Annotated in this window: 41 protein-coding genes and 1 pseudogene; 17 read left to right on the forward strand and 25 right to left on the reverse strand. The window is 67.4% G+C overall.

All coding sequences use genetic code 11. The features are described 5' to 3' along the window. Window positions 1–32 precede the first annotated feature (32 nt). The 3 genes from DXK93_RS24620 to rsmA are packed head-to-tail and all read left to right on the forward strand — an operon-like array spanning window position 33 to window position 4786. Window positions 33–2393: an LPS-assembly protein LptD gene (locus tag DXK93_RS24620; RefSeq protein WP_119451438.1), complete on the forward strand. Its 2361-nt coding sequence runs from the start codon at window positions 33–35 to the stop codon at window positions 2391–2393. Continuing rightward, window positions 2390–3976: a peptidylprolyl isomerase gene (locus DXK93_RS24625; protein ID WP_054457536.1), complete on the forward strand. Its 1587-nt coding sequence runs from the start codon at window positions 2390–2392 to the stop codon at window positions 3974–3976. Before DXK93_RS24620 ends, DXK93_RS24625 begins: the two co-directional genes overlap by 4 nt. A gap of 18 nt (window positions 3977–3994) precedes the next feature. After that, the gene (rsmA, locus tag DXK93_RS24630; RefSeq protein ID WP_119451439.1) at window positions 3995–4786 is read left to right on the forward strand and encodes a 16S rRNA (adenine(1518)-N(6)/adenine(1519)-N(6))-dimethyltransferase RsmA; all 792 of its coding nucleotides are present in this window, start codon (window positions 3995–3997) and stop codon (window positions 4784–4786) included. 55 nt (window positions 4787–4841) lie between these two features. On the opposite strand, the gene DXK93_RS24635 is transcribed toward rsmA, so the two are convergent. After that, the gene (locus DXK93_RS24635) at window positions 4842–5984 is read right to left on the reverse strand and encodes a glycerate kinase (RefSeq protein ID WP_119451440.1); all 1143 of its coding nucleotides are present in this window, start codon (window positions 5982–5984) and stop codon (window positions 4842–4844) included. Window positions 5985–6090: 106 nt separating this feature from the next. Between DXK93_RS24635 and pyk the strand changes: the two genes are divergently transcribed. Next, entirely contained in the window at window positions 6091–7533 is a 1443-nt protein-coding gene (pyk, locus tag DXK93_RS24640; RefSeq protein WP_054457531.1) for a pyruvate kinase, read from the forward strand. Window positions 7534–7583: 50 nt separating this feature from the next. Here the strand turns inward: pyk and DXK93_RS24645 are convergent, their stop codons facing one another. Then, window positions 7584–8813: a nucleoside recognition domain-containing protein gene (locus DXK93_RS24645; RefSeq protein ID WP_119451456.1), complete on the reverse strand. Its 1230-nt coding sequence runs from the start codon at window positions 8811–8813 to the stop codon at window positions 7584–7586. A 153-nt stretch (window positions 8814–8966) separates the two neighbouring features. On the opposite strand from DXK93_RS24645, the gene DXK93_RS24650 reads away from it, so the two are divergent. Next, entirely contained in the window at window positions 8967–11213 is a 2247-nt protein-coding gene (locus DXK93_RS24650; RefSeq protein WP_119451441.1) for an acyl-CoA dehydrogenase, read from the forward strand. A gap of 37 nt (window positions 11214–11250) precedes the next feature. On the opposite strand, the gene def is transcribed toward DXK93_RS24650, so the two are convergent. From def to glyQ, 8 genes are read right to left on the reverse strand one after another with little or no spacing between them, the layout of a single operon-like run. Beyond that, window positions 11251–11784 carry a peptide deformylase gene (gene def, locus DXK93_RS24655; RefSeq protein WP_119451442.1) on the reverse strand — a complete coding sequence of 178 codons (534 nt, stop codon included), beginning with the start codon at window positions 11782–11784 and terminating at the stop codon, window positions 11251–11253. Between the two features lie 33 nt (window positions 11785–11817). Beyond that, window positions 11818–12213 carry a lactoylglutathione lyase gene (gene gloA / locus DXK93_RS24660; RefSeq protein ID WP_054457526.1) on the reverse strand — a complete coding sequence of 132 codons (396 nt, stop codon included), beginning with the start codon at window positions 12211–12213 and terminating at the stop codon, window positions 11818–11820. Between the two features lie 12 nt (window positions 12214–12225). Continuing rightward, entirely contained in the window at window positions 12226–13368 is a 1143-nt protein-coding gene (locus DXK93_RS24665; RefSeq protein WP_119451443.1) for a 2-aminoethylphosphonate--pyruvate transaminase, read from the reverse strand. A 20-nt stretch (window positions 13369–13388) separates the two neighbouring features. After that, on the reverse strand, window positions 13389–14384 hold the full coding sequence (locus DXK93_RS24670; protein WP_119451444.1) for a M48 family metallopeptidase: 996 nt from the start codon (window positions 14382–14384) through the stop codon (window positions 13389–13391). Then, window positions 14371–15099: a 1-acyl-sn-glycerol-3-phosphate acyltransferase gene (locus DXK93_RS24675; protein ID WP_054457522.1), complete on the reverse strand. Its 729-nt coding sequence runs from the start codon at window positions 15097–15099 to the stop codon at window positions 14371–14373. Before DXK93_RS24675 ends, DXK93_RS24670 begins: the two co-directional genes overlap by 14 nt. A gap of 4 nt (window positions 15100–15103) precedes the next feature. After that, on the reverse strand, window positions 15104–15643 hold the full coding sequence (gmhB, locus tag DXK93_RS24680; protein WP_054457520.1) for a D-glycero-beta-D-manno-heptose 1,7-bisphosphate 7-phosphatase: 540 nt from the start codon (window positions 15641–15643) through the stop codon (window positions 15104–15106). After that, the gene (gene glyS, locus DXK93_RS24685; RefSeq protein WP_119451445.1) at window positions 15640–17778 is read right to left on the reverse strand and encodes a glycine--tRNA ligase subunit beta; all 2139 of its coding nucleotides are present in this window, start codon (window positions 17776–17778) and stop codon (window positions 15640–15642) included. The genes gmhB and glyS overlap by 4 nt, the downstream gene beginning before the upstream one ends. Next, window positions 17779–18690 carry a glycine--tRNA ligase subunit alpha gene (gene glyQ, locus DXK93_RS24690; RefSeq protein ID WP_025136700.1) on the reverse strand — a complete coding sequence of 304 codons (912 nt, stop codon included), beginning with the start codon at window positions 18688–18690 and terminating at the stop codon, window positions 17779–17781. Between the two features lie 276 nt (window positions 18691–18966). Between glyQ and DXK93_RS24695 the strand changes: the two genes are divergently transcribed. After that, window positions 18967–19734, forward strand: a complete 768-nt coding sequence (locus DXK93_RS24695) for a crotonase/enoyl-CoA hydratase family protein (RefSeq protein ID WP_054457517.1) — start codon at window positions 18967–18969, stop codon at window positions 19732–19734. A 159-nt stretch (window positions 19735–19893) separates the two neighbouring features. Continuing rightward, entirely contained in the window at window positions 19894–21417 is a 1524-nt protein-coding gene (locus tag DXK93_RS24700) for a fumarate hydratase (protein WP_054457515.1), read from the forward strand. Window positions 21418–21869: 452 nt separating this feature from the next. Here DXK93_RS24700 and DXK93_RS24705 read toward each other — a convergent pair whose 3' ends face one another. From DXK93_RS24705 to DXK93_RS24715, 3 genes are read right to left on the reverse strand one after another with little or no spacing between them, the layout of a single operon-like run. After that, on the reverse strand, window positions 21870–23105 hold the full coding sequence (locus DXK93_RS24705; RefSeq protein WP_119451446.1) for a CaiB/BaiF CoA-transferase family protein: 1236 nt from the start codon (window positions 23103–23105) through the stop codon (window positions 21870–21872). After that, on the reverse strand, window positions 23102–23962 hold the full coding sequence (locus tag DXK93_RS24710; protein ID WP_054457511.1) for a MaoC family dehydratase: 861 nt from the start codon (window positions 23960–23962) through the stop codon (window positions 23102–23104). Before DXK93_RS24710 ends, DXK93_RS24705 begins: the two co-directional genes overlap by 4 nt. Before the next feature lie 7 nt (window positions 23963–23969). Further along, the gene (locus DXK93_RS24715; RefSeq protein ID WP_054457509.1) at window positions 23970–24884 is read right to left on the reverse strand and encodes an SDR family NAD(P)-dependent oxidoreductase; all 915 of its coding nucleotides are present in this window, start codon (window positions 24882–24884) and stop codon (window positions 23970–23972) included. Between the two features lie 149 nt (window positions 24885–25033). On the opposite strand from DXK93_RS24715, the gene DXK93_RS24720 reads away from it, so the two are divergent. Together DXK93_RS24720 and DXK93_RS24725 are read left to right on the forward strand one after the other, a co-directional pair. Continuing rightward, entirely contained in the window at window positions 25034–25933 is a 900-nt protein-coding gene (locus DXK93_RS24720; protein ID WP_054457503.1) for a LysR family transcriptional regulator, read from the forward strand. A 128-nt stretch (window positions 25934–26061) separates the two neighbouring features. After that, the gene (locus tag DXK93_RS24725) at window positions 26062–27057 is read left to right on the forward strand and encodes a tripartite tricarboxylate transporter substrate binding protein (protein WP_054457501.1); all 996 of its coding nucleotides are present in this window, start codon (window positions 26062–26064) and stop codon (window positions 27055–27057) included. On the opposite strand, the gene DXK93_RS24730 is transcribed toward DXK93_RS24725, so the two are convergent. The 5 genes from DXK93_RS24730 to DXK93_RS24750 are packed head-to-tail and all read right to left on the reverse strand — an operon-like array spanning window position 27054 to window position 32172. Further along, complete coding sequence (locus DXK93_RS24730) at window positions 27054–28016, reverse strand: nitronate monooxygenase family protein (RefSeq protein ID WP_054457499.1); 963 nt, start codon at window positions 28014–28016, stop codon at window positions 27054–27056. The genes DXK93_RS24725 and DXK93_RS24730 overlap by 4 nt on opposite strands. Before the next feature lie 19 nt (window positions 28017–28035). Next, the gene (locus DXK93_RS24735) at window positions 28036–29010 is read right to left on the reverse strand and encodes a tripartite tricarboxylate transporter substrate binding protein (protein ID WP_119451447.1); all 975 of its coding nucleotides are present in this window, start codon (window positions 29008–29010) and stop codon (window positions 28036–28038) included. Window positions 29011–29066: 56 nt separating this feature from the next. Further along, window positions 29067–30587 carry a class I adenylate-forming enzyme family protein gene (locus DXK93_RS24740; RefSeq protein WP_119451448.1) on the reverse strand — a complete coding sequence of 507 codons (1521 nt, stop codon included), beginning with the start codon at window positions 30585–30587 and terminating at the stop codon, window positions 29067–29069. Between the two features lie 11 nt (window positions 30588–30598). Continuing rightward, window positions 30599–31771 carry a thiolase gene (locus tag DXK93_RS24745; protein WP_054457495.1) on the reverse strand — a complete coding sequence of 391 codons (1173 nt, stop codon included), beginning with the start codon at window positions 31769–31771 and terminating at the stop codon, window positions 30599–30601. Beyond that, window positions 31768–32172, reverse strand: coding sequence for a Zn-ribbon domain-containing OB-fold protein (locus DXK93_RS24750; protein WP_054457618.1), 405 nt, complete (start codon window positions 32170–32172; stop codon window positions 31768–31770). Before DXK93_RS24750 ends, DXK93_RS24745 begins: the two co-directional genes overlap by 4 nt. A gap of 196 nt (window positions 32173–32368) precedes the next feature. On the opposite strand from DXK93_RS24750, the gene DXK93_RS24755 reads away from it, so the two are divergent. The 3 genes from DXK93_RS24755 to paaG are packed head-to-tail and all read left to right on the forward strand — an operon-like array spanning window position 32369 to window position 35525. Further along, the gene (locus tag DXK93_RS24755) at window positions 32369–33559 is read left to right on the forward strand and encodes an acyl-CoA dehydrogenase family protein (protein WP_119451449.1); all 1191 of its coding nucleotides are present in this window, start codon (window positions 32369–32371) and stop codon (window positions 33557–33559) included. 35 nt (window positions 33560–33594) lie between these two features. Beyond that, window positions 33595–34707 carry an acyl-CoA dehydrogenase family protein gene (locus DXK93_RS24760; protein WP_054457490.1) on the forward strand — a complete coding sequence of 371 codons (1113 nt, stop codon included), beginning with the start codon at window positions 33595–33597 and terminating at the stop codon, window positions 34705–34707. Next, on the forward strand, window positions 34704–35525 hold the full coding sequence (paaG, locus tag DXK93_RS24765) for a 2-(1,2-epoxy-1,2-dihydrophenyl)acetyl-CoA isomerase PaaG (protein ID WP_119451450.1): 822 nt from the start codon (window positions 34704–34706) through the stop codon (window positions 35523–35525). Before DXK93_RS24760 ends, paaG begins: the two co-directional genes overlap by 4 nt. Window positions 35526–35541: 16 nt before the next feature. Here paaG and DXK93_RS24770 read toward each other — a convergent pair whose 3' ends face one another. Further along, on the reverse strand, window positions 35542–36435 hold the full coding sequence (locus tag DXK93_RS24770) for a LysR family transcriptional regulator (RefSeq protein ID WP_054457486.1): 894 nt from the start codon (window positions 36433–36435) through the stop codon (window positions 35542–35544). Window positions 36436–36585: 150 nt separating this feature from the next. Here DXK93_RS24770 and DXK93_RS24775 point away from each other — a divergent pair, with 150 nt between their 5' ends. The 4 genes from DXK93_RS24775 to DXK93_RS24790 are packed head-to-tail and all read left to right on the forward strand — an operon-like array spanning window position 36586 to window position 40365. Continuing rightward, window positions 36586–37416 (forward strand): MaoC family dehydratase N-terminal domain-containing protein, encoded by an 831-nt coding sequence (locus tag DXK93_RS24775; RefSeq protein ID WP_054457484.1) that lies wholly within the window; start codon window positions 36586–36588, stop codon window positions 37414–37416. Beyond that, window positions 37413–38606 carry a CaiB/BaiF CoA-transferase family protein gene (locus DXK93_RS24780; protein WP_119451451.1) on the forward strand — a complete coding sequence of 398 codons (1194 nt, stop codon included), beginning with the start codon at window positions 37413–37415 and terminating at the stop codon, window positions 38604–38606. Before DXK93_RS24775 ends, DXK93_RS24780 begins: the two co-directional genes overlap by 4 nt. Further along, window positions 38603–39436, forward strand: coding sequence for a CoA ester lyase (locus DXK93_RS24785; protein WP_054457480.1), 834 nt, complete (start codon window positions 38603–38605; stop codon window positions 39434–39436). The genes DXK93_RS24780 and DXK93_RS24785 overlap by 4 nt, the downstream gene beginning before the upstream one ends. A 32-nt stretch (window positions 39437–39468) precedes the next feature. Beyond that, window positions 39469–40365: a sugar kinase gene (locus tag DXK93_RS24790; protein WP_119451452.1), complete on the forward strand. Its 897-nt coding sequence runs from the start codon at window positions 39469–39471 to the stop codon at window positions 40363–40365. 23 nt (window positions 40366–40388) lie between these two features. Here DXK93_RS24790 and DXK93_RS24795 read toward each other — a convergent pair whose 3' ends face one another. From DXK93_RS24795 to hda, 4 genes are read right to left on the reverse strand one after another with little or no spacing between them, the layout of a single operon-like run. Continuing rightward, complete coding sequence (locus tag DXK93_RS24795) at window positions 40389–40874, reverse strand: 2-amino-4-hydroxy-6-hydroxymethyldihydropteridine diphosphokinase (RefSeq protein ID WP_119451453.1); 486 nt, start codon at window positions 40872–40874, stop codon at window positions 40389–40391. A gap of 3 nt (window positions 40875–40877) precedes the next feature. Then, a complete protein-coding gene (gene pcnB / locus DXK93_RS24800; RefSeq protein WP_119451454.1) occupies window positions 40878–42242 on the reverse strand; it encodes a polynucleotide adenylyltransferase PcnB in 1365 nt (454 codons plus the stop codon). Continuing rightward, window positions 42243–42941: an HAD family phosphatase gene (locus tag DXK93_RS24805; RefSeq protein WP_013391641.1), complete on the reverse strand. Its 699-nt coding sequence runs from the start codon at window positions 42939–42941 to the stop codon at window positions 42243–42245. Then, the gene (gene hda / locus DXK93_RS24810) at window positions 42938–43639 is read right to left on the reverse strand and encodes a DnaA regulatory inactivator Hda (protein ID WP_054457473.1); all 702 of its coding nucleotides are present in this window, start codon (window positions 43637–43639) and stop codon (window positions 42938–42940) included. Before hda ends, DXK93_RS24805 begins: the two co-directional genes overlap by 4 nt. Window positions 43640–44007: 368 nt before the next feature. Here hda and purM point away from each other — a divergent pair, with 368 nt between their 5' ends. Further along, entirely contained in the window at window positions 44008–45057 is a 1050-nt protein-coding gene (gene purM, locus DXK93_RS24815) for a phosphoribosylformylglycinamidine cyclo-ligase (protein WP_054457472.1), read from the forward strand. 61 nt (window positions 45058–45118) lie between these two features. On the opposite strand, the gene miaA is transcribed toward purM, so the two are convergent. Next, the gene (gene miaA, locus DXK93_RS24820) at window positions 45119–46087 is read right to left on the reverse strand and encodes a tRNA (adenosine(37)-N6)-dimethylallyltransferase MiaA (RefSeq protein ID WP_175163797.1); all 969 of its coding nucleotides are present in this window, start codon (window positions 46085–46087) and stop codon (window positions 45119–45121) included. A gap of 2 nt (window positions 46088–46089) precedes the next feature. Continuing rightward, window positions 46090–46926: pseudogene (gene mutL / locus DXK93_RS24825) on the reverse strand (DNA mismatch repair protein MutL); the annotation flags it as partial.

The raw sequence follows: 46926 nt of genomic DNA on the forward strand, positions 1-46926 counted from the left end.
CCCACCATCGTCAAAAAGGGCTGTTTTCACTCGTGCGCAAGGTTCGATGGTTGATCCTCTCTGCTGTCAGTGTCGCCGCCGGAGCCGTCCAGGCCCAAGGTAGCCAGGGCAGCGCTCCCGCCGCGTCGTCGACCTCGGCGACTCCCGTGTTGCGCACCTCGCCGGGCCTGCGGATCCACCGCCTGCCGGACGACAGCATTCCCGCCTTCATGGAGGCGGACAGCATCGATGGCGATCCCGACTCTGACCTGACCCTGACGGGCAATGCCCAGGTGCGCCGCATCGACAGCGTGATCAAGGGCGACCGCATCAACTACCGCAAGGACACGGGCGAAGTCGACGTGCAGGGCAGCGCGCGCATGATGCGCGACGGCACCCTGGTGATCGGGCCGAATGCCAAGTTCAACGTCGACAAGTCCTCGGGCGAGATCGAAAAACCCAATTTCTGGATGGGCGCCAACGGCGGCTTCGCCGTCGCCGAGCATGCGGACATCTTCAGCCGCTCGCAGATGCGGCTGCACACGGTGACGTACAGCGGCTGCGCCTGCGAAACGCCGTCCTGGTACATCAAGGCCAATACCGTCGACATCGACTTCGATGAGAACGAAGGTGTGGCCCGCAGCGGTGTGCTGTATTTCAAGGACGTGCCCATCCTGGCGTCGCCTTACATGACCTTTCCGGTCAAGCGGGAGCGCAAGTCGGGCTTCCTGATGCCGACCTATGGCACGACCAGCCAGGGCGGTTTCGATTTTTCGATTCCGTACTACCTGAATCTGGCGCCGAACTATGACATGACCGTGCAGCCGCGCTACTTCTCCAAGCGCGGGCTGCAGTTGGGGGGTGAGTTCCGCTATCTCGGCAATGGCTACGGCGGAATTCTGGATGGCGCCTACCTGCCCAACGACAAGCTGACCGATAGTGACCGGTGGATGTATTGGTGGCGTCACCAGCAAATATTGCCCTACGGATTCTATGCGGATTGGGATGTCGCGAAAGTATCGGACGACAACTACTTTCGAGACATTTCCCAGCTGGGTTTGAACCAGGCTTCGACGACCTATCTGCCGCAGCGCGCGCGGGTGGGCTGGTCGTCTCCGTCCGGTTACTGGAGCGCGTATGCGCAGGTCTACAAGTACCAGACGCTGCAGGATCCTGATGCGCCGCTCGCGCCTCCGTATGACAAGGAGCCGGAACTCTTCTTCCGTGGTGCCCGTTATGACTGGGGCGGATTTGACGTGGATTGGAGTTCCACCGCAGTACGCTTCCGCAAACCGCTCTTCGAAAGCCAACGACTCGGACCTGACGGCAACCGCTTCCAGACTTATCCGACGGTTTCCTATCCGATCGTCAAGCCAGGCTGGTTCATTGTTCCCAAGGCTGGAGTCAATTACACCCAGTACGACACCGACTGGTACAACCTGAGCCCGGGTACTCCGCGCTCTCAATCCCGTTCGGTGCCGATCTTGTCCCTGGATTCGGGGCTGATCTTCGAACGCGACACCTCGCTGTTCGGCAAGGCCTCCACGCAGACCCTGGAGCCGCGCCTGTACTATCTGTACGTGCCGTACCGCGACCAGTCCAAACTGCCTGTCTACGACACCTCTTTGGCTGATTTCAGCTTCTCGCAGGCGTTCGAAGAGAACATCTATACCGGTGGCTGGGACCGCATCGCGAACGCCAATCAGCTGACTGCGGCGTTGACGACGCGCTGGCTGGATGCCAACACCGGATTTGAGCGCATGTCGCTGGGCGTTGCGCAGCGTCTGTACTTTGCAGACCAGAAGGTCACGTTGCCGGGTGAAGTGCCTCGCGAGAATGTTCGTTCGGACTTCCTCCTGGGCGCCAGCGCGGCGCTGACCGACACGCTAAGCACCGAGATCGCCGCGCAATACAACCCTTACGACAGCAACTGGTCGCGCGGCCTGATCAGCGCGCGCTGGTCGCCGCAGCGCCTGACGACGGTGGCAGTGTCCTACCGCTACCAACGCGATCCCCAGCCCGGGGTCCAATATCAGGCGCAGGGTCAGAACCAGGTGAGCCTGGCCATGCAGTGGCCGTTCTCCAAGCGCTGGTACGGCGTCGGGCGCGTGGACTACTCGCTGCGCAGCGGTCCGTCCAGCACGCTGGCCGGCACGATGGATTCGCCTCGCGTCACGCAGGCCATTGCCGGCCTGGAGTACAAGGGAGATTGCTGCTGGGTGGGCCGCATGGTCTACCAGCGATACGCGGTATCCGCCACGGACGCCAACTCGGCACTGTTCTTCCAGCTTGAACTGACCGGTCTGGGTTCCCTGGGAACCGACCCGATGAACCTGCTGAACAGAAGTATCCCCGGCTACACGCGTGTTACGCCGCCTGTGCCCACCGGGACCACATTTGAAAGGTATGAATGATGCGTAGGTTGCACTCTTTGCGCCGCCTCTCTGGCAATGCGCTGCTGTTGGCCGTGTGCGCCGGCTTGCCCGTGGCCCATGCGGCCGAGCAGGGCGGCAAGGCCGCGAACAATGGCGCCAAGCCGAATTCCGCCGCGCAGAAGAACGCTGCGCCCGCGCCGCAGCGCGAGCAGTTCGTCGATGGCATTGCTGCTGTCGTGGACAAGGACGTGATCACGCTGCGCGAATTGCGCGATGCGTCGTTGCGCATTTCGAGCGAGCTCAAGACCCGGGGCATCCAGGTGCCCGATGATCAGACCTTGCAGCATCAGGTATTGCAACGCCTGATCATGGAGCGCGTGCAGCGCCATGAGGCGGATCGCCTGGGCATACGCGTGGATGATGCGCAAATCGACCAAGCCATCCAGACCATTGCGTCCCGCAACAAGATCACCGTGGCCCAGCTACGCCAGGAAATCGAAAGAACCGGCACGAGCTGGGACGGTTATCGCAAGTCGCTGCGCGACGAGATCCGCACGGATCGCCTGCGTCAGCGCGCGGTGGATTCCACGATCGTGATTTCCGACGCCGAAGTCGACGCGTTTCTGAAGGACCAGCGGCGCAATCCGGCGTTCGGCGCCGCGCCGCAGGCAGCCCCGCAACCGCAGGCCCAGCCGCAGCCCGAACCCCAACAGGCCGCTGCGCCGTCGGGCCCGATGCTCTACGCCCTGGCCCAGATTCTGGTGCGCGTGCCGGAAGGTTCGTCGCCCGAGCAGCTGGCGGTGCTGCGCAAGAAGGCCGAAAGCCTGCTGGCGCAAGCCAAGCGTGGCGATGACTTCGCCAGCCTGGCCGCCGCGGCCTCGGACGGTCCCGAAGCCTTGCAAGGTGGCGTCATGGGTGTGCGCCCGCTGGACGGCTGGCCCGACCTGTTTGTTCAGGCAGTCGGCAATCTGCAAAAAGGCCAGGTCAGCGGCCTGATCCAGAGCGGCAACGGTTTCCACATCATCAAGGTGATGGACCGCGGCACCGCCCAGCCGGCGCCCGCCCGCACGGCCCGCGCTCCGGCGCCGGCCCAGGCGCCGCAGCCCGCCGCCGCGCCCGCGCAGGCGCCTGCGCACCAAGGCCCTGTGGAAGTGATGCAGACTCGTGCGCGCCACATCCTGATCAAGACCTCCACCGTCATGAGCGACGAAATGGCGCGTCAGCGCCTGGAGCAGGTGCGCCAGCGCCTGGTGAGCGGTGGCGCCAAGTTCGAGGACATGGCGCGCCAGTATTCGCAGGACGCGACCGCCCCGCAAGGCGGCGAACTGGGTTGGTTGAACCCGGGCGAAACCGTGCCGCCGTTCGAGGCCGCCATGAACGCCCTGAAGCCGGGTGAAATCAGCCAACCGGTGCAATCGCCCTTCGGCTGGCACCTGATCGAAGTGGAAGAGCGCCGCCAGCACGACGCCACCGACGATATGGCTCGCATGAAGGCCCGTCAGACCTTGTTCGAACGCCGCGCCCAGCCGGCTTTCGAGGATTGGCTGGAGCAGCTGCGCGCCCAGGCGTACATCGACAATCGTCTGGAAAAGCAGCAGAAGATCCAGCAGAACAACCGCTAAACGCATTACAGGCTTTACATGTCCCAGCACCAGGCGCGCAAGCGCTTTGGCCAGAACTTCCTGACCGACGAGAGCGTGGTCGAGTCCATCGTCCGGGCGGTTTCGCCCGCCCGCGACGATACCGTGGTCGAGATCGGCCCGGGCTTGTCCGCGCTTACCCGGCCGTTGCTCGAACGCCTGGATCACCTGACGGCGGTCGAGATCGACCGCGACCTGGCGGCGCGCCTGCGCAAGCAGTTCGACGCCAGCCGCCTGACCGTGGTCGAGGCCGATGCCTTGACGGTGGATTTTTCCCAGTTCGGGCCTGCGCTGCGCGTGGTGGGGAACCTGCCCTACAACATCTCCAGCCCGTTGCTGTTCCACCTGATGACCTGGGCCGATCACGTCCGCGACCAGCATTTCATGCTTCAGCGGGAAGTGATCGACCGCATGGTCGCGCAGCCCGGTTCAGGCGACTTCAGCCGCCTGTCGGTGATGCTGCAGTCGCGCTACCGCATGCACAAGCTGTTCGACGTGCCGCCGGAAGCCTTTGACCCACCGCCCAAGGTGGTGTCGGCGATCGTGCGCATGGTGCCCTTGCCGGCGGACCGTCTGCGTCCGGTCAGCGAGCGGGCCTTCGAAACCGTGGTGGCGCGGGCATTCTCACAGCGCCGCAAGATGCTGCGCCGGGTGCTGGCGGACTGGGCGCAGCAAGTGCCCTGGGAAGCGCTGGACATCGCGCCTACGGCGCGCGCCGAGGATATTTCGGTGGACCGATACATCCGTCTGGCGGATGCGCTCGTGGCGGCCGGAGTGCTGCAGGCCGAGTGAAGCTGGATCCGCAAAATGAAGAAGCCCGCGCAAGCGGGCTTCTTCATTCGGGTTTCTACAACATGCGCTTCTGCGCGGTCATCCAGAGCTGCATGACGTCGCGGGCGCGGTCGGCCAGCAGTTTTTCGGCGTCCGTGAGCGCCTGCTGCAGCGTGATGGGGCCGGGCGCCAGGCTGAACGCGGCGCTGATGCCGCAGGCGTGCAACGCTTCGTAGCCTTCGCCCAGCGAGCCGGCCAGCGCCACCACGGGCACGCCCGCGCGCTGCGCGATCTTCGCCACGCCGGCCGGAGTCTTGCCGCGCAGGGTCTGCGCGTCCATGCGGCCTTCGCCCGTGAACACCAGGGTCGCACCTTCGACCGCCCGGGCCAGTCCGCCCAGTTCGGCCACGATCTCCACGCCGGGCCGGAAACCGGCGTTCAGGAACGCCTTGGCGGCGAATCCCAGGCCGCCCGCCGCGCCCGCGCCTGGGTGGTCGCGATGGTCGGAGCCCAGGTGCTTGGCGCACACATCGGCGAAATTCGTCAGCATCTGATCCAGGATCAGCACCTGTTCAGGCGTCGCGCCCTTTTGCGGGCCGAACACATGCGAGGCGCCCTGCGGGCCGCACAAAGGGTTGTCCACATCCGAGGCGATGTCGATGCGGATCTGGGCCAGGCGCGGATCCAGGCCGTGGGTATCGATGCTGGTCAGCTTGCCGAGCGCGCCGCCGCCGGGCGGCAGGCTGCGGCCGTCAGCGTCCAGCAGGCGCACGCCCAGCGCAGTCAGCATGCCGGCACCGGCGTCGTTGGTGGCCGATCCGCCCAGGCCCAGGATGATGCGCTTGGCGCCTGCGTTCAAGGCTGCCAGCATCAGTTCGCCCACGCCGTGGCTGCTGGCGCGCATCGGATCGCGCTTGGCAGGGGCGATGAGTTCCAGGCCCGCCGCCGCGGCCATCTCGATCACCGCCGTGCCGTCCTCGAGCAAGCCCCAGACGGCGTCGACCTTGTAGCCCAACGCATCGTTCACCGTCTGTTGGCGTTCCTTGCCGCCGGTCGCCGCGAGCACGGCTTCGACCGTGCCTTCGCCGCCGTCGGCCATCGGAATGCATACCGTGTGAGCGCCGGGAACAGCGGCCTTCACGCCGCGTGCAATGGCTGCCGCGGCATCGGGGGCGGACACGCTTTCTTTGAAAGAGTCGGGGGCGATGACGATTTTCACGGGTTCAGTCGAGCTCGTTTTTCGGTTGAGGTGATGCCCATGATACCTGCGCGGGCGCGGCCGGCGTACCATAGCGTTTTTGTTGTTTTAGCGAGAGTGGATCGTCATGCCCGTATTGCGCCGCACCAAAATTGTCGCCACCCTGGGACCTTCGACTTCGACGCCTGAACGCATAGAAGCGCTGATCCGCGCGGGTCTGGACGTGGCCCGCCTGAACTTCTCGCACGGCAGCGCGGACGACCATCGCGAGCGCGCCCGCATGGTGCGCGAGATCGCCGCCAAGCAGGGCCGCTTCGTCGCCATCATGGGCGACCTGCAAGGCCCCAAGATCCGCATTGCACGCTTCAAGGACAAGCTGGTCCAACTGCAGATCGGACAGCCGTTCACGCTGTCGCGCGTGCATCCCAAGGAAGAGGGCACGGCCAGCATCGTCGGCATCGATTACCCCGAACTGGTGCAGGACTGCCGCGTCGGCGACGAGCTGCTGCTGGATGACGGTCGCGTGGTGCTGGTGGTGGACAGCGTCGAAGGCGACGAGGTCCACACCACCGTTACCGTGGGCGGCCCGCTGTCGAACAACAAGGGCATCAACCGCCGCGGCGGCGGCCTGTCCGCGCCCAGCCTGACCGACAAGGACCGCGTCGACATCAAGCTGGCCGCCGAGATGGAACTGGACTACGTGGCCGTGTCATTCCCGCGCTATGGCAGCGATATCGACGAGGCGCGCACGCTGCTGGCGGCCGCCGGCAGCCAGGCGTGGATCATCGCCAAGATCGAACGCGCCGAAGCCGTGGCCGACGACGAGGCGCTGGACGCGCTGATCCGCGCCAGCGACGGCGTGATGGTGGCGCGCGGCGACCTGGGCGTGGAGGTTGGGGATGCCGAACTCGTCGGCATCCAGAAGCGCATCATCCAGCACGCCCGCACGCTGAACAAGGTCGTCATCACCGCGACGCAGATGATGGAGTCGATGATCTCCAGCCCCATGCCCACGCGCGCCGAAGTGTCCGACGTGGCCAACGCGGTGCTGGACTACACCGACGCCGTCATGCTGTCGGCGGAAAGCGCATCGGGCCAGTATCCCGTGGAAACCGTGCAGGCCATGGCCCGCGTCTGCCTGGGCGCGGAAAAGCACCCGACCTCGACCAAGTCGCATCACCGCCTGGGCGAGACCTTTACCCGTTGCGACGAGACCATCGCGCTGGCGGCCATGTACGCGGCCAACCATTTCCCCGGCGTCAAGGCCATCATTTCGCTGACCGAAAGCGGTCACACGCCGCTGATCATGTCGCGCATCCGCTCGGGCGTGCCTATCTACTGCTACAGCCCGCACAGCATCACGCAAAACCGCGTGGCCATGTTCCGCGGCGTCTACACGATTCCGTTCGCGCCGTCGGACTACGAGCCTGCCGACCTGAGCAACGCCGCCATCGATGAACTGCGCAAGCGCAACCTGGTGCAGACCGGAGACTGGGTGATCCTGACCAAGGGCGACTTCTACCGCGACAGCGGTGGCACCAACGGCATGAAGATCCTGCTGGTGGATTGATACGGCGGGGCAGGAGCGCCGCCCTGGCGCTCCTTGCCGCGCGGCGGGTTTCAGCCGAAGAACCAGTAGCACACGCCGATGGCCGCCAGCACGCCGGCCAGGTCGGCAATCAGGGCGCAGCCCACCGCGTGGCGCGCCCGCAATATGCCCACCGATCCGAAGTACACCGCCAGCACGTAAAAGGTGGTCTCGGTGCTGCCCTGGACCACCGCGGCCAGCAGCGCGGGGAAGCTGTCCACGCCGAAATGCGTCATGGTTTCCAGCATCATGGCGCGCGCCGCGCTGCCCGAGAATGGCTTGACCAGCGCGGTAGGCAGGGCATCCACGAAGCGCGTGTCCCATCCCGCTTGCATCGCCAGCCAGCGGATGCCGTCCAGCAGGAAATCCAGCGCGCCCGATGCGCGCAGCACGCCCACCGCGCAGAGCATCGCGACCAGATAGGGCAGCAGGCTCTTGGCGATGTCGAAGCCTTCCTTGGCGCCTTCGATGAAGGCCTCGTAGACCGGCACCTTCTTCCAGGCGCCCGCCACCAGGAAGGCGATCAGGATGCCGAACAGGACCAGATTGCCCAGCAGCGACGACAGCGCGGCGATGGCCGCCGCCGACATGCTGGCCAGCAGCGCCATGAATCCGCCCATGAGCAGCGCCGCGCCGCCCAGCCACAGCATCACGACCGGATCGATCAGGCGCAGGCGCTGGCAGGCCGCCACGGCCAGGAAACCTGCCAGGGTCGATGCGCTGGTGGCCAGCAGGATGGGCAGGAACACCAACGTCGGGTCCGGCGCGCCCTGCTGCGCGCGGAACATGAACAGCGTCACCGGCAGCAGGGTCAGCGATGACGCATTCAGCACCAGGAACAGTATCTGCGCGTTGCTGGCGGTTTCGGGCGTGGGGTTGAGCGACTGCAGTTCGCGCATGGCGCGCAGGCCGATGGGCGTGGCGGCGTTGTCCAGGCCCAGTCCGTTGGCGGCGAAGTTGAGCGTGATCAGACCGATGGCCGGGTGGTTGCGCGGCACGCCGGGCATCAGGCGCGCGAACAGCGGTCCCAGCACGCGCGCCAGTTTTTCCACCAGGCCCGCGCCCTCGGCGATGCGCAGAAAGCCCAGCCACAGCGTCAGCGTGCCGAACAGCAGCACCATCACTTCCACCGACACGCGCGCCATGTCGAACAGGCTGGCGACCATCATGCGGAAGACATCGGGGTCGCCGATGACCAGCCAGCGGTACAGCGCCGCCGCGGCCGCGGTAAGGAAAAAGCCCAGCCAGAGTTTGTTCAGCATGCGGAGACTGCCCGGATAGCGATGGATTGCGCGCTGCGCGCCGAGGCCCATTGTCGCAGAGTCGGCAGGCCGCAGCTTGGCCCGACGCCGCCAATTCTGGTACTTTGACCTGATACGCCCTGGGGCCTGGGGCCATAACAGTGAGGAAAACTCATGGACTTCAACGCATGGCGCCGGCGCCGCATCTCGGAACCCGCTTACCGCTGGGCGCGCAACGCGCTGCCCGCCATGTCGGCGACGGAGCGCGAAGCCATCGAGGCCGGCGACACCTGGTGGGATGCTGATCTGTTCACCGGCAATCCCGACTGGCGCAAGCTGCTGGACGTGCCGGCGGCCACGCTGACCGCGGACGAGCAGCGCTTCATAGACGGCCCGCTGGCGCGGCTTTGCGCCATGCTGGACGAATGGGACATCACCTGGAACCGGCGCGATCTGCCGCCCGAGGTATGGGACTTCCTGAAGGCCGAACGCTTCTTCGGCATGATCATTCCGCGGCGCTACGGCGGCCTGGGCTTTTCGCCCTATGCGCACTCCGAGGTCGTGCGGCGCATTTCGGCCTACTCCATCACCGCGGGCGTCACCGTCATGGTGCCCAATTCGCTGGGCCCCGGCGAATTGCTGATGCAGTTCGGCACGCCGGCGCAGCGCGACTACTGGCTGCCGCGGCTGGCCGACGGCCGCGAGGTGCCATGCTTCGGCCTGACCAGCCCCGAGGCCGGTTCGGACGCCGCGTCCATGGTGGACACGGGCGTGGTCTGCCGCCAGGTGATCGACGGGCGCGAACTGATCGGCATCCGGCTGAACTGGCACAAGCGCTACATCACGTTGGGGCCGGTGGCGACGGTGCTGGGGCTGGCTTTCAAGCTATCGGACCCCGACGGCATCCTGGGCGGCGCCAAGGATATTGGCATATCGGTCGCGCTGGTGCCGACCGAAGCGCCCGGCGTGGAGATCGGGCGCCGCCACCTGCCCGCCATGCAGGTCTTCCAGAACGGCCCCAACCGCGGGCGCGACGTGTTCGTGCCGCTGGACGCGCTGATCGGCGGCGCCGAGCGCGCCGGGCATGGCTGGCAGATGCTGATGAGCGCGCTGGCGGCGGGGCGGGGCATTTCCTTGCCGTCGCTGTCGGCCGCGGCCGCCGTGATGTGCGCGCACACCACGGGCATGTATGCCCGCGTGCGCGAACAGTTCGGCATTCCCGTCGGCAAGTTCGAAGGCGTGCAGGAAGGGCTGGCCCGGCTGGCGGGCAATGCCTATCTGGTCGAAGCCGCCAGGCGCTTGACCTGCGCCGCGCTGAACCAGGGCGTCAAGCCGGCTGTGGTCTCGGGCATCATGAAGTACCACGCCACCGAGCGCATGCGCGGCTCGGTCAACGACGCGATGGACATCCATGCCGGCCGCGCCGTCATCGACGGTCCCAGCAATTACCTGGGCGCGCTGTACCGCGCCGTGCCCATCGCCATCACGGTCGAGGGCGCCAACATCCTGACGCGCAACCTGATCATCTTCGGCCAGGGCGCGATCCGCGCCCATCCCTATCTGATGCCGGAAATCCTGGCGCTGGGCAACCCCGACGAAGACCGTGGCATGGAGGTCTTCCACGACGTGTTCTGGCGGCATCTGCGCCACACAGGCATCAACGCGCTGCGGGCCATCGGCCGCGCCTGGACTGGCGGGGTGCTGGCGCCTGCGCCTTCATCCGGTCCCGTGGCCGGCCACTACCGGCGGCTGGGCCGCTATGCCTCGGGCTTCGCGCTGCTGGCCGATGCCACGCTGGCGCAGCTGGGCGGAGGCCTGAAGCGCCGGGAAATGATTTCCGCCCGCCTGGGCGACATCCTGTCCGAACTGTATCTGCAGTCGGCGGTGCTCAAACGCTGGGAAGACGAGGGCCGCAAGCACGACGATCTGCCGCTGGTGCAGTGGTGCCTGGAGCAGGGCTACGCCAGCATCGAGAAAAGCATGGATCAGGTCCTGCGCAATCTGCCGGGCCGCGTGTTGTCGTGGGGACTGCGCGCGGCCATCCTGCCGCTGCGCCTGGCCAAGGGGCCGAGCGACGCCTTGACCCGGGAATGCGCTGAACTGCTGCTCAAGCCTTCGCCCACGCATGTGCGCCTGGCGGCCGACCTGCATCGCGAGGCCGGCGCTGCCGGCGACGATCCGGTAGGCCTTCTGACCCGCGCCTTCGCGCTGGCGGACGCCGTGCAGCCCCTGCGCGACCGCCTGCGCCAGTCCGGCGTGCGCGATTGGCGCGAAGCCCATCAGCGCGGCGCCATTACCGACGCGCAGGCGGCCTCGCTGGAAGAGGCCGAAGCCCTGGTCTCGCGGGTGTTGCAGGTGGACGATTTCGCGCCCGAGGAGTTGTCGCCGCAGGCCGCCAAGGCGGACTCCGGCGAGGCTTAGGGTAGGGACGCAAGCCCCGCAAGGCGGGAGCGGGGCCTTAGTCGTCCTGATTCGGATCCATGTCCGGGAACAGGATTTCAGTGAACCCGAATTTGCTGAAGTCCTGGATGCGCGACGGGTAGAGCCGGCCGATCAGGTGATCGCATTCGTGCTGCACCACCCGGGCGTGAAAACCCTCGGCCTCGCGCTCGATGAGCTGGCCGTAGGGATCTCGCCCGCTGTAGCGGATGCGGCGGTAGCGCGGCACCAGGCCGCGCAGGCCCGGCACCGACAGGCAGCCTTCCCAGCCGTCTTCCGTCTCGTCCGACAGCGGCGTGATGACGGGATTGCACAGGATGGTCTGCGGCACGGCGGGGGCGTCGGGATAGCGCTCGTTGCGGTCAAAGCCGAAGATCACCAGCTGCAGATCCACGCCGATCTGCGGCGCGGCCAGGCCCACCCCTTGCGCGGCGGCCATGGTTTCGAACATGTCGTCGATCAGCGCATGCAACTCGGGCGTGTCGTAGCGCTCCACGGGCGCGGCCACGCGCAGCAGCCGCGGATCGCCCATTTTCAGGATGGTGTGGATCATGGAAGTGTCTTCCTGGCTTTGGCCGCGCGGGGCTCAGTCCTGGCGGCCCTTTTTCTGGATGAACTCGATCTTGTAGCCATCGGGGTCTTCGACAAAGGCGATGACCGTCTTGCCGTGCTTCATCGGGCCGGCTTCGCGCGTGACCTTGCCGCCTTTTTCCTTGACCTTGTCACAGGCTTCGTAGGCGTTGTCCACTTCCAGGGCGATGTGGCCGTAGCCGGTGCCCAGGTCGTACTTGTCCGTGTCCCAGTTGTGGGTCAGTTCGATGACGGCGCCTTCGGATTCGTCCTGGTAGCCGACGAAGGCCAGCGTGAACTTGCCTTCGGGGTAGTCGTTGCGGCGCAGGACGCGCATGCCGAGCACATTGGTGTAGAAGTCGATGGACTTGTCGAGATTGCCGACTCGCAGCATGGTGTGGAGCATACGCATGGGATGGTTTCCTTAAGCGGTGAGGGGGAACGGGAAGAATCCGCCGTTGCCGGCGGCTTCCCGGGTGATGCCGATGTCGCGCAGCGCGCCGCCCATGGCGTCGACTGCCTGCCGCATCTGGTCTGGCCCGAAGGCGCCGATGCAGCCGACCCGGAACGAAGGTTGTTCGGTGTTGTAGAAGTTGCTGAGCACGTAGCCGCGGCGCTTGAGGGCGTCCACGAACAATTGCAGGTTCCAGGTCGGCGCATCCGGGGCGCGGACGTTGACGACGATGGGCCCCTGCAGCGCGGGCGGCAGGTAAGGCGCCAGGCCCAGTTCCCTGACGCCATCATATAGCGTGTGCATGTTGGCGGTGTAGCGCGCCAGGCGGGCTTCGCGGCCTTCTTCGCGGTGCAGCTCCAGCGCCACGGCCAGCGCGGCCAGCGTGGGCGCGGGCGGCGTGAAACGCGGGCCGGCATTGGGCTGCTGGCTTTGCTGGTAGATGTCGGCCAGGTCCAGCGACCAGCTGCCGGCGATGCCGCGCGCCGCTTCCAGGCTGTCGCGCCGCGCCACCACGAAGGCGGCGCCGGGCATGCCTTCCAGGCACTTGTTGGCCGTCAGCACCACTGCCTCCACGGCGGGCAGGGCGTGCAGCTCCAGGGGCAGCGCGCCGAAGGCGGATACGGCGTCGACGATGACGCGGCGGCCCAGCGCATGCGCGATGCGCGCGAGTTCGGGCACGTCGTGGCAGATGCCGCTGCCGGTTTCGCTGTAGACCAGCGCCAGGTGCGTGAGCGTGGGATCCTGTTCCAGCGCCTGCGCGACCGCTTGCGGATCGATCCGCTCGGTGGAGCCTACGGGTAGCGGCACGGCGACGCGGCCGGCATCGCCGGCCAGCTTCTGCAGGCGGGCGGCGTAGGCGCCGGTGGAGGGCGCCAGCAGGCGGCCGGCGGCGGGGATGAAGCTGCGGATGGCGGCTTCCACCGCGAAGTGGCCGCAGCCCGGCAGCGCCAGCGCGGCGTGCTCGTCGGGCGACGCCTGCGCCGCCCGCAGGACGCCATCGCAGACCTGCCGGTAGGTCTGACGGAAATCGTTGTCCCACGGCGCATAGTCTTGCGCCATGGCGGCCTTCACCCGCGCGTCGGTCGTGACCGGGCCCGGAATCAGCAGCAACATTTTCGTGTCTCCAGAATGCCTCAGAACTGAGGCAAGGATGCGGGGTCGTGACGTCGCAGGATGTTCTTGGCGTCTTCGAAATCGGGCAGGATCTGTCCCACTTCGCGCCAGAAGTCCTGACTGTGGTTCATTTCGCGCAAATGGGCAAGCTCGTGGGCGATGACGTAGTCGATGATGGCGGGCGCGAAATGGATCAGGCGCCAGTTCAGCATGATGTTGCCGTCGCTGGTGCAGGAGCCCCAGCGGGTTGCGGCCGACGACAGGCGCCAGCGCCGGATCTTCAGGCCGCTGACTTGCAGGAAGTGGGCCAGGCGCGCGCCGAACCAGGCGCCGGCGCGCTGCTGCAGCCAGGCTTGGGCCGAATCGCGGATGCGGCCCTGGTCCGCCGAGGACGGCAGCGCCAGCCACAGGGTGTCGCCGTCCTGGGGGGCGTCGGCGTCGCCCGACAAACTGGCCTGGCGGCTGTCGCCGCCCACGCCGATCACGATGCGCTTGCCCAGGTAGGGCAGCTCGCCGCCCGGCTGCCAGCGGGTGTGCGCCATGGCCAGTTGTTGCTTGCGGGCATGCCATTCGCGCAGCTTGGTCAGGATCCAGCGGGCCTTCTCGCGCACGGCGTCGTCCACCTGCGTCAGCGTCACCCAGTTCGGGGCGGTGACGCGCAAGCCGTCGTCAGTGATCACGAAGCCTATGCTGCGGCGGCGCGAGCGCAGCAGCACGAAGCCGATGGACTGCTGCTCGGTCGCGACCTCGCGCCAACGCGCGCCGGGCGGCAGCGGGTCGGGGCAGGGCGTGGGGACGAGCGAGGCCGCGTTGGGCGACAGCGTCAGCAGCGGTTCGCCGGCAGGGGCGGCGGCCGGCGGCAGATCGGGGAAGAGGGGCTTGGGCGGGACCGGCTTGGGCGAGGCCGCCTCAGGCGCGGTCGGAGCCTTTGGCGCGGCGTTCAGCGGCGGCGCGCCCGTGGGCGCGTCGTGCTGCTGTTCGTCGAACAGGAGTTCGAGCTGATCAGTGCTGGCCATACCTTTCTGGATTGAGACGCCGCATTTCCCCTTCGATCCAGTCCTGAACCTTTTTGTTCAGTTCCTCGGGGGAGAGTCCCTTGGATTCTATCGCGGGACCGATGGACACGGTAACCATGCCCGGATACTTCACGAAGGCGTTGCGGCGCCAGCATTCGCCGGCATTATGCGCCACGGGGATGACGACCGCGCCGGTGCGCGAGGCCAGCAGCGCGCCGCCCATCTTGAAGCGGCCGGTCTTGCCGGGCGGCACGCGGGTGCCCTCGGGGAACAGCAGGGGCCAGCGGCCTTCGTCCAGGCGCGTCTGGCCTTGCTTGACCACTTGATCGAAGGCATCGCGACCCTTGGCGCGGTCGATCGGGATCATGCGCAGCAGCGCCAAGCCCCAGCCGAAGAACGGCACCATGTGCAGTTCCTTCTTGTAGACGAAGCAGACTTCGCGCGGCATGTGGGCCGGGAAGAACAGCGTTTCCCAGGCCGACTGGTGCTTGGACAGCAGCACCGCCGGGCCGTCGGGCAGGTTTTCCCAGCCCTTGACCTGCCAGCGGATGCCGCAGAAGAAGCGCGCGCCCCAGATGGCCAGGCGCGGCCAGCCCACGGTCAGCTTGTAGCGCCAGTGCAGCGGCAGCGGCGCCCACAGGATGCAGGCGAAGGCATAGGGAATGACCGTGACGGCCAGGAACAGGAAGTACAGCAGCGAACGTAGGCGGGCCATTGGATCAATGGTCCTGCAGCAGCGCGTCGACCACGGCCGACAGGTCGTCGCAGACGCGGGTGTTGTCAGGCAAACCGCCCTTGGCCAGCGTTTTCTTGCCGTTGCCGGTCAGCACCAGCCAGGGCGAGCAGCCGACCGACGACGAGGCCTGCAGGTCGCGCAGCGAATCGCCCACCGCCGGCACGCCAGCCAGGTCGACGTCGTAGCGGTGTCCGATCTGTTCGAACATGCCGGGCTTGGGCTTGCGGCAGGAGCAATTGTCATCGGGGCCGTGTGGGCACATGAAGACCGCGTCGATACTGCCGCCAGCGGCGGCCAGTTCGCGACGCATCTTGGTATGGATGGCCGTCAGGGTGTCCATGTCGAACAGGCCGCGCGCCAGGCCCGACTGGTTGGTGGCGACCACCACCTTCCAGCCCGCCTGCGTCAGCCGCGCGATGGCCTGCAGGCTGCCGGGCAGGGCGATCCATTCGTCCGGATTCTTGACGAACGAATCGCTGTCCTGATTGATGACGCCGTCGCGGTCTAGGATGATGAGTTTCACTGTGCCAGCCTGGAGATGTCAGCGACCTGGTTCATCAGGCCATGCAACTGGCCCAGCAGGGCCAGCCGGTTGGCGCGCACGGCCGGGTCTTCGGCCATGACCATGACGTCGGCAAAGAAGGCGTCCACGGCTTCGCGGACCTGGGCCAGCGTGCTCAGGCTGCCGGCGAAGTCGCCCGCGGCCAGTTGCGCCTCGGCCTTCGGGCGCAGCGCGGAAACGGCGGCGGCCAGGGCCTTTTCAGCCGGTTCCACGAGCGCGGCGTCGTTCACCGCGCCGATCTCGCCTTCGGCCTTCTTGAGCAGGTTGCCGATGCGCTTGTTGGCGGCGGCCAGGCTGGCGGCCTCGGGCAGCTGCGCAAAGGCGGCGGCCGCGCGCACGCGCTCGGCCACCTGGTGCAACGGCGGGGTCAGCGCGATCACGGCTTCGACGGCATTGCGGTCGAAGTCATTGATCAGCTGGTTGCGGTAGCGTTCGTAGATGAAGGCGCGGACTTCGGCCAGCGTGTCGGCGGGGATCTTGCCGGCGGGGAAGGTCCCTGCGGCCAGTTCCAGCAGGCCGTCCAGCGACAGGGGGCCGGCCTCGCTGATCTTGAGCCAGCCGCCTGCGGCCAGTTGTTCGAAGGCGCTGATCAGGCCCAGCGCGGCGCGGCGCAGGCCGAAGGGGTCGCGCTCGCCGGTGGGCGCCAGGCCGATGGCCCAGATGCCGACCATGGTTTCCACGCGCTCGGCGATGAACAGGGTGGCCGCGGTCAGCGTGTCGGCGGTGACGGGCGCGTCGCAGCGGTTGCGGTACTGCGTGCGCAGGGCCTGCACCACGCTGTCGGGCTCGCCGTCGCCGGCCGCGTAGTAGGCGCCCATGACGCCTTGCAGCTCGGGGAATTCGCCCACCATGTTCGAGCCCAGGTCGGCCTTGGCCAGCATGGCCGCGCGGTCGGCGGCGGAGACCTCGCCGCCCAGTTGCTCGGCCACGCCGCGGGCGATGGCGCGCACGCGCTCCACGCGTTCCAGCTGGGTGCCCAGCTTGTTGTGGTAGACGATCGAGCCCAGTTGTTCGACGCGCGCCGCCAGCGGCGTCTTGCGGTCGGTTTCGAAGAAGAACTGCGCATCGGCCAGGCGCGGGCGCACCACGCGCTGGTTCCCTTCAATGATGTTCACCGGATTGTCGGTGTGCATGTTGCTGACGATCAGGAAGCGGTGCGTCAGGCGGCCGGTAGCCGGATCGAACAGCGGGAAGTATTTCTGGTTCAGCCGCATGGTCAGGATCAGGCATTCCTGCGGCACTTGCAGGAACTGCTCTTCGAACTGGCCCACGTAGACGGTTGGGTGTTCGACCAGGGCCGTGACTTCGTCCAGCAGCGCGGCCACTTCGGGATCGTCGCCCAGGGTGGCGTTCAGGCGGCCGGCATGGTCCAGCAACTGGCGCTGGATCTCGTCGCGGCGACCTTCGAACGAGGCCACCACGCGGCCCTTTTCGGCCAGGGTGGCGGCGTAGGCGTCGGCGTCGGCGAAGGATACGGGGCCCGCGCTCATGAAGCGGTGGCCCAGCGTGTCGCGGCCGGCGGCCAGGCCCAGCGCGGACACCGGCACCACGTCGGCGCCGAACAGCGCGACCAGGCCGTGCGCCGGACGCACGAACTTGACGGTGGTGACGCCGTCGGCCAATTGGTAGCGCATGACCTTGGGAATGGGCAGGCCGTTGATGGCGGCGTCGATGCCTTCCTGCAGGCCGGCGGCCAACTGGGCGCCGGGAGCGGTGCCGCGCGCGACCAGGTAGTCCTGCTTGCCGTCGGATTCACGTTCCAGGGTCGACAGGTCGATGTTCTCAAGGCCCTTGGCGGCCAGCTTCTTCTGCAGCGCGGGCGTGGCCTGGCCGTCTTCGGTCAGGCCGATCTTCACCGGCATCAGCTTTTCGGCATAGGGCTGGTCGGGCGCCTGAGCCAGCACGGCGGACAGGTGCACGGCCAGTCGGCGCGGCGTGGAATACGCGGTGGCGGCGCAGCCGGCGGCCAGCAGGCCGTGGCGCTCCAGCGTGGCGCGCACGCCTTCGGCAAAGGCCTGGCCCAGCTTCTGCAGGGCCTTGGGCGGGAGTTCTTCGGTCAGCAGTTCGACCAGCAGCGGGCGGATGTTCGTCGTCATTTATGCAGCCTCCCCGGCGGCCTTGTCGCGGCCCAGCATGGGAAAGCCCAGTCGTTCGCGGGAATCGTAGTAGGCCTGCGCGACGGCGCGCGACAGGTTGCGGATGCGGCCGATGTAGGCGGCGCGCTCGGTGACGCTGATCGCGCCGCGCGCGTCCAGCATGTTGAACGTGTGCGCGGCCTTCAGCGCGGCCTCGTAGGCGGGCAGCGCCAGCGGCACGTCCATCAGGCGCTTGGCCTCGGCTTCGTAGTCATTGAAGTGCGAGAACAGCATCTCGGCCGACGAATGCTCGAAGTTGTAGGTGGACTGTTCCACTTCGTTCTGGTGGAACACGTCGCGATACAGCACGCGGTTGCCGTTGGCGCCTTCGGTCCAGACCAGGTCGTACACGCTTTGCACGTCCTGCAGGTACATGGCCAGGCGTTCCAGGCCGTAGGTGATTTCGCCGGTGGTCGGCGTGCAGTCCAGGCCGCCCACTTGCTGGAAGTAGGTGAACTGGGTGACTTCCATGCCGTTCAGCCAGACTTCCCAGCCCAGGCCCCAGGCGCCGAGGGTGGGGTTCTCCCAGTCATCCTCTACGAAGCGGATGTCGTGCTGGGTGGGATCGATGCCCAGCGCCTTGAGCGAACCGATGTACAGGTCCAGGATTTCCGGAGGCGCGGGCTTCAACACGACCTGGTACTGATAATAGTGTTGCAGGCGGTTGGGGTTTTCGCCGTAGCGGCCGTCCTTGGGGCGGCGCGAGGGCTGCACGTAGGCGGCGCGCCAGGGCTCCGGGCCGATCGCGCGCAGGAACGTGGCGGTATGCGAGGTGCCGGCGCCGACTTCCATGTCGTAGGGTTGCAGCAGGGCGCAACCCTGCTTGTCCCAGTATTCCTGGAGCGTAAGGATGATTTGCTGAAAGGTGAGCATAGGATTCTTGGAATTCGGCCGCCGGGCAAGGCTTGCCCTGGGCGTGGGAAACCCGACATTCTAACTGGCCTGGGGCGGTCCGGTTCCCGAATGCCGGGCGGACGGTTACATCTGGGCCTTCGGGGCGGTTCGCAGGGGGACAGTGTGCCGCTGGTGGACGCCCCGCGGGCCTGTCGCTGCGCCTGGAAACCAATGATCGTATGATTCCAGGTTGCGTACCAAGTCTTATATAAAACCCGGAACCTGATTCCGAGAATTCCCGGAAGGAGCAGTCCCATGTCAGACCTGATCAAGGTAGAAGTCACCGACGGCATCCAGATCATCACGATCAACCGTCCCGAGGCCAAGAACGCCATCAACCTGGAGACCGCGCAGGCCATGGCCGCGGCGCTGGACCAGTTGGACAGCCGCGACGACATCCGCATCGGCATCCTGACGGGCGGCGGCGGCACGTTCTCGTCGGGCATGGACCTGAAGGCTTTCGCCAAGTCGGGGCAGCGTCCCTACGTGGAAGGCCGCGGCTTCGCGGGCCTGAACGAGCGGCCGCCCAAGAAACCGCTGATCGCGGCGGTGGAAGGCTATGCGCTGGCCGGCGGCTGCGAAATGGCGCTGGCTTCCGACCTGATCGTGGCCGCCAGCAACGCCAAGTTCGGCCTGCCTGAAGTCAAGCGCGGCCTGGTGGCGGGCGCTGGCGGCATGCTGCGCCTGCCGCGCCGCCTGCCGTACCACATCGCCATGGAAGTGATCCTGACCGGCGAAATGTTGACGGCCGAGCGCGCCCATTCCTTCGGGCTGGTCAACCGCATCACCGAGCCGGGCGCCGCCCTGGCGGGCGCTCTGGAGCTGGCCCGCGCCATCGTCGAGAATGGCCCGCTGGCGGTGCAGACCGCCAAGAGCATCGTGGCGCAGTCGGGCGACTGGGATCAGGCCAGCATGTTCGACCAGCAGCGTCCGCTGATTGCGCACATCTTTTCGTCCGCCGACGCCAAGGAAGGCGCGACCGCCTTCGCCGAGAAGCGCAAACCGGTCTGGCAAGGCAAATAGGAAATGCCCCCACGCCGCGCCCCTGCGGGGCTAGCTGCCCCCCGAGGGGGCGCTGTTTGCCTTGGGGCGGCCCGGCGGCAAAAATAGTTCTTTCTCCATCGCGGCGGGCTAGTCACGCCGGCCGCGTTTTCACGTTTTTCATCTAGACCCGATATCGCCATGTCAGTCATCATCAAAGAAGAAGACTTCATCCAGTCGATAGCCGATGGCATCCAGTTCATCAGCTACTACCACCCGGTCGACTACATCCGTCACCTGGCCCGCGCCTACGAGCGCGAGGAAAGCCCCGCCGCGCGCGACGCGATGGCCCAGATCCTGACCAACTCGCGCATGTGCGCCGAGGGCAAGCGTCCGCTGTGCCAGGACACGGGCATCGTCAACGTGTTCCTGAAGGTCGGCATGGGCGTGCGTTTCGAGACCAAGCGCACGCTGCAGGAACTCTGTGACGAAGGCGTGCGCCGCGGCTATCTGAACCCGGACAATCCTTTGCGCGCCTCGGTGCTGGACGATCCGCTGTTTGCGCGCAAGAACACGCGCGACAACACGCCCTGTATCCTGCACGTCGAGCTTGTCCCGGGCGACAAGGTCGACGTGCAAGTCGCTTCGAAGGGCGGCGGTTCGGAAAACAAGTCGAAGTTCGCGATGCTGAATCCGAGCGATTCGCTGGTGGACTGGGTGCTGAAGACGGTGCCGACGATGGGCGCGGGCTGGTGCCCGCCGGGCATGCTGGGCATCGGCGTCGGCGGCACGGCCGAGAAGGCCATGCTGATGGCGAAGCAGTCGTTGATGGAAGACATCGACATGTACGAGCTGCTGGCCCGCGGTCCGCAGAACAAGCTGGAAGAGCTGCGTATCGAGCTGTATGAGAAGGTCAACGCGCTGGGTATCGGCGCGCAGGGCCTGGGCGGTTTGACGACGGTGCTGGACGTCAAGATCAGCACGTTCCCGACGCACGCGGCGTCCAAGCCCGTGGCGATGATCCCGAACTGTGCGGCGACGCGCCACGCGCACTTCGAACTGGACGGCTCGGGCCCCGCTCGCCTGGATCCGCCGTCGCTGTCGGAGTGGCCGGAAGTGCACTGGGCGCCGGACTACAACAAGTCCAAGCAGGTGGACCTGAATACGCTGACCAAGGAAGAAGTGGCCAGCTGGAAGCCGGGCCAGACGCTGCTGCTGTCGGGCAAGATGTTGACGGGCCGCGATGCGGCGCACAAGCGTATCCAGGACATGCTGGCCAAGGGCGAGCCGCTGCCGGTGGATTTCAAGAATCGCGTCATTTACTACGTGGGTCCGGTGGATCCGGTGCGCGACGAAGTGGTTGGCCCGGCGGGCCCCACTACCGCTACGCGCATGGATAAGTTCACGGACATGATGCTGGAGCAGACGGGCCTGATCGCGATGATCGGCAAGTCGGAGCGCGGTCCGGTGGCTATCGAATCCATCAAGAAGCACAACTCGGCTTATCTGATGGCGGTAGGTGGCGCGGCTTACCTGGTGTCGAAGGCTATCCGTGGCGCGAAGGTGCTGGGTTTTGCGGACCTGGGCATGGAAGCCATCTACGAGTTCGACGTGAAGGACATGCCGGTGACTGTGGCGGTTGACGCTCAGGGTACCTCTGTCCATACCACGGGGCCCAAGGAATGGCAGGCCAAGATCGGGAAGATTCCTGTCGCTGTGGCTTGATTCCGTAGGCTGTGAGAAAACCGGCTGCCAGGGGACTGGTGGCCGTTTTTTTTGGCTTTAGTGCTTAGTGCTTCGTAGGCCGCCCGTCGGCGCGGGCGCCTGGGTGGCGAGCGCCCACGATTGCGGTCCGGAGCGTTCGCTCCGGACTGCCCCGTTGTCATCCTCGTCCTCGCCTTCGGCGACTCCTACGGATTCCCTCGGGCGCATCAAGGTTGCTCGCCACCCAGACGCCCGCGCCGACGGGCTACGAGTGTCTTGGACTGGTGCGCTGCTGGAGCCGTGGTCGGGGGAGAGGCTTGATTTGCCCGTCATTATTGGCCGCCCGGGCGGCCAATAATGACATACGTGATTTATTTGATTGCTGTGGTGGTCGCTAGCGCGCATGCGGTGAGTGGCGTGTGGGGATCATCGTCGTCCTGTGACTGGAGTCTTCGCTGTAGGCGCGGCCCTCGTCAGTTCGTCGTCTTTAATCCCTCGCGAAACACGGCGATCTCTTCTTGCGTCTTCCCCAGCACCTCCCGCAGCACTTCCTCCGTGTGTTCCCCCAGCAGCGGCGGCGCGCGACGGTATTCCACCGGCGAGGCCGATAGCCGCAACGGGCTGGCTGTCACCGCCGCCATGCCGCCCGCCGGATGCGGCATATCGCGGCGCAGCTGACGTGCCAGCGCTTGCGGATGTGCCTGGGCCTGGGCGATATCGTTGATCGGCCCGCAGGGCACGCCCACGGCCTCGAGCTTGGCGATCCAGTCGTCGCGCTGGCCCTGGCGCATGATCTCGGTCAGCAGGCCGACCAGCAGCTCGCGGTTGGCCAGGCGCATGCGGTTGGTGGCGAAGCGCGGGTCGTCGCCCAGTTCGGGTGCGCCGATGGCGCGGCAGTATGCGCGGTACTGCGATTCATTGCCTGTGGCCACGATCAGGTGGCCGTCGCTGGCGGCGAACACCTGGTAGGGCACGACGTTCTGGTGGGCGTTGCCGGCGCGCTGGGGCGCCACACCGGAGTTGAAGTAGTTCGAGTTCTGGTTGGCCAGCAGGGCGACGTGGCTGTCCAGCAGGGCGATGTCCAGGTGCTGGCCCAGGCCGCTGTTGTGGCGTTCCTGCAGGGCGGCCAGGATGGCCACGGTGGCGTACATGCCGGTGACGATGTCGGTGACCGCCACGCCGGCTTTTTGCGGACCGCCGCCGGGCAGGTCGTCGCGTTCGCCGGTGATGCTCATCAGGCCGCCCATGCCCTGGATCATGAAGTCGTAGCCGGGGCGTTGCGCGTAGGGGCCGTCCTGGCCGAAGCCTGTGACGGAGCAATAGATCAGGCGCGGGTTGATCTGCTTCAGGCTGTCGTAGTCCAGGCCGTACTTGGCGAGGCCGCCCACCTTGAAGTTCTCGACCAGGATGTCGCTGGCGGCCGCCAGTTCGCGGATCAGCGCGGCGCCTGCGGGCGTGGCCATGTCGGCTTCGACGGAACGCTTGTTGCGGTTGGTGCTGAGGTAGTAGGCGGATTCCTCGGTGTCTTGGCCCGCGCCGTCCTTGAGGAACGGCGGGCCCCAGGCGCGGGTGTCGTCGCCGACGCGCGGGCGTTCGATCTTGATGACGTCGGCGCCCAGGTCGGCGAGGTTCTGCGTGCACCAGGGGCCGGCCAGGATGCGCGACAGGTCCAGTACGCGGATGCCGGTCAATGCGGGCGGGCGGTTCATGGCTTCAGCTCCGCGGTGCCGTGGCTCATGACCACCACGCCGCGCTCCTGCGCGCGGGCCTGGAAGCGGAGCTGGCCGTCGGGCAGGCGCCAGATGTCGCACTGCAGGGTTTCGCCGGGATAGACCGGCGCCGAGAAGCGCGTGTTCAGGCTGACCAGGCGCGAGGCGTCGTAGCCGCAGCAGCTTTTGACGATGGCGTGCGCGACTACGCCGTAGGAGCACAGTCCGTGCAGGATGGGTTTGGGGTAGCCGGCCGCGCGTGCGACCTCGGGGTCTGCGTGCAGCGGATTGCGGTCGGCGTTCAGTCGGTACAGCAGGGCGGCGCTGGCGGGGATGCGGATTTCGCAGCTCAGGTCAGGGGCGCCGTCGGGCGCTGCGGGCAGGGCGGCGGGGCTGTCGTCTCCCTGTCCGAAGCCGCCGTCGCCGCGGCAGAAGGTGCTTTGGCGCAGGGTGGCGAGGCAGGCGCCGTCTTCGCCGTGCAAGGTGCGTTCGGTGATGATGATGGCGCCCTTGTCGGCGCCCTTGTCGATCACGTGCGTGTTGCGGCTTCTGCCGGTGACCACGCCCGCCGCCGGCAGGGGCGCATGCATGGTCAGCCGTTGTTCTCCGTGGACCACGCGTACCCAGTCGATGCCGGCGCGCGGATCCTGGACCCAGAAGCCCGGATAGCCCAGCACCACGCTCATGGTGGGGAAGGATTGCAAGCCTTTTTCGTACACGTAGCGCAACTGGCCGGCGTCTTCGGGGTCTTGCCCCAGGCCTATGCCCAGGGCGTACAGCATGGTGTCTTTTTCGTCGTAGCGCTGGCGGACTTCGTCGAAGCGCCAGTTCTTCACGGTTGCGTAGTCCAGGGGCATGGCGGCCTCAGATGGGATCCCAGTCGATGACGTCAGGCGAACGCTCCAACGCGTAGAAGTGCTTGCGCATGGCGGGCACGGCGATCTCGGCGATGCGCTCGGGCGTCCAGCCTTCGCCGTGGTGCACGGTGCGCAGCGGGCGCGGCTGGCTCATCAGCATGATCTCGTTGGCGCGCACCGCGAAGATCTGCGCGGTGACCTCGCTGGCCGCGTCGCTGGCCAGATACACGGCCATGGGCGCGACCTTGCCGGCTTCCATCTTCTTCAGCTTTTCGACGCGGGCTTTTTCTTCGTCGGTTTCGGCGGGAATGGAGCTGGTCATGCGGCTCCATGCGAACGGCGCGATGCAGTTGGAGCGCACGTTGTAGCGCGCCATGTCCAGCGCGATGGATTTCGACAGGGCCACGATGCCCAGCTTGGCCGCCGCGTAGTTGGCCTGGCCAAAGTTTCCGATCAGTCCGGACGTGGAGGTCATGTGCACGAACGCGCCGGACTCCTGTTCGCGAAAGTAGGGCGCCGCCGCGCGACTCATGAAGAAGGACCCGTTCAGGTGCACGCCCAGCACCTGACTCCATTCCTCTTCGCTCATCTTGTGGAAAACCCGGTCGCGCAGATTGCCGGCATTGTTGACCACGGCATCGATGCGGCCGAAGGCGTCGATTGCCGTCTGCACGCAGCGGCTGGCGCTGTCGTACGCGGCCACGCTGTCGGTGTTGGCGACGGCCTGGCCGCCCGCCGCGACGATCTCCTTGACGACCGCTTGCGCGGGGCCATCCGCGCCGCCTTCGCCGGTGAGCGATACGCCGATGTCGTTCACCACCACCTTGGCGCCGGCCTGCGCCATGGCCAGTGCAATGCTGCGGCCGATGCCGCCGCCCGCGCCAGTCACGATCACCACTTTTCCGGAAACTATGCCGCTCATTGAAGCTGACTCCTGTGCTGCGGCGCGCGCGCCGTGTGGAAAACAGTTCCGCATCGAACGCTCTGGTTCGAGGGGATGCACCATGGTAGATTCGACGAGGCATGCGAAGAATTCAAAATTAGATATGCCCCCCTTCTGCGTGGTGGAACATGAGACACGATCTGACGGACCTGCGTTTGTTTCTGAACGTGGGGGAAACACTCAATCTGACCCGGGCTGCGGAACGCACCTTCCTGTCCCTGCCGGCGGCAAGCGCGCGGGTGAAGAACATGGAGGAGGCCTTCAAGGCCCGGCTACTGGTGCGCATGGCCACGGGCGTGGCGCTGACGCCGGCGGGCGAGGTGCTGCTCAAGCATGCGAACGCCGTGTTCCGCCAGCTGGAATGCCTGAACGCGGACCTGCAGCCCTATGCCAGCGGCCTGAAGGGACGCCTGCGCCTGCTGGCCAACACCACGGCCACCAATTCGTTCCTGGCCGACGCCTTGTCCACGTTTCTTGCGGAAAACCCTGACGTGGACGTGGAACTGGAAGAAAAAATATCTGGCGATATCGTCATCGCCATACGCGCAGGCCAGGGAGACCTGGGGCTGGTGGCGGGCAATATCGACGTGTCGGGCCTGGACGTCACGCCGCTGTTCCGCGATGAGCTCACCGTGGTCACGTCGCTGGACCACCCGCTGGCGGCCACGGAGTCCGCGCATTTCGCCGACTTGGTCGATGCCTACCAGTTCGTCGGCATCCATCCCGACAGCGCCATCCAGACCTTCCTGGAAGATATCGCCAGCGGCCTGGGCAAGCGCATCTGCCAGCGCGTGCACGTGGGTAGCTTCGAGGCCGTGTGCCGCATGGTGGAGGCGGGCGCGGGGATCGCGGTGGTGCCGCGCGCCTGCGCGGCGCGCTACAGCCGTCCGGATGCGCTGCACGTGCTCAAGCTGGATGACCCCTGGGCGTTGCGCGACCGTCTGCTGTGCCGCCAGCGCGGCCGCGACCTGCCCAGTTTCGCGGAATGCTTCATCGAACATGTGCAGCGTGCGGCCCGCGGTCTGTAGCGCGTTCCGAAGAGGGGCTTTTGCAAATATGTAGCGGTAGCTCCGCAGGTTCGGCAAATAATAAAAAAGGCGTCAGGCAGCAGTCCTAGAGCTTGGCCGCCCATAAAACCGAGAACCAGGAGACTGCCGTGACCGATCTACTACGCCGCCGCGCCGTTGCGCGGCTGGGCGCCGCGTGCGCCGCCGCCGCGCTGCCCGCGCTGTTCCCCAAGATGGCCCGCGCCGCCGCCTGGCCGGCGCATGCCGTGAACTTCATCGTGCCGTTTCCTGCGGGCGGCCCCGTGGACACGACCGCGCGCTTCACCACGCAGCCGCTGGGACAGCTGTGGTCGGTGCCCACGGTGGTCGACAACAAGTCGGGCGCTGGCGGCATCGTGGGCGCGCAGTTCGCGGCCAAGTCCGAGCCCGACGGCTACAACTATTTTTTTGCCTCCATCCACCATGCGGTGCTGCCCAGCCTGCGCGGCAATCTGAGCTACGACATTACGCGGGACTTCGTGCCGGTCGGCATGGCGGCGGTGTTTCCCATCGTGCTGGTGGTGAACGCGACGCTGCCCGTGAATTCGGTCAGCGAGCTGATCGCCTATGCCAAGGCCAATCCGGGCAAGCTCTCGTTCAGCTCGTCAGGCACGGGCGGCGGCACGCACCTGGCCGGCGAGTTGTTCAACGCCATGGCCGGCGTGCGCATCCAGCACGTGCCCTACCGCGGCAGCGCGCCCGCCATGCAAGACCTGCTGGGCGGACAGGTGCAGGTGATGTTCGCCGACGGTCCATCCGCCGTGCCGCATCTGAAGGGCGGCAAGGTGCGTGCGCTGGGGGTAGGCAATCCCACGCGTTCCAGCATGCTGCCCGACGTGCCTACCATCGCCGAGTCCGGTCTGCCAGGCTACGAGGCATACTCGTGGAGCGGCGTGATGGCGCCCAAAGGCACCCCGCCCGACATCGTGAAACGCGTGAATGCGGATCTCGTGAAGGTCCTGTCTGACCAGGCCACCGCGCAGGGCATGATCGCCGCAGGCGCCGAGCCCAAGCCCGGCACCCCAGAACAGTTCGGCGAGTTCGTCCGCGATGAAATCGCGAAATGGCGCGACGTCATCAAAACCGCCAACATCAAGCTGGACTAAAGCTGGCGCAGAGCTTCGCGCGCGGCGAGATATTCGGATTCCAGCTGATCCACCAGCATCGCGGCAGGCAGGATTTCCTGCGCCGCGCCCACGCCCTGGCCCGCGCTCCACACATCCTTCCAGGCCTTGGGCCGCGAACTCTTGTCCATGTTCGCGGGCGGGGCTACGCCGTTCCTGGCAAGTTCCAGGGGATCCAGGCCGGCTGCCCGGATGCTGGCCGACAGGTAGTTCGCGGGCACGCCCGAGAAGTAGGGCGTGTAGGTCACGTCTGCCGCCTGCGCCTGCAGCACCATTTCGCGATAGGCGTCGCCGGCCAGCGATTCCTGCGTCGCGATGAAGCGTGTACCCATGTAGGCGAAGTCGCAGCCCAGCACCTGCGCGGCCAAAATGTCCTTGCCGTGGCTGATGCAGCCGGACAGCGCCAGCGGGCCGTCGTAGAAGGCGCGGATCTCGTTGACCAGCGCGAATGGGCTGATCTGCCCTGCATGGCCGCCTGCGCCCGCCGCCACCAGGATCAGGCCGTCGACCCCGGCGTCCAGCGCGCGCTTGGCGTGCCGCACATTGGTGACGTCATGGAATACCAGCCCGCCATAGCCGTGCGCGGCGGCCACCACGGCTTCGGGGGCATGCAGCGAGGTGATGATGAGCGGCACGCGGCGCTCGGCGCAGATGGCCAGATCGCCCTGCCAACGCGGATTGCTGGGGTGGACGATCAGGTTGACGCCATAGGGCGCGATTTGCGCGTCGGGTGCGGCCTGGCGCTTCGCGGCCAGGCCGTTCTCGATGCGCGTGAGCCAGTCGTGCAGCTGCTCCTGCGGACGGGCGTTGAGCGACGGAAAGGTGCCGATGATCCCCGCCGCGCATTGCGCCACCACCAGGTCCGGTCCGGAGACCAGGAACATGGGGGCGCCGATGACGGGGAGGCGGGTGTGGGCGTGCAGCGCGAGCGGGGGATTCATCTGGATGCTCCGGTGGTACTCAATTGGCCTGGATGTTGGCGCTTTGGATGACGTCGGACCACAAGGCGTATTCACGGTCGATGCGCGATTGCAGCGCCTTGGAGTCGCCGGTGTTGATGGTGTAGCCGCCATCGATCATGGCCTGGCGGAAGGCCGGATCGCTGGAGACTTCGTTCAGCGCGCGGGTCAGGCGGGCCGCGACGGCGTCGGGCAGTTTCTTCGGCCCAACCAGCGCGTACCAGCCGACCACTTCGTAGTCCTTCATGCCGGCTTCGACCATGGTGGGCACGTCGGGCAGTTCGGGGTTGCGGGTCTTGGACGTGACCGCCAGGGCGCGCGCTTTGCCGCTCTTGACGAAGGGGATGGCGGTGCTGGTGATGTCGAACATGAAGGTGATCTTGCCGCTGATCACATCGACCATGGCAGGCGAGTTGCCGCGGTAGGGCACGTGCAGCATGGGCGCGCCCGCCTGCTTCTTCAGCAGCTCGGCCGACAGGTGGTTGGACGCGCCGATGCCGGCGGAACCGAACGACACGGCATCCGGATGGGCCCGGGCGTAGGTGACCAATTCGCTGACGTTCTTGGCTGGGATCTGCGGGCCGATCAGCAGAACGTTGGCGTAGTCCACCACCAGCCCGATCAACGAGAAGTCCTTGCGCGGATCGAACAGCGTGCTGCGCTGTACCAGCGGCGACATGGTGAGGGTGGGGCTGGCGGCGAAGCCCAGCATGTAGCCGTCGGGCGCGGCCTTGGCGGTGGCGTCGGAGGCGATCATGCCGCTGGCGCCGGCGCGGTTTTCCACCACCACGGACTGGCCCAGCTTGTCGCCCAGGTACTTGGCGAAGACGCGGGCGGTGGTGTCCACGGGGCCGCCGGGGGCATAGCCCACCAGCAGCCGGATGGGGCGTTCGGGATAGGCGTCGGCCCAGGCGTTTGAGGCCGTGGCCAGCGCCGCCGTGGCGGCGGCCGCGGCGAGCAGGGTCTTGATGTTCACGCTGTAGTCTCCTTGTGGGTAAGTGGCGGGTCGTGCAGCGGAACAGCTAGCCGCGGCTACGCCAGCCTTTCTTTCAGCGGCTGCTTGAGGATCTTGCCGCTGACGGTGGTGGGAATGGTGTCGATGGGGATGATGCGGGCGGGCCGCTTGTACGGCGCCAGCTGCGCGCGCAGATGCAGCATCAGCAGGTTGGTGTCCACGGTGGCGCCGGGCAAGGGCTCGACGAAGGCGATGACTTCTTCGTTCTGGTCGGCGGTGGGGCGCCCGACCACGGCCGACAGGCGCACGCCGGGGAACGCGTTGATGACGGATTCGACTTCCAGCGGATAGACATTGAAGCCGGAGCGGATGATCAAGTCCTTGGAGCGTCCTGCGATGTACAGCGCGCCCTGTTCGTCGACGTAGCCGATGTCGCCGGTGTTGAGCCAGCCGCCGGGCAGCAGCGCCTGCGCGGTTTGTTCGGGATTGCGGTAGTAGCCCAGCATGACGCCCGGGCCGCGGATCAGGATGTCGCCGCGCTCTCCGGGTGCGGGCGCGCCGTTGTCGGGGTTGCCGATCCGCATTTCCACGCCTTCGACCGCATGGCCGGCCGAGCAGTCGCTGCGCGGCGCATCGATGCGGGTGACAAACATGGAGCCCGCGTATTCGGTGATGCCGTAGCCGTGGTGCATGGCGACGCCGAAATAGCGCTCGGCGTCGCGCTTTAGCGTGGGATCCAGCGCGGCGCCGCCCGTGTACAGGTAGCGCAGGGCAGGGGCGCGCAGCTCCGCGCGCGGCGGCGCCACGGCCATCATGCGGCTGAACATGGTGGGCACGCCCTGCAGGATGCTGACGCCGGGATGGGCCAGGGCCTTGAAGGCGTCGGCGGCGTCGAAGCGGCTGCGCAGCACCAGGCTGGCGCCGGCGTGCACCGTGGCCATCAGCACGGTGGCGATGCCGAAGATGTGCGACATGGGCAGTGCGGCGTAGCCGATGTCCTGCGGCGTCAGGCGGCGCGAGGCGGCGGACACGCGGGCGAAATGCAGCAGGCCGCGGTGCGGCACGAGGACGCCCTTGGGCGCGCCCGTGGTGCCGGACGTGTAGATCACCGTGGCCACTTCCGCGGCCGTGTCGCCCGTTTCGGCCTGCGTGGGCGCATCCGCTCTTGCGGTCTGCATGCCTGGGCCCCAGACGTCCGGGTCGGCGTCGGCGGCGCCGGCGTGCTCGGCATGGGCTGCGGCGGCGGGCGAGACGCCGCTGGTGTAGAGCAGCAGTTCGGGCTGCGCGTGAACGCGGATGGCGTCGATCTCGCGCGCGGACAGGCGCGCGTTCACGCCCACCGGCCAGGCGCCCGCCACGCTGCAGGCAAACAACGCGGCGACCATGGCCGCGCAGTTTTCACCGGCGATCAGCACGCGGTGCCCGGGACGTACGCCCTGTTCTTCGAGCCATGCGGCCGCGGCCTGCACGCGCCGCCAGAACTGCGCGTAGCTCAGTTTGCCGCCGCCTTCCTCGTACAGAAAGGTGGCGTCGGGCCGCTGGCCGGCTTGCTGCGCCAGCAATTGATGGATGCGGGTAAGAGGGGCTGCCGGGGACATGGTTGCGTCGCTCAAAGCGTGGCCTGGGTGCCCAGGATGGCGGTGGATTGGCTGGACAGGGTGCCGCCGTTGCCGTGCACCAAGGCCAGATGCGCATCGGCGACCTGGCGCGCGCCGCATTCGCGGCGCAGCTGGCGGACGGCCTCGATCATGATGAAGACGCCGTACATGCCGGGATGCACGCAGCACAGCCCGCCGCCGTTGGTGTTGACCGGCAGCGCGCCGCCAGGGGCGATGGCGCCGCCCGCGATGAAGTCCTTGCTTTCGCCCTTGGCGCAGAAGCCCAGGTCTTCCAGGAACAGCAGGGTATTGATGGTGAAGGCGTCGTACAGTTCCACCACGTCGATGTCCCGGGGCGCAACGCCTGCCATCTCGAAGGCCCGCTTGCCGGACTCGGCCGCGGCGGTCACGGTCAGGTCTTCCATGGACGAGATCTGGCGGTTCCAGACCGCGGTGGCGTTGCCCAGCACGTAGACCGGCGGACGCGGCAGGTCGCGGGCGCGCTCGGCGCGCACCAGCACGTAGGCGCCGGCGCCGTCGGTGACCAGGCAGCAATCGCGCACGCTCAAGGGATCGGACACCATGCGGGCCGAGAGGATCTGGTCCAGCGTGGCGGGTTCGCGCAATTGCGCTTCGGGATTCAGCTGGGCCCATTGGTTGGCGGCCAGCGCCACCTGTGCCAGGTGCTCGCGACGCGTACCGTATTGATGCATGTGGCGCGCGGCCGCCAGCGCGTAGGAGGACAGGGGACTCAGCGGCTCGTAGGGCGTTTCGTACGGCTGTGGATCGAACTGCTTGCGGACCCGGCCGATCTCGGCGCGGCTCAAGGTGGAAGTGCGCTGCGTGCTGCCATAGCAGACCAGCACCGCGTTGCACTGGCCGGATGCCAGCGCGTGCAGCGCGGGCAGCAGGTGCGCGACGAAGCTGGAGCCGCCCAGCATGGTGCTGTCGATGAAGCTGGGGCGGATGCCCAGGTGTTCGATGACCGGCATGGCCCACATGGGCGCGGCCACGCTGGCGGTGCAGATGCCGTCGATGTCGCGCATGGTGAGGCCGGCGTCTGCCACCGCGCGCTGCGCGGCCTGCACCAGGATTTCCATTTCGGTGTAGCCCGCGGCCTGGCCCAGGCCCGCGTGGCCCACGCCGGCCACTGCCACGGCGCCGCGCAGATCGTTCAGCGTCATTGCGCCTCCTGGTTGGGTCGGAAGATCAGGAGGCCGCGGCCGTCCTGCTGCGCCACCTGCGCGCGCACCGCCATGCCGATATGCACGGCGTCCGGCGCCACGCCTTCGACGCGGCTCATCAGCCTGACGCCTTCCTGCAGGTCTATCAGCGCCACGTTGTAGTCGCCGCCCGCCTCGGGCTTGCGGCGCACCACGGTGGTGGAATAGACCTCGCCGCGCCCGTCGGGCTCGGTCCAGGCGAGTTTGTCCGCGCCGCAATGCGGGCAGATCATGCGGGGGTAGAACACGGCGCGGTTGCAGCCCGCGCAATGCTGGATGAGGAAGCGGCCTTGGTCCAGCGCCTGGCGGTATTGCGCCTCGACGCCTTGCGGCGCGACGGCCTGCTGATCGGGAACGGTCATGATGCCTACGGGTTCCAGTGGATGACGCTTGCAAGTGTCGGCACTGGCGGCGGGTTCGGCCATTCTTCATTGCTGAAGCTGGCCTTCTGCCGGCCCGTAGTGGGGCGCCCTATGTCCTGCGCGAAGCCCGTCTTCGGAAGAGGCAGATTGTCCGGCGTGCCCCCGCGTGGCTAGATATCGGAAAAGGAGCCCGACCATGAATCTGACCTGGACGCCGCAGGAGCGGCTATTCCGCGAAGAAGTGCGCGCCTTCGCCACGGACAAGCTGCCGCAGGACATACGCGACAAGGTGCTGCGCCACCAGCGGCTGGAGCGCGAGGACTACGTACGCTGGCATAACATCCTGGCCGACCAGGGCTGGGGCGCGCCGAACTGGCCGGTCGAGCATGGCGGCACCGGCTGGAATGCATTGCAGCGGCTGATCTTCGAGGTCGAATGTTTCAAGGCCGGCGCGCCGCGCCTGTTGCCATTCGGCCTGTCCATGATCGGCCCGGTCCTGATGAAGTACGGCAGCGCCGAGCAGCAGGCGCGCCTCTTGCCTCGCATCATCCGCGTGGAGGACTGGTGGTGCCAGGGCTATTCCGAACCGGGGTCGGGGTCCGATCTGGCCTCGCTCTCGACCCGCGCCGTGCGCGACGGCGACGAATACGTCGTCAACGGCCAGAAGACCTGGACCACCCTGGCTCAGTACGCCGATTGGATGTTCTGCCTGGTCCGCACCGACCCCGAGGCCCGCGCGCAGCGCGGCATCTCCATGCTGCTGCTGGACATGCGTACGCCGGGCGTGACCGTGCGCCCCATCCGCACGCTGGATGGGGGGCACGACGTGAACGAGGTCTGGCTGGAGAACGTGCGCGTGCCCGTGGCCAACCTGGTGGGCGTGGAGAACCAGGGCTGGACCTATGCCAAGTACCTGCTGGGCCACGAGCGCACCGGCATCGCAGGCCTGGGCCATTGCCACCGCGAACTGGGCGTGCTCAAGCACATGGCGGTGCAGGCGCAGTCCCGGGGCAAGCCCCTGCTGGCCGACAGCCGGTTCCGCGACCGCATCTCGCGCATCGAGGTGGACATCATGGCGCTGGAAATGCTGCTGCTGCGCGTGGCCTCCAGCAACGACGGCACGCCGGGGCCGGAAGCGTCGGTGCTGAAGATCCGCGGCTCCGAGATCCAGCAGGACCTGGCCATGCTGCAGATGGAGGTGGCGGGGCCGGACGCCTGGCCCTATGACCCCGATTGGCTGCAGGCAGACCATGGATACAGCGGTCCTGGGCCGGAACTGGCGGCTGCGGCCGGCGCCGGCTATGCCGACATGCGCAAGACCTCGATCTACGGCGGCACCACCGAAGTGCAGAAGGGCATCATCGCCCGCCTGGTGCTGGGCCTGTAGGCCCGGCCTCGCGCAACCCGACAGGAAGACGACGCATGGATTTCATCTATACCGAAGAACAACGCATGCTGGCCGACAGCCTGCGGCGACTGGTGGACCAGGAATGGACGCACGCGCGCCGCCGGGCCCGGCAGGCGGCGGGCAAGCTGGATGCCGACGCCTGGGCCGCGCTGGCTGAACTGGGCGTTCTGGGCCTGACCATCCCGCAGGATTTCGGCGGCTTCGGCGAAGTGCCCGCCAGCCTGCTGCCCGTGCACGTGGAACTGGGACGCGGATTGGTGTCCGAGCCGGTCATTCCCAGCGCGGTCATGGGCGCGGCGCTGATCGAAGCCTGCGGCGGCGAAGCGCGCGGCTTGTGGCTGCCGGCCATCGCCTCGGGCGACGCCGTGGTCAGCGTGGCGTACCAGGAGCCCGGCCGCCGCTACGACACCGATCCGCGCGATTGCCGCGCCAGCAAGACTGCCGATGGCTGGCGGCTGGACGGCGCCAAGCATCTGGTCTGGCACGGCGCGGCGGCCACCGCGTGGCTGGTCAGCGCGCGCGGCGACGGGGGCGAGACCCTGTTGCTGGCGGTGCCGGCGGATACGGCAGGCGTGAGGATCACCGATACGCCCACGCTGGACGGCGCGCGCTGCGCCCGGCTGGATCTGAACGCGGTCAATCTGGCGCCCGAGGCCTTGCTGGCGCAAGGGACCGCCGCCGACCAGGCGCTGGCGCAGTCCTTGCAATGGGGCACGGCCGCGCTATGCGCGCACGCCGCGGGCGCAATGGAGCGGCTGCTGGAGATCACCGTCGACTACCTGAAGGCGCGCAAGCAGTTCGGCCAACCGCTGGCCTCGTTCCAGGCCTTGCAGCATCGCCTGGCGGAAATGCTGGTGGCCAAGGAACTGGCTTTGTCCATGGCTTATGTGGCGGTGGCGGCGCTGACCGAAACCGACGCAGCGCAGCGCCGCCGCATGATCGCCTCCGCGAAGTTGGAAGCCGCGCGCGCCGGACGCCTGGTGGCGCAACTGGCGGTGCAGCTGCATGGCGGCATGGGCATGACCGACGAGCTGGACGTGGGCGATTACTTCAAACGGCTGACCGTCGTGGACCAGCTGCTGGGCGATACGGCCGAACAACTGGCGGTGCTGGAGGAACTGGCATGAGCGCAGCGGCGACGACTCAGGTCGAAGGCGGCTACACCCAGATCCGCTTCACGCTGGAGCGGGGCGTGGGCGTCATCACACTGAACCGGCCCGACCGGTTGAACAGTTTCACGGAAGTCATGCATGCCGAGCTGGCGCGGGCGCTGGATGCCATGGAGGCGGACAGCGGCCTGCGCGGACTGATCATCACGGGCGCGGGCCGGGGCTTTTGCGCTGGGCAGGACCTGGGCGAGCGCAAGCCGGCTGAGGACGGAGCACGCCGCGACCTGAGCCTGATTCTTGAGCAGTGCTACCGACCGCTGATCACCCGGCTGCGTAACTTGCCGGTGCCGGTGGTGTGCGTGATAAACGGCGTCGCGGCCGGCGCAGGCGCCAGCCTGGCGCTGGCTTGCGACGTGGTGTTCGCAGTGGAGTCGGCGCGCTTCATTCAGGCCTTCAGCAAGATCGGCCTGCTGCCGGATGCCGGCGGCACCTGGTTCCTGCCGCGTTTGGTGGGCTCTGCGCGGGCCATGGGCGCCGCGCTGTTCGGCGAAGCGCTCAGCGCCAGGCAGGCGGAAGCCTGGGGCCTGATCTGGCGTGTGGTGCCAGACGCCGCGCTGGCGGACACGCTGGCCGAAGTCGCCGATACGCTGGCGGCCGGACCTACGCGCGCCTATGCGGCTACCAAGGCGGCGCTGCACGCGTCCAGCGGCAACACGCTGGCGCAGCAGTTCGATCTGGAATGCCGCTTGCAGCGCGAACTGGGCTACACCGACGACTACCTGGAAGGCATGCGGGCGTTCGCGCAGAAGCGCCCGCCGGCGTTCACCGGCACCTGAGCTTTGCAGACGGCCGTCAGGGCGTCCGCGCCGCCTGGATCTGTTCTATGAGTTCGCGCGCGCAACCCGGCAGAGCGTCGATGTCGCGCACCAGCAGCTTGCGTTCGCGCACCACCCAGGGCTCGTCCAATTCGACCACGCGCAGCTTCATGTCGGCGCCATAGCGCCGCGCGGCGGAGTCGGGGATGACGCCGATGCCCACGCCCGCCTGCACCATCCGGCAGATGGAATCGAAGCTGTAGAGCTGGATGCGCTGGGGCAGGCGCTGGCCCACCTGTTCCAGCTGGTCGCGCAGGAAGGCGACCAGGGTGGAACCTTCGTGCATGGTGATGAAGGGGTAGCGCACCGCCTCGGCCAGCTTGATCTTTTCCTGATCCTGCAGCGGGTGGCCATTGGGCACCACCAGCACCAGCTTGTCGGTGCTGAAGTGGATGGTCTGCAATTCGGGCGCATCCACCGGGCCGGCCACGATGCCCAGGTCGGTGGTGCCGTCCAGCACGCCGCGCACGATGTCGCGGGTCAGGCGTTCCTGCAGGTCCACGGTGACGCCAGGGTGGCCGGACAGGAATTGCGCCAGGATGTCCGGCATGAATTCCGTGACCGCCGTGGTGTTGGCGAAGATGCGGATGTGGCCGGCGTCGCCGTCGGCCTGCTCCTGGAAGTCATGTTTCAGGTGGTCCACCTGGCGCATGATGACGCGCGCGTGCTGCAGCAGCTTCTGGCCCGCAGGCGTGATCTCCACTCCGCGGCTGTCGCGGTACAGGAGGCGGGTATTGAGCTGGTTCTCCAGCGCCTTGATGCGCACGCTGACGGCTGCCAGGGACAGGTGCGCCCGCTTGGCAGCCTGGGTCAGGCTGGGGGATTCGGCGATGTGGATGAACAGGCGTAGGTCGGCGAGGTCGAAGTGCATGGGCCATATATTACGGCGCGAGGCGTCGGGCCGGGAGGCAGGGGTGCGATTCAGGCAGCGCAAACCCCGCCTTGAGCAAAAACGAATTCACAAGCGGGACGGCTTGCGGGCATGCTTCAGTCTGTAAAAACCCCAGCAGAGGATATCGGCATGACATCTACAGATCCGGCCGCCTGGATCGGCAGCGGCGAACGCAGGGCGGACGCCATGGATCCGGGCCACGCCGCGCGCATTGCGGCAACCCTGGGCGGTCCGGCGCCGGTCCAGGGCGATGCCTTGCCGCCGCTGTGGCAATGGGCGTTCTTCATTTCCACGGTGGACATGGGCGGGCTGGGGACGGATGGCCATCCGGCGCGCGGCGGCTTTTTGCCGCCGGCCCAGGACCGCAACCGCATGTGGGCGGGCGGCCGGGTCGAGTTCCGCCGGCCGCTGTTGGTCGGCGTGCCCGCGGAGCGCGAATCCACGGTGATCGATGTCAAGGAAAAGGCAGGGCGCACTGGCGCGCTGCTGTTCGTGACCGTGCGCCACGAGTTCCGCCAGGAAGGCGAGGTCGCCATCCACGAGGAGCAGGACATCGTCTATCGGCAGCCGACGCCGCCCAAGCTCACGGGCAGCGAGCCCGCGCCGCAGGCGCAGTGGCGCGATACCGTTGAGCCGTCGCCGGTGCTGCTGTTCCGCTACTCGGCGGTGACCTTCAACGGCCATCGCATCCACTACGACCATCCCTACGTGACGGGCACCGAGGGCTATCCCGGGCTGGTGGTGCACGGCCCGCTCATCGCCACCGAGATGGTTGCCGCCTTCTCCCGCGCCCATCCGCAGGCGCGCCTGACCCACCTGTCGTATCGCGGCCTGCGTCCACTGATTGCGCCCGCACCCTTCCAGGTGGCCGGCCGCTTGACCGAGCCGGGCGTGGCCCAGCTCTGGGCTGAGCAGGACGGCACGCTGGCCCACCAAGCTGAACTGAGGTTTACAGAATGAGCATAGAGGCCCCCCGTCCCCTGGACGGCATCACCGTCGTCAGCCTGGAGCACGCGATCGCCGCGCCGTTCTGCACCCGCCAGCTCGCGGACATGGGCGCGCGCGTCATCAAGATCGAACGTCCCGGCGGCGGGGACTTCGCCCGCGGCTACGACGAGCGCGTGCGCGGCCTGTCCTCGCATTTCGTCTGGACCAACCGGTCCAAGGAAAGCCTGACGCTGGACCTCAAGCGCGAAGAGGCGGGTGGCGTCATGGAGCGCCTGCTGGAGACGGCCGACGTGCTGGTGCAGAACCTGGCGCCCGGCGCCGCTGCGCGTCTGGGACTGTCTTTTGACGCCCTGCACAAGAAGTATCCGCGCCTGATCGTCTGCGATATCTCGGGCTATGGCGAAGGCGGGCCCTATCAGGACAAGAAGGCCTACGACCTGCTGATCCAGAGCGAAAGCGGTTTCCTGTCCGTGACGGGTACCAAGGACGATCCGGTCAAGGCCGGTTGCTCCATCGCCGACATCGCGGCCGGCATGTACGCCTATTCCGCGATCCTGAACGCATTGCTGCTGCGGCAGAAAACGGGCCTGGGCAGCCGCCTGGACGTCTCCATGCTGGAGAGCATGGTGGAGTGGATGGGGTTTCCCATGTACTACGCCTTCGACGGCGCCACGCCGCCCGTGCGCGCGGGCGCGGCCCACGCCTCCATCTATCCCTACGGGCCGTTCCCCGTGGGCGACGGCGCCACCATCATGCTGGGCCTGCAGAACGAGCGCGAATGGCGCGTGTTCTGCGCCCAAGTGCTGCGCCAGGCGGAACTCGCGGAAGACCCGCGCTTCATCTCCAATTCGCTGCGCACCGCCAACCGCGACGACCTGCGCGCGCTGATCGTGGCCGCCTTCGCCGACCTGTCCATCGAACAGGTGACGCAGCGGCTGGAGGACGCGCAGATCGCCAATGCGCGCGTCAACGACATGGCCGGCGTCTGGGCCCATCCGCAATTGCAGGCCCGAGGCCGCTGGAGCCAGGTGGACAGCCCCGCCGGCGAGCTGCCCGCGCTGCTGCCTCCGGCCAGCAGCAACGCCTTCGCGCCGCGCATGGCCGCGGTGCCCGCGGTGGGCCAAAACACCGATGCGGTGCTAGCATCATTGGGATACGCGCCCGATCAGGTGGCGCAGTTCCATGCATCGGAGGTCGTGTGACGCATCCCGTTGTCCGTAGCGCGCTGTTCGTGCCGGCGTCGCGCCCCGAGCGCATCCCCAAGGCGCTGGCCGCCGGCGCCGACGCCGTCATCGTCGATCTGGAAGACGCGGTGGAGCATCTGGCCAAGGCGGCCGCCCGGGAAGCGCTGTGCGATTTCCTGGGGACGAATCCGCGCGCCCGGCTGTGGGTGCGGATCAACGACGCCTCCACCTCCTGGCACGACGACGATCTCAAGGCCTGCCGCGGCAAGCCCGGGGTGGCCGGCGTGCTGCTGCCCAAGGCCGAGAGCCTGGCGCAGGTGCGCCATGTGGTCCAGGCGGGCCTGCGGGTGATTCCCATCCTGGAAACCGCCCAGGGCATCCTCAACGTTGCGGAAGTCGCCGCCACGCCCGGCGTGGAGCGCCTGGCCTTCGGCAGTCTGGACTACGGCCTGGATCTGGGACTGACGCCCGATACGCCGGGGGCGCAAACCGTGCTGGACCAGGCGCGCGTGCAGGTGCTGCTGCACAGCCGCGCAGCCGGACTGGCGCCCGCGCTGGATGGCGTGTTTCCGGGCATCCAGGACCAGGCCGGGCTGGCGCATGCCGCCGGCCGCGCGCAGCAAATGGGCTTTGGCGGCATGCTGTGCATCCACCCCACGCAAGTGCCGGTGATCCACGCGGCCTTCGTGCCCGCGGCGCAGGAACTGGCCTGGGCGCGCCGCGTCATCGCCACGCATCGCGACACTTCGGCCGGCACCTTCATGCTGGACGGCAAGATGGTCGACGCTCCAGTCATCGCACGCGCGCGACTGGTGCTGGCGCAGGCGGGCGAAACCACCGGCATCTAGGCCGGTTCCGATCACTTCTTTCCGGCAGCTCCATGGGCGAAGCGCTCTTCATCGGACACACTTATATCGACGTCACCGTGCTGGCGGACGAATGGCCTACGGGCGATGAAAAAAGCGTGGCGCGCGACTACGCGGTGTCCTTCGGCGGCAACGCGGTGACGGCCGCGTTCGCCTGCGCGCGGCTGGGCACGCCGCCGGACCTGATCTGCTCGCTGGCATCGGATTGGCTGGGCCACATGTACACGGACATGGCGGCGGCGCACGGGGTGTCGCTGCATGCGCGCAAAGTGAGCCGTTCGTCCCTGTCCTTCATCATGCCCAATCACGGCAAGCGCGCCATCGTGCGTGCGCGCGACGTGGACTACCTGAACGACTTTCCGCGGCTGGACATCGGCGGCTACCGTGCCTTGCACCTGGACGGGCATCAGCCCGACGCCGCCCTGCATTACGCGCAGGCGTGTCGGCAGGCGGGCGCGCTGACCTCGCTCGATGGCGGCGGCGTGCGCGAGAACACCGACGAGCTGCTGCGCCACGTCGACGTGGCGGTCTGCGCGGAGCGCATGTGCGAACAATTGGGGCTTGCGCCGTCAGGCCTGCTGGAACTGCTGAAGGCGCGCGGCTGCCGCATCGGCGCGGTCACCATGGGCGAGCGCGGCATGCTCTGGTACGACGAGACGGGAACGGTGGATGTCCTGCCCGCGCTGGACGTGCCGGCCGCCAGCATTGTCGATACCTCGGGGGCCGGGGACGTGTTCCACGGCGCCTACGTCTGGTCCTATCTGAACCGGCCGGAACTGCCGTGGGCGGAGCACTTCACCTTTGCGCGCGCGGCTTCGGCCCATAAGATCCAGCATCTGGGCAATGAAGCGGGCCTGCCGCAGGTCGAGGACGTGGAGCGCGTGCTGATGGCCTACGCGCCGAAGGAATAGCGGGCGGGCTTGGCCGCCGGCGTTCAGTCCGCGATGCGCGTTATCGGCTGGTCGTGGATCGCGGCGATCCAGTCGCCGATGGGCTTGCCTTGCAGCGCCAGGCCTGGAGCCAGGTCGCGCAGGGGCAGCAGCACGAAGGCGCGCAGGTGCATGCGAGGGTGGGGCAGCGTCAGCCGCTCATGGTCCAGCACGGTGTCGCCGTACAGCAGCAGGTCCAGATCCAGCGTGCGCGGCGCATTCTTGTAGGGGCGCTCGCGGCCGTGCCGGTTTTCCAGCGCCTGCAGCGCATCCAGCAGGGCCAGCGGGGTCAGATGCGTGTCCAGCGCCGCCACGGCGTTGACGAAGTCGGGGCCGGTGGCTTCGACCGGCGCGCTGCGGTAGAACGGCGATGCCGCCACTGCGGCGATGCCGCCGGTTTCCTGCAATTCAGCCAGGACACTGCGCAGCGTGGCTTCGCCGTCGCCCAGATTGGCGCCCAGCGCGACGTAGGCGCGCACAGGAGCGGTCATGACTTAACCCGCTGCGGGCGGCGTGCCGCGCGAGGGCGAACGGCGGGGACGGCGGCGCTTGCGCGGGGCGGAGGGGGCGTCGCCGGCATCGCGCGGTTGGCGGGACACCTCTTCGATCATCTCGCTGCGGGTGACGTCGTCGGCGTTGGCCAGGTCCATCCACCATTGCGCCAGCACGCTGTCGAACTCGCCGGCGGCGGCGCGCAGTTGCAGGAAGTCGCAGGCGGCGCGGAAGCGCGGCTGTTCGATCATGCGGTAGATGGTCTTGCCCATGCGGCGCTCGAAACGTGGCTGCATGAACCAGATCTCGCGCATGTCGGACGAGAAGCGGCGCTGGATGGCGAGCTTTTCGGTCTGTTCGTCCAGCACCGAATCGGCGGCTTGCGACAGGGCGGGGATGGTGTGCTCGCCCTGCGCGCGCAGCTGCTTCCAGCGCGCTTCCACCTGTTGCCACAGCAGCGCGGCGAACAGGAAGCTGGGGCTGATGGTCTTGCCCGAGCGCACGCGCGCGTCGGTGCGTTCCAGCGCAAGCTCCACGAAATGCTCGCCGCCGGGTTGCTCGAGCACCACGTCCAGCAGGGGCAAGAGGCCCTTGTGCAGGCCGTCGGCGCGCAGCTGGCGCAGGCAGTCCATGGCATGGCCGCAGGTCAGCAGCTTGAGCATTTCGTCGAACAGGCGCGAGGCCGGCACGTTCTCGATGAGCTCGGCCATGGTGCTGATGGGCTGGCGCGTGGCCGGGTCGATGGTGCCGTTCAGCTTGGCGGCGAAGCGCACGGCGCGCAGCATGCGGACCGGGTCTTCGCGGTAGCGCTTGGTCGGGTCGCCGATGATGCGGACCTGGCGTTTTTTCAGGTCGGCCACGCCGTTGTGGAAGTCGATGACTTCCTCGTTGTGCGGGTCGTAGTAGAGCGCGTTCATGGTGAAGTCGCGGCGCGCCGCGTCTTCTTCGTGCGAACCGAACACGTTGTCGCGCAGGATGCGGCCGTGTTCGTCGGTCTCCTGGTCTTCCGAGGCGGGGGCGCGGAAGGTGGAGGTTTCGATGATTTCCTGGCCGAAGACCACGTGCACCAGCTGGAAGCGGCGGCCGATGATGCGGGCGCGGCGGAACAGCGGACGGATCTGCTCGGGCGTGGCGTTGGTGGCCACGTCGAAGTCCTTGGGCTCCAGGCCCACGATCAGGTCGCGCACGGCGCCGCCGACGATGTAGGCGTCATAGCCGTGCTGGCGCAGCACCTCGCAGACCTTGATCGCGTGGCGCGAGACGTTGCGGCGGTCGATGCCGTGCTTGTCGCGCGTGATGCGCAACGGCCCCCGGGCTGCCGGCGCGAATAGTCGGCCGACGAATTTTTTTATGGTTTCAGTGATCATTTAGGACTTCGAATCTTCCATGTGGTCGAACAAGTCGATCACCTGCCAGCCGCGCTCCTGGGCGATGCCGCGCAGGGTGGGGCTGGGGTTGGCTGCGATCGGACGGGTCACTTTCTCCAGCAGGGGTACATCGTTGACCGAATCGCTATAGAAAAACGATTCCGAAAAATCCGCAAGTCCCAAACCCATGCCGGCCAGCCAGTCGTTGACGCGCACCACCTTGCCTTCCTTGAAACTGGGCGTGCCCAGGATGCGGCCGGTGTAGCGCCCGCGCAGGTATTCCGCGTCGGTGGCCACGAGGTGGGGCACGCCGAAGGCGCGCGCGATGGGAGCGGTGACGAAGCTGTTGGTGGCCGTGACCACCGCGCACAGGTCGCCGGCTTCCAGGTGCGATTGCACCAGGTCGCGCGCGGCGGGCGTCATGGACGGGCGGATCACTTCTTCCATGAAGGCTTCATGCCAGGCCGCCAGGTCGTAAGGCGTGTGCGCGGCCAGCAGGCCGAGCATGAACTCGGCCGCCTGCTCGGCGGTGAGCTCGCCGCGGTTGTAGCGATCCATCAGATCGTCGTTCTGGCGGCGGGCTTCGGCGGGATCCCCGGCGCGGCCCGTGCGTGCCAGATAGTCGGCCCATTGGTAGTCGCTATCCAGCGGCAACAGGGTGTGATCCAGGTCGAACAGGGCGAGACGTCGGGAGGTCATGTGCGTTGTGAATCAGGATCTGCGAGCATGGCCCGCAGCAGAGGTAGGGTGATGGGACGGCCGGTGGCCAGGGAATAGCGGTCCAGCGCGTCGATCAGCTCCGCCAGCTTGCGGATGTCGCGCTCGTGGTGCGTGAGCATCCAATTGATGATTTCGGGCGCCAGGTGCATGCCGCGGGCAGCCGCCTGGGCCGACAGGGCGGCCAGCTTGTCGGCGTCGGACAGCGGGTCCAGGCGGAAAACCAGGTCCCAGCCCAGGCGCGTGCGCAAGTCCTCGCGCAGCGGCATCGACAGCGGAGCGCGGTCGCCCGCCAGCGCCAGCGCGAAGGCGCGGCCGGTGGCGGCGGATTCGCGCCAGCGGTTGTAGAGCGCGAACAGGGCGGCCTGGCGGCTGTCGTTCATGCGGTGCACGTCGTCGACCGCCACGAACTTGGGCATGGGCGACTTGGAATCGGCTTCGGCCAGGCGGCGCAGCATGTTTTCGCCAGTCTCGGCGTCGATATAGACGGCGTCGGGGCGGGCGGTCAGCGCGCGCAGCAGATGGCTGCGGCCGCAGCCCGCGGCGCCCCAGATGTACAGGGCGCGGCCAGGAAGCAGCGCGCGCACTGCCGCCAGCGCTTCCCCGTTGGGGCCGGCGATATAGTTGTTCAGCGATGGCGCTGGCGCGGGAAGAACGTCAAGCAGCAGCTGGCGGTTCATGGGAGCTTACAGGGTGCCGAAACGAGGCGGGTAGTACGGGTCAATACGGCTACAGGTCAGTACAGCGGGTCAAAACGTCGCTGGCCGGGCGCGAAACTCCGGGGTTTGCACCACGGAACCGACAAAATCAATACCGGCCAACCCTACACTTTAAACCACCTGGGGCCAGGGTGTCGCGTCGATGGGCCTGGGCTGGCTTGGGTTTGCGCCGATCCGGCCCCTCTTGCCCGCCCTGGCCGGGCGAGCCGGCGCGGTCGCCGTCCGGACCGCTTTGGCGGCGCCGATCCCTGCTAGTCCCCGCAACATCGTAAAATGCAGGGCGTTCCACCAAAATCCCAGCAATTGTTACATACCCCACGGCATTTCTCATGACGAATCAACCTACCGCCCCTATGACCTACCGCGATGCCGGTGTCGACATCGACGCAGGCGACGCCCTGGTCGACCGTATCAAACCGCTTGCGGCGCGCACCATGCGTCCCGGGGTGCTGGCCGGTATCGGCGGCTTTGGCGGCCTGTTTGAAGTGCCGAAGTCGTACAAGGAACCCGTGCTGGTCTCGGGCACCGACGGCGTGGGCACCAAGCTGCGCCTGGCGTTCGACTGGAACCGCCACGACACCGTGGGTATCGACCTGGTCGCCATGAGCGTCAACGACATCCTGGTGCAGGGCGCGGAGCCGCTGTTCTTCCTGGACTATTTCGGCTGCGGCAAGCTTTCGGTGGATACGGCGGCGGCCGTGGTGGGCGGCATCGCCAAGGGTTGCGAGCTGTCGGGCTGCGCGCTGATCGGCGGTGAAACCGCCGAAATGCCGGGCATGTATCCGGACGGCGAGTACGACCTGGCCGGCTTCGCGGTGGGAGCGGTGGAAAAGTCCGCCATCATCACCGGCCAGTCGATCAAGACCGGCGACGTGGTGCTGGGCCTGGCTTCCAGCGGCGCGCACTCCAACGGCTATTCGCTGTTGCGCAAGATCCTGGAACGCGCCAACGCCAAGCCCGACGACGATTTCCACGGCCAGCCGATGGTCGACGTGGTCATGGCGCCGACGCGCATCTACGTGAAGCAGGTGCTGGCCGCCCTGGCCAAGCACGGCACCAGCATCAAGGGCCTGGCCCACATCACGGGCGGCGGCTTGCTGGACAACGTGCCGCGCATCCTGCAGCCCGGCCTGTCGGCCAAGCTGCACCGCGCCAACTGGGAAATGCCCAAGCTGTTCCAGTGGCTGCAAGAGCAGGGCCAGGTCGAAGACACCGAGATGTACCGCGTTTTCAACTGCGGCATCGGCATGGTGCTGGTGGTGGATCCGGCGCAGGCCGAAGCCATCGCCGCCACGCTGCGCGAGCAGGGCGAGACCGTCAGCACGCTGGGCGAGATCGTCGAGCAGAAGGAAGGCATGGCGCAAACCTTCGTGGTGTAAGCCACGCTATCTGCAACGAAGAACCGCGCCACGGCGCGGTTTTTTTGTGTCTGGCGCCTGGCTAGGCGCGTCCCGCCAGCGCGACGGCCATCGCGTCTATGGTTTGCGCCACGGCATCCGCCGCCAGGCAGTCGACGATGACGCGCTCGGGCTGCGCGCGCAGCCAGGTGATCTGGCGCTTGGCCAGCTGGCGCGTGGCGGCGATGCCCTGTTCGCGGGCGGTGGCGAGGTCGACCTCGCCGTCCAGGTGCGCCCACATCTGCCGGTAGCCCACGCAACGGACCGAGGGCAGGCCGGTATGCAGGTCGCCCCTGGCGCGCAGGGCGCGGACTTCGTCGAGCAGGCCGCGGTTCAGCATGGCGTCGAAGCGTTGCTCGATGCGGGCATGCAGCGCGGCGCGGTCGGAAGGCTCCAGGCTGATGGTGAGGTACTGGTTGCCCGTCGCGTCGCGCGGACGCTGGCTGCGCAGCAGCAGGGCCGACATGGGCTGGCCGGACAGCATGCAGATCTCCAGCGCGCGCTGGATGCGCTGGCTGTCGTTGGGGGCCAGGCGTGCGGCAGTGACGGGATCCAGCTGCGCCAGTTCGGCGTGCAGCGCGGGCCAGCCCTGGACGGCGGCGCGCGCTTCCAGCTCGGCGCGCAGCGCCGGATCGGCCTGCGGCAGATCGTCCAGGCCGTCGCGCAGCGCCTTGTAGTACATCATGGTGCCGCCCGCCAGCAGCGGGATGCGTCCGCGTGCGCGGATCTCGTCTATCAGGCGCAGCGCATCGGCGACGAAGTCGGCTGCGGAGTACGACTGGATGGGGTCGAGGATGTCCAGCAGATGCTGCGGCACCTGCGCCTGTTCCTCGGGCGAGGGCTTGGCCGTGCCGATGTCCATGCCGCGATAGATCGTGGCGGAATCGACGTTGACGATTTCCAGCGGCCAGCGCTCGGCCAGCGCCAGGGTGGAGGCGCTCTTGCCGGCCGCGGTGGGGCCGGCCAGGCAGATGACCAGCGGCGTCGCGTTGGGGGAGGAGGACGGCGACAAGCTTATTGTCCGCGCAGGAAGAGCTTGTCCAGGTCGGACACCGACCACTGGATCCAGGTGGGGCGGCCGTGGTTGCACTGGTCGGCGCGTTCGGTTGCTTCCATCTGGCGCAGCAGGCCGTTCATTTCTTCGATGGTGAGCTTGCGGTTGGCGCGTACGGAACCATGGCAGGCCATGGTGGACAGCAGCTCGTTGCGCTGTTCCGTCAGCAGGCGCGACACGCCCACGGCGCCCAGGTCGCGCAGCACGGCGCGGGCCAGCGTTTCGATGTCGCCGCGGGCCAGGATGGCCGGCACCGAGCGCACGGCGATCGAGGTGGGGCCGGACGGGCGCATTTCGAAGCCGAGTTCGTTCAGCTGCTCTTCGTATTCCTCGACCAGCGCCACGTCCTTTTCCTGGGCATGGAACACCACGGGTACCAGCAGATCCTGGCGCGGCAGGCTGCGCGCGTCCAGGGCTTGCTTGAGCTGTTCGTAGACCACCCGCTCGTGCGCGGCATGCATATCCACCAGCACGATGCCGCGGCGGGTCTGCGCCAGGATGTAGATGCCGTGCAGCTGCGCCAGCGCCATGCCCAGCGGATGTTCTTCGTCCGCGGGCAGGGCGGCGACGGGAGCAGGCACGGGTTCGCGCAGCGGCGCGGTCTTGGCGGCCGAGTCGTCATCCAGCGGGCGGTAGAGCGATTGCCAGTCCGCGGCCGGAATGCCGGCGGGTTCGGCGTGCAGGCGGAACGGCACCTGGGTGTGCGGGCGCTGCGGCGCGGGCGATGGGCGCAAGCCGTAAGACGATGATGATGCGTTGCCGCCGGCGTAGGCGGGCGGGGGCGCGTCCGTAATATC

Source organism: Achromobacter sp. K91 (assembly GCF_003576205.1).
GTDB classification, from domain to species: domain Bacteria; phylum Pseudomonadota; class Gammaproteobacteria; order Burkholderiales; family Burkholderiaceae_B; genus Achromobacter; species Achromobacter aegrifaciens.

Bases quoted from the DNA above. Each gene is read 5' to 3' on its own strand.
- DXK93_RS24625 (WP_054457536.1), top strand. From the start codon at position 2,390: ATGATGCGTAGGTTGCACTCTTTGCGCCGCCTCTCTGGCAATGCGCTG.
- rsmA (WP_119451439.1), top strand. From the start codon at position 3,995: ATGTCCCAGCACCAGGCGCGCAAGCGCTTTGGCCAGAACTTCCTGACC.
- pyk (WP_054457531.1), top strand. From the start codon at position 6,091: ATGCCCGTATTGCGCCGCACCAAAATTGTCGCCACCCTGGGACCTTCG.
- DXK93_RS24645 (WP_119451456.1), bottom strand. From the start codon at position 8,813: ATGCTGAACAAACTCTGGCTGGGCTTTTTCCTTACCGCGGCCGCGGCG.
- DXK93_RS24650 (WP_119451441.1), top strand. From the start codon at position 8,967: ATGGACTTCAACGCATGGCGCCGGCGCCGCATCTCGGAACCCGCTTAC.
- def (WP_119451442.1), bottom strand. From the start codon at position 11,784: ATGATCCACACCATCCTGAAAATGGGCGATCCGCGGCTGCTGCGCGTG.
- gloA (WP_054457526.1), bottom strand. From the start codon at position 12,213: ATGCGTATGCTCCACACCATGCTGCGAGTCGGCAATCTCGACAAGTCC.
- DXK93_RS24665 (WP_119451443.1), bottom strand. From the start codon at position 13,368: ATGTTGCTGCTGATTCCGGGCCCGGTCACGACCGACGCGCGGGTGAAG.
- DXK93_RS24670 (WP_119451444.1), bottom strand. From the start codon at position 14,384: ATGGCCAGCACTGATCAGCTCGAACTCCTGTTCGACGAACAGCAGCAC.
- DXK93_RS24675 (WP_054457522.1), bottom strand. From the start codon at position 15,099: ATGGCCCGCCTACGTTCGCTGCTGTACTTCCTGTTCCTGGCCGTCACG.
- glyS (WP_119451445.1), bottom strand. From the start codon at position 17,778: ATGACGACGAACATCCGCCCGCTGCTGGTCGAACTGCTGACCGAAGAA.
- glyQ (WP_025136700.1), bottom strand. From the start codon at position 18,690: ATGCTCACCTTTCAGCAAATCATCCTTACGCTCCAGGAATACTGGGAC.
- DXK93_RS24695 (WP_054457517.1), top strand. From the start codon at position 18,967: ATGTCAGACCTGATCAAGGTAGAAGTCACCGACGGCATCCAGATCATC.
- DXK93_RS24700 (WP_054457515.1), top strand. From the start codon at position 19,894: ATGTCAGTCATCATCAAAGAAGAAGACTTCATCCAGTCGATAGCCGAT.
- DXK93_RS24705 (WP_119451446.1), bottom strand. From the start codon at position 23,105: ATGAACCGCCCGCCCGCATTGACCGGCATCCGCGTACTGGACCTGTCG.
- DXK93_RS24710 (WP_054457511.1), bottom strand. From the start codon at position 23,962: ATGCCCCTGGACTACGCAACCGTGAAGAACTGGCGCTTCGACGAAGTC.
- DXK93_RS24715 (WP_054457509.1), bottom strand. From the start codon at position 24,884: ATGAGCGGCATAGTTTCCGGAAAAGTGGTGATCGTGACTGGCGCGGGC.
- DXK93_RS24720 (WP_054457503.1), top strand. From the start codon at position 25,034: ATGAGACACGATCTGACGGACCTGCGTTTGTTTCTGAACGTGGGGGAA.
- DXK93_RS24730 (WP_054457499.1), bottom strand. From the start codon at position 28,016: ATGAATCCCCCGCTCGCGCTGCACGCCCACACCCGCCTCCCCGTCATC.
- DXK93_RS24740 (WP_119451448.1), bottom strand. From the start codon at position 30,587: ATGTCCCCGGCAGCCCCTCTTACCCGCATCCATCAATTGCTGGCGCAG.
- DXK93_RS24745 (WP_054457495.1), bottom strand. From the start codon at position 31,771: ATGACGCTGAACGATCTGCGCGGCGCCGTGGCAGTGGCCGGCGTGGGC.
- DXK93_RS24750 (WP_054457618.1), bottom strand. From the start codon at position 32,172: ATGACCGTTCCCGATCAGCAGGCCGTCGCGCCGCAAGGCGTCGAGGCG.
- DXK93_RS24755 (WP_119451449.1), top strand. From the start codon at position 32,369: ATGAATCTGACCTGGACGCCGCAGGAGCGGCTATTCCGCGAAGAAGTG.
- DXK93_RS24760 (WP_054457490.1), top strand. From the start codon at position 33,595: ATGGATTTCATCTATACCGAAGAACAACGCATGCTGGCCGACAGCCTG.
- paaG (WP_119451450.1), top strand. From the start codon at position 34,704: ATGAGCGCAGCGGCGACGACTCAGGTCGAAGGCGGCTACACCCAGATC.
- DXK93_RS24770 (WP_054457486.1), bottom strand. From the start codon at position 36,435: ATGCACTTCGACCTCGCCGACCTACGCCTGTTCATCCACATCGCCGAA.
- DXK93_RS24775 (WP_054457484.1), top strand. From the start codon at position 36,586: ATGACATCTACAGATCCGGCCGCCTGGATCGGCAGCGGCGAACGCAGG.
- DXK93_RS24780 (WP_119451451.1), top strand. From the start codon at position 37,413: ATGAGCATAGAGGCCCCCCGTCCCCTGGACGGCATCACCGTCGTCAGC.
- DXK93_RS24790 (WP_119451452.1), top strand. From the start codon at position 39,469: ATGGGCGAAGCGCTCTTCATCGGACACACTTATATCGACGTCACCGTG.
- DXK93_RS24795 (WP_119451453.1), bottom strand. From the start codon at position 40,874: ATGACCGCTCCTGTGCGCGCCTACGTCGCGCTGGGCGCCAATCTGGGC.
- pcnB (WP_119451454.1), bottom strand. From the start codon at position 42,242: ATGATCACTGAAACCATAAAAAAATTCGTCGGCCGACTATTCGCGCCG.
- DXK93_RS24805 (WP_013391641.1), bottom strand. From the start codon at position 42,941: ATGACCTCCCGACGTCTCGCCCTGTTCGACCTGGATCACACCCTGTTG.
- hda (WP_054457473.1), bottom strand. From the start codon at position 43,639: ATGAACCGCCAGCTGCTGCTTGACGTTCTTCCCGCGCCAGCGCCATCG.
- purM (WP_054457472.1), top strand. From the start codon at position 44,008: ATGACGAATCAACCTACCGCCCCTATGACCTACCGCGATGCCGGTGTC.